At 70.1% G+C, this 57,671-nt stretch carries 35 protein-coding genes and 6 pseudogenes (1 of these 41 running past the window's edge); 26 read left to right on the forward strand and 15 right to left on the reverse strand.

What is annotated here, in order from left to right; all coding sequences use genetic code 11:
* Positions 1-175 precede the first annotated feature (175 nt).
* A pseudogene (locus ACYVLT_RS34730) lies at positions 176-1,191 on the forward strand (IS481 family transposase).
* 88 nt (positions 1,192-1,279) lie between these two features.
* Positions 1,280-2,017: a helix-turn-helix domain-containing protein gene (locus ACYVLT_RS34735; RefSeq protein ID WP_461124403.1), complete on the forward strand. Its 738-nt coding sequence runs from the start codon at positions 1,280-1,282 to the stop codon at positions 2,015-2,017.
* Here the strand turns inward: ACYVLT_RS34735 and ACYVLT_RS34740 are convergent.
* Together ACYVLT_RS34740 and ACYVLT_RS34745 are read right to left on the reverse strand one after the other, a co-directional pair.
* A complete protein-coding gene (locus tag ACYVLT_RS34740; RefSeq protein ID WP_461124404.1) occupies positions 1,969-3,603 on the reverse strand; it encodes a hypothetical protein in 1,635 nt (544 codons plus the stop codon). The genes ACYVLT_RS34735 and ACYVLT_RS34740 overlap by 49 nt on opposite strands.
* The gene (locus ACYVLT_RS34745) at positions 3,600-3,839 is read right to left on the reverse strand and encodes a hypothetical protein (protein ID WP_461124405.1); all 240 of its coding nucleotides are present in this window, start codon (positions 3,837-3,839) and stop codon (positions 3,600-3,602) included. The genes ACYVLT_RS34740 and ACYVLT_RS34745 overlap by 4 nt, the downstream gene beginning before the upstream one ends.
* Before the next feature lie 868 nt (positions 3,840-4,707).
* Between ACYVLT_RS34745 and ACYVLT_RS34750 the strand changes: the two genes are divergently transcribed.
* The 9 genes from ACYVLT_RS34750 to ACYVLT_RS34790 all read left to right on the forward strand — a co-directional run bounded on the left by ACYVLT_RS34750 (position 4,708) and on the right by ACYVLT_RS34790 (position 26,716).
* On the forward strand, positions 4,708-5,268 hold the full coding sequence (locus ACYVLT_RS34750) for a hypothetical protein (RefSeq protein ID WP_461124406.1): 561 nt from the start codon (positions 4,708-4,710) through the stop codon (positions 5,266-5,268).
* 5 nt (positions 5,269-5,273) lie between these two features.
* Positions 5,274-14,276, forward strand: a complete 9,003-nt coding sequence (locus ACYVLT_RS34755; RefSeq protein ID WP_461124407.1) for a DUF6603 domain-containing protein — start codon at positions 5,274-5,276, stop codon at positions 14,274-14,276.
* Complete coding sequence (locus tag ACYVLT_RS34760) at positions 14,273-16,120, forward strand: hypothetical protein (protein WP_461124408.1); 1,848 nt, start codon at positions 14,273-14,275, stop codon at positions 16,118-16,120. Before ACYVLT_RS34755 ends, ACYVLT_RS34760 begins: the two co-directional genes overlap by 4 nt.
* A gap of 11 nt (positions 16,121-16,131) precedes the next feature.
* Entirely contained in the window at positions 16,132-17,106 is a 975-nt protein-coding gene (locus ACYVLT_RS34765) for a hypothetical protein (RefSeq protein WP_461124409.1), read from the forward strand.
* Positions 17,103-20,726, forward strand: a complete 3,624-nt coding sequence (locus tag ACYVLT_RS34770) for a hypothetical protein (RefSeq protein WP_461124410.1) — start codon at positions 17,103-17,105, stop codon at positions 20,724-20,726. The genes ACYVLT_RS34765 and ACYVLT_RS34770 overlap by 4 nt, the downstream gene beginning before the upstream one ends.
* The gene (locus ACYVLT_RS34775; RefSeq protein ID WP_461124411.1) at positions 20,723-24,190 is read left to right on the forward strand and encodes a hypothetical protein; all 3,468 of its coding nucleotides are present in this window, start codon (positions 20,723-20,725) and stop codon (positions 24,188-24,190) included. The genes ACYVLT_RS34770 and ACYVLT_RS34775 overlap by 4 nt, the downstream gene beginning before the upstream one ends.
* A complete protein-coding gene (locus ACYVLT_RS34780) occupies positions 24,187-24,903 on the forward strand; it encodes a TSUP family transporter (protein WP_461124412.1) in 717 nt (238 codons plus the stop codon). Before ACYVLT_RS34775 ends, ACYVLT_RS34780 begins: the two co-directional genes overlap by 4 nt.
* A gap of 289 nt (positions 24,904-25,192) precedes the next feature.
* Positions 25,193-25,609 carry a hypothetical protein gene (locus ACYVLT_RS34785; RefSeq protein WP_461124413.1) on the forward strand — a complete coding sequence of 139 codons (417 nt, stop codon included), beginning with the start codon at positions 25,193-25,195 and terminating at the stop codon, positions 25,607-25,609.
* A 9-nt stretch (positions 25,610-25,618) separates the two neighbouring features.
* Positions 25,619-26,716 (forward strand): integrase core domain-containing protein, encoded by a 1,098-nt coding sequence (locus tag ACYVLT_RS34790; protein ID WP_461124414.1) that lies wholly within the window; start codon positions 25,619-25,621, stop codon positions 26,714-26,716.
* Here the strand turns inward: ACYVLT_RS34790 and ACYVLT_RS34795 are convergent.
* The gene (locus tag ACYVLT_RS34795; RefSeq protein ID WP_461124415.1) at positions 26,691-27,221 is read right to left on the reverse strand and encodes a hypothetical protein; all 531 of its coding nucleotides are present in this window, start codon (positions 27,219-27,221) and stop codon (positions 26,691-26,693) included. The genes ACYVLT_RS34790 and ACYVLT_RS34795 overlap by 26 nt on opposite strands.
* A gap of 319 nt (positions 27,222-27,540) precedes the next feature.
* Between ACYVLT_RS34795 and ACYVLT_RS34800 the strand changes: the two genes are divergently transcribed.
* The 9 genes and pseudogenes from ACYVLT_RS34800 to ACYVLT_RS34840 all read left to right on the forward strand — a co-directional run bounded on the left by ACYVLT_RS34800 (position 27,541) and on the right by ACYVLT_RS34840 (position 43,424).
* Positions 27,541-30,477 (forward strand): tetratricopeptide repeat protein, encoded by a 2,937-nt coding sequence (locus ACYVLT_RS34800; RefSeq protein ID WP_461124416.1) that lies wholly within the window; start codon positions 27,541-27,543, stop codon positions 30,475-30,477.
* A gap of 179 nt (positions 30,478-30,656) precedes the next feature.
* Complete coding sequence (fxsT, locus tag ACYVLT_RS34805; RefSeq protein ID WP_461124417.1) at positions 30,657-33,155, forward strand: FxSxx-COOH system tetratricopeptide repeat protein; 2,499 nt, start codon at positions 30,657-30,659, stop codon at positions 33,153-33,155.
* Positions 33,156-34,726: 1,571 nt separating this feature from the next.
* Positions 34,727-34,987 (forward strand): hypothetical protein, encoded by a 261-nt coding sequence (locus ACYVLT_RS34810; RefSeq protein ID WP_461124418.1) that lies wholly within the window; start codon positions 34,727-34,729, stop codon positions 34,985-34,987.
* Between the two features lie 579 nt (positions 34,988-35,566).
* Positions 35,567-35,653: pseudogene (locus ACYVLT_RS34815) on the forward strand (hypothetical protein); the annotation flags it as partial.
* A 214-nt stretch (positions 35,654-35,867) separates the two neighbouring features.
* Positions 35,868-36,002 (forward strand): annotated as a pseudogene (locus ACYVLT_RS34820) (hypothetical protein); the annotation flags it as partial.
* A 595-nt stretch (positions 36,003-36,597) separates the two neighbouring features.
* The gene (locus ACYVLT_RS34825) at positions 36,598-38,382 is read left to right on the forward strand and encodes a DUF6537 domain-containing protein (protein WP_461124419.1); all 1,785 of its coding nucleotides are present in this window, start codon (positions 36,598-36,600) and stop codon (positions 38,380-38,382) included.
* A 513-nt stretch (positions 38,383-38,895) separates the two neighbouring features.
* Entirely contained in the window at positions 38,896-39,267 is a 372-nt protein-coding gene (locus ACYVLT_RS34830; protein WP_461124420.1) for a hypothetical protein, read from the forward strand.
* A 10-nt stretch (positions 39,268-39,277) separates the two neighbouring features.
* Positions 39,278-40,072, forward strand: a complete 795-nt coding sequence (locus ACYVLT_RS34835; RefSeq protein WP_461124421.1) for a hypothetical protein — start codon at positions 39,278-39,280, stop codon at positions 40,070-40,072.
* A 19-nt stretch (positions 40,073-40,091) separates the two neighbouring features.
* Entirely contained in the window at positions 40,092-43,424 is a 3,333-nt protein-coding gene (locus ACYVLT_RS34840; protein WP_461124422.1) for a CHAT domain-containing protein, read from the forward strand.
* Positions 43,425-43,740: 316 nt separating this feature from the next.
* On the opposite strand, the pseudogene ACYVLT_RS34845 reads toward ACYVLT_RS34840, so the two are convergent.
* From ACYVLT_RS34845 to ACYVLT_RS34860, 4 genes and pseudogenes are all read right to left on the reverse strand, one after another.
* Positions 43,741-43,869: pseudogene (locus ACYVLT_RS34845) on the reverse strand (hypothetical protein); the annotation flags it as partial.
* Between the two features lie 471 nt (positions 43,870-44,340).
* Complete coding sequence (locus ACYVLT_RS34850; RefSeq protein ID WP_461124423.1) at positions 44,341-46,404, reverse strand: recombinase family protein; 2,064 nt, start codon at positions 46,402-46,404, stop codon at positions 44,341-44,343.
* A 167-nt stretch (positions 46,405-46,571) separates the two neighbouring features.
* A pseudogene (locus tag ACYVLT_RS34855) lies at positions 46,572-46,970 on the reverse strand (CHAT domain-containing protein); the annotation flags it as partial.
* Between the two features lie 724 nt (positions 46,971-47,694).
* A complete protein-coding gene (locus ACYVLT_RS34860; protein ID WP_461124424.1) occupies positions 47,695-48,531 on the reverse strand; it encodes a hypothetical protein in 837 nt (278 codons plus the stop codon).
* A gap of 480 nt (positions 48,532-49,011) precedes the next feature.
* On the opposite strand from ACYVLT_RS34860, the gene ACYVLT_RS34865 reads away from it, so the two are divergent.
* Together ACYVLT_RS34865 and ACYVLT_RS34870 are read left to right on the forward strand one after the other, a co-directional pair.
* The gene (locus ACYVLT_RS34865) at positions 49,012-49,716 is read left to right on the forward strand and encodes an integrase core domain-containing protein (protein WP_461124425.1); all 705 of its coding nucleotides are present in this window, start codon (positions 49,012-49,014) and stop codon (positions 49,714-49,716) included.
* 22 nt (positions 49,717-49,738) lie between these two features.
* Positions 49,739-50,161, forward strand: a complete 423-nt coding sequence (locus ACYVLT_RS34870; RefSeq protein ID WP_461124426.1) for a hypothetical protein — start codon at positions 49,739-49,741, stop codon at positions 50,159-50,161.
* A 364-nt stretch (positions 50,162-50,525) separates the two neighbouring features.
* Here the strand turns inward: ACYVLT_RS34870 and ACYVLT_RS34875 are convergent, their stop codons facing one another.
* From ACYVLT_RS34875 to ACYVLT_RS34890, 4 genes and pseudogenes are all read right to left on the reverse strand, one after another.
* A complete protein-coding gene (locus tag ACYVLT_RS34875; RefSeq protein WP_461124427.1) occupies positions 50,526-51,737 on the reverse strand; it encodes an ISAs1 family transposase in 1,212 nt (403 codons plus the stop codon).
* A gap of 114 nt (positions 51,738-51,851) precedes the next feature.
* Complete coding sequence (locus ACYVLT_RS34880) at positions 51,852-52,130, reverse strand: recombinase family protein (protein WP_461124428.1); 279 nt, start codon at positions 52,128-52,130, stop codon at positions 51,852-51,854.
* 203 nt (positions 52,131-52,333) lie between these two features.
* Positions 52,334-52,618, reverse strand: a pseudogene (locus tag ACYVLT_RS34885) (recombinase family protein); the annotation flags it as partial.
* Positions 52,615-52,833, reverse strand: a complete 219-nt coding sequence (locus ACYVLT_RS34890) for a hypothetical protein (protein ID WP_461124429.1) — start codon at positions 52,831-52,833, stop codon at positions 52,615-52,617. The pseudogene ACYVLT_RS34885 and the gene ACYVLT_RS34890, both read right to left, overlap by 4 nt.
* Positions 52,834-52,992: 159 nt before the next feature.
* On the opposite strand from ACYVLT_RS34890, the gene ACYVLT_RS34895 reads away from it, so the two are divergent.
* Positions 52,993-53,337 (forward strand): permease, encoded by a 345-nt coding sequence (locus ACYVLT_RS34895; protein WP_461124430.1) that lies wholly within the window; start codon positions 52,993-52,995, stop codon positions 53,335-53,337.
* A gap of 377 nt (positions 53,338-53,714) precedes the next feature.
* Here the strand turns inward: ACYVLT_RS34895 and ACYVLT_RS34900 are convergent, their stop codons facing one another.
* Together ACYVLT_RS34900 and ACYVLT_RS34905 are read right to left on the reverse strand one after the other, a co-directional pair.
* The gene (locus ACYVLT_RS34900) at positions 53,715-53,837 is read right to left on the reverse strand and encodes a hypothetical protein (protein ID WP_461124431.1); all 123 of its coding nucleotides are present in this window, start codon (positions 53,835-53,837) and stop codon (positions 53,715-53,717) included.
* The gene (locus tag ACYVLT_RS34905) at positions 53,816-54,178 is read right to left on the reverse strand and encodes an aldo/keto reductase (protein WP_461124432.1); all 363 of its coding nucleotides are present in this window, start codon (positions 54,176-54,178) and stop codon (positions 53,816-53,818) included. Before ACYVLT_RS34905 ends, ACYVLT_RS34900 begins: the two co-directional genes overlap by 22 nt.
* Positions 54,179-54,350: 172 nt before the next feature.
* Here ACYVLT_RS34905 and ACYVLT_RS34910 point away from each other — a divergent pair, with 172 nt between their 5' ends.
* Together ACYVLT_RS34910 and ACYVLT_RS34915 are read left to right on the forward strand one after the other, a co-directional pair.
* Positions 54,351-55,202, forward strand: coding sequence for an alpha/beta fold hydrolase (locus tag ACYVLT_RS34910; RefSeq protein WP_461124433.1), 852 nt, complete (start codon positions 54,351-54,353; stop codon positions 55,200-55,202).
* Between the two features lie 27 nt (positions 55,203-55,229).
* On the forward strand, positions 55,230-56,093 hold the full coding sequence (locus tag ACYVLT_RS34915; RefSeq protein ID WP_461124434.1) for an alpha/beta fold hydrolase: 864 nt from the start codon (positions 55,230-55,232) through the stop codon (positions 56,091-56,093).
* A gap of 8 nt (positions 56,094-56,101) precedes the next feature.
* Here the strand turns inward: ACYVLT_RS34915 and ACYVLT_RS34920 are convergent, their stop codons facing one another.
* Both ACYVLT_RS34920 and ACYVLT_RS34925 read right to left on the reverse strand, forming a co-directional pair.
* On the reverse strand, positions 56,102-56,353 hold the full coding sequence (locus tag ACYVLT_RS34920) for a hypothetical protein (protein WP_461124435.1): 252 nt from the start codon (positions 56,351-56,353) through the stop codon (positions 56,102-56,104).
* A 264-nt stretch (positions 56,354-56,617) separates the two neighbouring features.
* Entirely contained in the window at positions 56,618-56,878 is a 261-nt protein-coding gene (locus ACYVLT_RS34925) for a TetR/AcrR family transcriptional regulator (RefSeq protein ID WP_461124436.1), read from the reverse strand.
* A 277-nt stretch (positions 56,879-57,155) separates the two neighbouring features.
* On the opposite strand from ACYVLT_RS34925, the gene ACYVLT_RS34930 reads away from it, so the two are divergent.
* Positions 57,156-57,671 carry the 5' portion of an alpha/beta fold hydrolase gene (locus ACYVLT_RS34930; protein WP_461124437.1) on the forward strand. 333 nt of this gene lie beyond the right edge of the window, so only the first 516 of its 849 coding nucleotides appear in the window; its start codon is at positions 57,156-57,158; its stop codon lies beyond the right edge, outside the window.

A 57,671-nucleotide genomic window follows, 5' to 3' on the forward strand; every position in this document is an offset into this window, starting at 1 on the left:
CCAGACCCGAACACCGCCAACAAAGCCGCAGCTCAACAGCACCTAACGAAGTCCTACTAGTTGTTGCGGGTCATGACGTTGGTGACGGCTGGTAGGGCCTGAGACGAGGGACGGGTCTTTCGGCGGCAGGATGAGAAGTGCGACCAACTCGTCCGCCGAGCAGAAAGACCCGTCCGTGCTCCACCGTAACGCCCCGCTGTCCGTCGAAGGCCGCCACCGCCTGGTCCAACGCTGCCGCACCCGCCCCATCGCCCAGGTCGCCGCCGAGATGGGCATCTCGCGCCAGTGCGCCTCCAAGTGGGTCAACCGCCATCGCCGCTTCGGCGAGGCCGGCCTGGCCGACCGCCCCAGCGCTCCACATCGGCAGCCCACCGCGACCCCGGCCGAGGTCGTGGTCCGGATCGAGCGGCTGCGCCGCGACCGGAAGTGGTCGGCCCGCCGCATCGCCCTGGAACTGGCGGCCGAGGGCACGGCCGTGTCGGTGCGCACGGTCGGCCGGCACCTGGCCCACCTCGGCCTGAACCGGCGCCGGTTCCTCGACCCGACCGGGGAGAACAACCGCGCGCCCCGCCGGATCGTCGCCCGCTGGCCCGGCCACATGGTCCACCTCGACGTCAAGAAGGTCGGCATCATCCCGACGGCGGCGGCTGGCGGGTCCACGGCAGGGGCAGCGAGCAGGCCAAACAGGTCGAACGCGCCAAAAACACCGGCACCGGCAAGTCCGGCGCCAGCCGCAGCTACACCTACCTGCACTCCGCGGTCGACGGGTTCTCCCGCCTGGCCTACACCGAGGCCCTGCCCGACGAGAAGGCGGTCACCGCGATCAGCTTCACCCACCGGGCGCGGGCGTTCTTCGCCGCCCACGGCATCACCGACATCCACCGCATCGTCACCGACAACGGCTCCTGCTACCGCGCCCACGACTTCGCCACCGTGCTACGCGGAGCCCGCCACCAGCGGATCACGCCCTACACCCCGCGCCACAACGGCAAGGTCGAGCGCTACCAGCGCATCCTCGGCGAGGAATTCCTCTACGCCCACGTCTGGACCAGCGAACAACAACGCACCGACGCCCTGACGATCTGGAACGTGCACTACAACTACCATCGCCCCCACACCGCCGCCGGAAACCGACCACCAGCCACACGGCTCCACACCGGCGTCACCAACGTCATGGCCTCATACAACTAGTGGTGCGTCTCGGAGGGTTGACCCGGTAATCGGCGTGGTGGGCTGATCGGCCAGGCTGGTTCTCGCATGTCGAGTGCGGGAGGTGGCTGTGGCTCGTCGTCCGAGCGGGTTCGTGCGGCCGTTGTCGATGGAGGAAGGCCGGAAACTCCAGCGGATCACCAAAACCGCGAAGGACCCCGTGCGGTCGCGGCGGGCGATCGTGGTGCTGATGTCGGGCCAGGGCCAGGCGGTGCGGGACATCACCTCGTTGATGCAGGTCGGCGAGGACTGCGTGCGGGACGTGATCCACGCGTTCAACGAGCGTGGGTTCGCGGCGCTGGACCCTAAATGGAGCGGCGGGCGGAGTCGGGCGTTCCGCGAGCGGATCTGCCTGATCGCCCGGACCTCGCCCGCCGACTGCGGCATCACCGCGTTCGCTACCTGGTCACTCGCGAAGCTGCGCGACGACCTGCTCGACCGCAGCACCGTCACTGCGGCCGGCAGGGAGATCGTGCGCAGCATCCTGCGCGACGCCGGGATCTCCCTGCAGACCACCACCACCTGGAATGCCTCCACCGACCCCGAGTTCCTCGTGAAGACGCACCGGATCCTGAACCTCTACGACCACCCGCCCGCCGACGGATGCGCGATCCGCCTGGACGAGTTCGGTCCGCTCAGCCTCCAGCCGCGCAAGGGACACCCAACCTGCGCCTCACTCCGCCGGAGTGAGATTCTGCGTCGGGAAGCCGCGCCCGTCCCCCTCACCAGGCGGCGTCCGCGCTCGTCGGCGAGCTGTGGTCAGAATTCCTCCACCTCCTGGAAGACCTTCCCCACGGCGACGTCGTAGCTCCCGTCGGCGTTGGCGAACTGCTGGGCGACCCAGATCGCGGTGTCATCCTTCGGGTCGACGCTCGCCCCGGCGAGGTCACCCCACCGGTAGAGCGTCGACGCCGATCCTCCCTGGCCCCCGTAGGCGTTCCCGCCCGCTTGGAGCAGCCGGCTGGGGCGGATGTCGGTCTCGGTGTTGAGGTAGGCGCTGAACCGCACTTCCGGATAGAGCGTCTGCCCCGAACGCGCGTAGACGACCACCATGTTCTGGTACTTGTTCACCTCCACTGCGGGCCAGCCGTAGTGCACGTGGTCGGCGGGCGCGTCATCGAGGCTGTTCTTGCCGAAGGTGCGGTCGATGAAGCCGCTATTCGGCGCGGTGGACAGGTTGGGGAAGCCGAGCACGGACACCCGCACCAGTCGGATCGAGGAGAGCACCTGCCCGTCGCCGAACCAGTCCTTGCCGTCGTTGCAGACCAGCACGAGGTTGGGGTGCCGGTAGACCACCTTGACCACGTCGGTGCCGAGGTTGGTCATCTGGATGCGGCTCAGCGAGTTCTTCTGCGGGGCGTTCTGCGGCGCGCCGAACGGTTTCACCACCACCGAGGTGCGCACCATCTGCTGCTGCGGCGTGAGCGGGTTCTGCAACCGCCACACGACCAGTTGGTCGGTCGAGAAGCGGTTGACGAAGTACGCGGCGTTGTTCGTGGGGCCATGGTGCACGCAGGGCTGGATCACCACCTTCACCGGGCTGCCGTCCGGGTTCTCCAAGTCCCAGAACTGCCATCCGGCCACCTGCGACGCGGGCACCCCCGCGGCCATCTGGTCGGCGGGCCACACCGTCACCCGCCAGTACCTGCCGGCGACACTGTTGGTCTGGTAAAAGCACTTCGCGTCGATCCCGATGCACGGGTAGTCGGCCCCGTCGCCGGGCTGGTAGGCGGGCGGCCCAGCCACCGCGTCCCACCAGTACAAGTGCCACCCGTCGAGCGGGTTGCTCGTCTTCGACACCGCGACGACGATGATGCCCCGCACCTTCTCCGGTGGAACGTTGGGGCATTTCGCCCCGGTGTTCCCGGTGCCGCCCACGATCCAGAACCGCTTCCGGTACGAGTCGTAGATCGTGCGCAGGTCCGTCACCTCCCGCCCCTCGCAGGCCAGTCCGCTCTCGACCAGCTTGAGCGGGGCGAAGAACTCCTGGGCCGGGCTCATCTCCTTGAGCAACGTCCCGTCCCGGTGGCGGAACGCGATCCGGTTGACGATCGTGGTCACCACATGCGTTTCGCTCACCGAGATCTGCGCGTCCGAGGGCGAGCCTTTCGCGACGAAAGCCGCGGTCCACGACAGCGAGGCCGCCGGTGTCTGCGGCAACCCCGCGGGCCCGACCTGGCCGACCTCCGCAGGCGACCCGTCGCCCGCGGGCGAGGTCACCGGAGGATGGGGGTGCTCCGGGTCGTCGGTGGCCACGCCCGCCACGTCCGCGGGCCGCGTGCCGAACGCGTCCAGGACCTCTGCGGACGCCGCCGTGCCAAACCCCCGGATCGCCTCCTGCGTCAACTCCTCGCCGCCCCCGACCTGCGCGGTGTCGCCCCTCCGGGCGCTCATGCCGCCACCGCCCTGCGCCACTCCGCGGCCGTCAGCCCCGAGCGCACGACGAACGCCAGCCCGGCCACCCTTACCACGACCCACTCGAAGCTGCCGCCACCCCCGTCGGGCTCCACCCCGAAGACCACCTCGACCCACTCGCGCGAGAACAGCGTCGCCGCGGTCACCACTCCGGTCACGGCGGCCAGAGCCGCCTCAACCCAGAACCGCCCGCGCACCTTCGCCCTGGAAGCCATGGAATTCTCCCGTCAGAATGAGTGGAACCCGGTGCCGGAGGACCGTCCGTCCCGCATTCTGGGCGCACCGCCGATCCACGATATGAATGCGCCGACGCCGCCGCAACGACCGCACGGGTGACTCCTATTGCCGATCCGGGAAGAAAACCTGCGGGGTCCTCGTGAAATTGTCATTTCGCTCACCCGCTCGGCGGATTACGCCGCGAAAATGCGGGTTCCAGCGGAGTGGGAATCGGTATGCCTTCGCCGACCCGCTTCAAACACCGTCCATCAACTCGTCACCTCGGCCAACGGGCACCTGCGCACCGGCTCGGCGGACAGGAACAGGTCGTGTACCCCGCCCTCCACCAACACAATCGTCAGTACGCTGCCAGTTTGTTCCGCATGTCGGTGACCCACTGGAACGGCGTGGTCGACAGCATCCGCTCGCCGCGGCACACCTCGCCCGGTCGGGGCACGGCAGGAAGATCAGCGCCAGCGCCACCAGCCCGTAGAGCACGAACGCCCGGCGCGGCTCCACCCGCCCGAAGCGGTGGTAGTGCAGCGCGACCAGGGGCAGCACCAGCGCCCCGACACCCACGAACGCCAGGAAGCCGGCCCGAACCGATTTGACGTACGAACCGGCATGTCCACCCGATCACCGACGACTGTTAGCGGCTTTTCATCACCGGACGGGAATGCTCAAACCCGAGCGAAGCAACGCGGACCGGCGGATCGGCACGGCGCGTGCACGGTGTTCATCCGACCAGGTGGAGGCCGTTGCGCGAACAGGTGTTCCGGTAGTCCCCGGCTAACGAGGGACCGCCGACTGCCCGACCTAACAGCTGTGCCGCAGATCACGAAAAAGGTGCCCGCGTCCCGTGACCCCGTGAGCGAGGAGTGCGCGAGGCTGCTTGACCTCGTCCGCGAGCGGTGCCCCGGGCTGCTGCCCGCCGACCCACTGCGGCCCGGTCAGGTCGGGCCGGAGGTCACGCTCAGCGAGCGCGAGCTCCAGGGGGTCGTGCGGTCGTCGGCGACCTCGGAGGCGGTGGTCTGGCGGCGCAACGGCAGCGAGTTGCTCGTGCACCTGGCCGCGGTCGAGGTGCACTTGGAGGTCGGAATCGTCGTCGTGCTGGTGCCGGTGCGCTGCGATCAGACGGGGAACGCCATGGTGACCGTCGCGTTCGCCGTCGGCGACGACCAGCGGCCGGCGGGCATGCTCGCCGCCACCGAGGAGCAGCCGCGCGGACCGGCCCTGGTGGTCGACCTCTGGGGTGAGGCGCTCACGGCGTTCGCGTGGCAGGCCCTGCTCGGGGCGGCGGCCGGCGTCGCGGGTTCGTCGGGGGAGGACACCGACGGCGCGCCGCTGATCCCGGTCGCCCTCACGGCCGCCGCGGGCTCCGTGTCCGTGCTCACGATGGCCCGCCACACGTTCGACACGGCCGGGTGAGCGGCGTGGACACCGCCGACCTCGGCCCGATCGCCGACCTCGCCCGCGCGCTGGGTCTCGTCACCGCGGAGGGCGCCTTCGCGCCAGGCTGGCTGAGCGACCCCGGCAAGCACCTGGCGCGCGTGTTGTCCGACGACGGCCAGCGGGAAGCGCTGGTCCGCTTCATGGACGACGCCCTGGGCGGCGGCGCGGCGGGCACGGACGCGGACGGGCTCATGTGGTTGCCCGTGGTGGACAGCGGTGCGTTGACGGTGTGCGCCGTCCTCGACGTCCAGTCCGACCACGTCGCCATCGGTGTGGGCGTCACGGTGTCCGGCGCGGCCGAACTGCGCGCGCACGTCCCGGTCTTCCGGACCGGACGCGGTCAGAAGACCGTGCCGGACCCGGTCCTGCTGGGCAAAGAGGGGTGCGTCGTCCGCGTGGACCTCGACATCCCCGTCCACGCGTCCGCCCCCGGAGAGCTCCACCTCGGCGGTGTCGCGGTGACCGCCCTCGTGCCCACCGTCGGTGGCAAGCCGACCCTGTCGGTGCGGCTGCGCGGCCTGCGGCTGCCCGGCGCCGCCGGTCCGGGCGACTTCGCCCTGGACGACGTGGCCGACGCGCTCCCGCTGCTGCTCGGCCTGGTCGGAGCCCAGGCCGACCGGCACCCCGGCCAGCCGGTCGAGGCGTTGGCCAGGCTGATCGGCCTGCGGCCCGGTGTGCCGCCACTACCGGTGCAGGCGCTCCTGGACGAGGGCGCGGCGGCGCTGGCCGAGTGGTTCCTGGCCGTCACCGGGAACCCCGCCTCCCGCGCCGGGTGGCTGGGCGCGCTCGGTGAGCTGGTAGGCGGGCAGGTCCTCGACGGCGCCCTCCGCACGACGGTCGGCGCGGCGCAGCTGAGCCTGGGCCTGGCCGTCACGGCGGATCCCGGCGGTCATCCCCGCGTCACCCCGACGTTCCGGGTCACCGCGGGCGCGCTGGTCGCCGAGGTGGACCTGTGCGTCATCGCCGCCGGTTCCGTCACCGCCCTTCCCCGGCTGTCGGCGTACATGTCGATGCCCGGCCAGCCGGTGTGCGGCCAGGTCCGGGTCGGGTTCACCCTCGACGCGGACCGCCGGCCGGTGTTCCTCCTCGCCACCGATGACGTGGACCTCGGCCCCCACCACTTCGACACGCTCGACCTGACCAACCCCGGCGCACTGGCCGGTGCGCTCGACCAGGTGTTGGACACGCTGTTCGCGACACTGGGCACTGCGGCGGACCGGATCCGGGCACTGATCGGGTTGTCGCCGCCGGACGGCGTCCCGCCGGTGTCCGTGACGCAGCTCGTGCAGCACCCCGTCCAGGCCGTGCGCGAGCACTGGCGGCGGCTGGTCACCGAGCACCCGCAGGCGGTGCCGGAAGTGCTGGAGGCGTTGCGCGGCCTCGTCGGCGAGGTGGACGCCCCCGTCACGGGCGCGGGCACGGCCGAGCAGCCGTGGGTGGTGCCGCTCAAGGACGGGATCGCCCTGCACGTGTCGGCCGGGCCGGGCGGGCTGGAGGTCGCGCTTGTCGCCCACCGCGTCGTGGACACCCTCGGGCACGGCTGCACGCGGGTCGACACCACGCTCCGGTTCGGCCTCGCGACCCTCGACCTCGCCGGCGGGCACGTGGTGTTCCGCCCCTCGGTCGAGGGACGGCTGATCACCAGCGGGACCGACACAGGCGACGCCCGCTTCCCGTTGGGCGACCACCGGGTCCGTGCCGACCACATCGGCCTGGGTGTCGCGTGGCGACCGGAGTCCGGCCTGGCTGTCGAGGTCCTCAGCCCGAACCTCGACGTGGACGGCGTGCCGATGCCCAGCCTGACCGCACCGGGCGGCCCGGAAGCGGCCGAACGCCTGATCGCGCTGCTCTCCGAATCCTCCGGGGCGCCGTGGCTCACGCACCTCGTGGAGGCGCTCGGGTGGCAGTTCGCCGGGACGACCGCCGAGGGCGGGCTGCCGCTCGCCGACCTCCTCGCCGACCCGGCCGGGGCAATCGGGGCCTGGCTGGGCTCGTTGCGCGGCGACCGGCTCGTCTACGCGCTGCACACCGTCGCACGCCTGGTCGGCGGGACGGCCGAGCGCTGGGGACCGTTGCACGGCTCGGGCCGGCCGGACGACCCCTACCTGGTGCCGCTGGGACCCGACCAGTCCGCCACGCCGCAGCTGGCGCTCTGGCTCGCGCCGGACGGGCCCAGCCGCGAGGCCACGGCCGCGCCGCCGCTCCTGCGCGGCTGGCGGCCGGGCATGGACGGCCTGAGCGGCCACATCCTGGCCGACGCGCTCGCCGCGGAGGCCCGCGTCGCGTCGGACCTCGCGGACCTGCTCGCCGGCCGAGCCGATGTCGCCGCCGGCCTCGACGCGCTGTGGAACCGCTGGATCGGCACCGACGGCCGCGTCGTGCCGCCGTCCGTCGACCCGGCCGGCGTGTCCGTGCACCGGCTGGACGCGCCGCTCGACCTCACCGGCGTGCTCGGGCACGCACCGGCGGCGGCCGTGGTGCACGTCGTCGTCACGCCCGACGACCGGGCGGACGTACCGCCGGAACGCCGCATCGACCTGGGTGCACCCGGCCTGGCGCCCGAAGCGTTTCCGGTGCCGACCGGCGGGCCGGGCGAGTGGCTGGTGCTGCTGGGCGGGCGCGCGGACTGCGTCCAGGCCACCGACGACCCGGACGGCGTCGGGGGTCAGGCGGGCCGGCTGCGGCGCGCCCTGGAGGCGTTCGGGCCGGTGACGGTGGTCGCGAGCGCCGAGGCAGGTCACGCGGCGCTGCGCGCTCTCGACGGCCGGTCGGCGGCCGAACTGGTCACCCTCGGCACGCCGTGGGGTCCGGTCGCGTTCACGGTCGTGGACGACCAGCCTGCCGCCGACACCCTCCGACTGCTGCACCACCTGCTGCCACCGCCGGACCCCGAGGAGCCGGACGACGACGACCTCGCACTGGGCCGCCGCCTCGTCGAGGGACTGCACGTGATGACCACCGCGGGCGACCCCGGCCGCGAGCTGCGCCCGCCCGCCACCGGAATCACCCTGCCCGCGGGCGTGCCGGTGCACGCGGTGTACGAGGTTCTCGGTCCGGCCGAGCTGTCCCGTGCGCTGACGGCCGTGGTCGCGGCGGGCCTGGCGTTGCGCGCTCGTGAGCGCCCCGTCCCGGAGGGGCCCGCGACCGGCATCCGGCTCGGCGTGCGGGTGCCGTTGCCGCGGACCGGCCTGGCGAGTGGCCACGCCACCGTGGAGTTCGACGGTACCGTGCACGCCCGGCTTGACCTGCGCCGCTCGGGAGGCTGGCTGGTCGGCGGACCCGAGCCGGGACGCGCGCCTGGACCGCGTCCCGGCCTCGAGGTGCGGTGGCTGTCCGCCGACGTGACCGCTCCGCGCGCCGGTGCCGGCGAGGCGCGCTTGGTCCTGCACGAGGCGGACGTGTTCGGCGTCGAACGCGTGCGATGGCAGGTGGACGGCACCCCGGACGCGCCCCTACTGCCCGAGATCAGGGCGCTGATGTCCGGCGTGGCGGCGGAGTTGGCCGCCGATGCCGCGTCGGCCCCGGTCGTGGCGGTGCTCACCGCGCTGGGCGTGCTGTCGCCGACTGGCGGCGTGCTCGCGGACGGCCTGGACCACCTGCTGCACGACCCTGCCGCGCACCTGTCCGCCGCGCGCACGTCCCAGCTCGACACCGCGCTCACCACCCTGCTGGCGACGGCCGGCGTGGACGCGGACGTGGACGTCATCACCCGTACGCTCACACTCGCGCTCGGCGGCGACGGCGGCATGTTGCCGTGGACGTTCCAGGCCGTCCTGGGTCCCGACCACCCCGTGGTCACCGCGACCGTCGGCGCTGAGGGCGCGCTGGTGCGGCTCAAGACGCCCGCGCTCACCGTCGAGGCCGAGTGGGGCGAGCGGGTCGTGCCGTTGTGGCCGAAACCCGATGCCACGCACCTGCTGGAGCTCGTGCTGTCGGCCGAGGTGGGCCGGCGTGGACTGGCGCACCTGCGGGACCTCGACCCGGTGGCCGCACCGCTCATCGACGGGGTCCTCGGCCCGCTCGGCCTCTCCGGGCTCGGCTCCCTGCCGGGCGTGCTGGCCGATCCGGGACGGTTGTCCGATGTGGACAGCGCCGCCTTCTTCGACGGCCTCAAGCCGGTCCTGGGCGTCGGCGGCGCGCCGGGAGAGTGGCAGCTCGCCGCCGGTGTCGCCCTCCGGGCCGGCGCGCAGGGCCTGGTGCTGGAGCTGGACACGGGCCCGCTCGCGCTCACGGTGAGCCCCGGACCGACCGTGGCCCTGAGTCTCACGACCGATCCCGGGGCGTTGCTCGTGACGCTGGCGGACCAGGGCCTGACGGCGGTCCTGCGGCCCGACGCGGGCGCGGACATCCCGCTGCACCCGGACCCGCCTGGCCTCGGCGTGCTGGTGGCAGGGGCGTCCCCGGCGCTGCCCGCGGTGCTCGACGCGCTCAGCGCGCCACTGGACGCGGTCGGCGCTGTGGTGCGGGCCGTCGGCGACCTGTTCGCCCTGCGCGTCCAGGGCGCGTTCTCCGGACCCGAGCTGACCGCGTTCGCGTCCGACCCGGCGACCGCGCTGGCGAAGGTCCTGCTGAACCCGCCCGCCGGAGCGCTGACGCAGTTCCGCGACGCCCTCGACGCCGTGCTGCCGGGAACGGTCGTCATCGCCGGCGGCGGCCTGACCGTCACCGCGCACGACGTGACGCTGTCGTGGCAGCCCAACCCGTTCCGGATCACGCTGTCCGGCGACGCGGTGCTGTCCCCGGTGGGTGGTGTCTCGGCTTCGGTCGAACTCCGCAAGGATGAGCCGAAGGCGACAATCCACATCGGACCGTCGACCGTCGGCGGCTTCCGCCCCTACGTCCGGGTGGTCACCGGGGACGTGGCCGAAGTGGGCCTGGTGGGGGACACGAGGACCGTCGCGGCGCGCTGGAGCCCAGGTGGCGGGCCGACCCTCATGGCCATCAAGGGCAAGACCACGAGCATCGCGCCCGACCAGGTCGCGCTCGCGCTGCTGGACGTCCTCACCGACCCGCTCGGCGACTACCTGCTGGGCACCGACTCCGTGCAGCAACTGCTGGCCCGCGGTGTCGGCGCCGGCACGGTCAGAGGCGTCCTCGACGGTCCGGTCCTCGCGGGCAACGGGCTCGCGCCGGGGCTGGCGGACCCGACGACGCTGCGCGACCGGCTGGTGCAGGTCGCGGTGAACCTGGCCGCCGCTGGTCCGGAGGTCACCGTCCACGAGCACCTGACCGCACGGCTCGTCGCGGACGACGGCCGGCCCGGCATCGCGCTGGCCCTCACCGACCGGGTCCTCCTCGGCGGCGAGGACATCGCGGTGTGGCTGGAAGGCGACAGCCACTGGATCCGGCGGCCGGACGGCTCCACACCCCAACCGGGTCTGGTCCTGCGGCTGCTGAAGACCGGGCAGCAGACCACGTTCGGCCCCGTCCTGGAGCTCGACGGCCTCGGCGTCCGGATCGGCAGGCACAACGCGCCGCTGCTCGGGGCAGGCGTGCGGCTCGGCTCGGTCGCGCTGCACGGCTACGGGCGGATCGGCGCGGGAGCGGGTGCGGGCGTGCAGGTCACGCTCACCGACCTGGCGGTCGGGCTGAGCGGCGCGGGCAGCGGGGCCAACAAGGTCGCCGAAGGCGTGCTGCGCGACACCGGGAAGGGGTCGACCCGGCTCGCGCCCGCGTTCAGCCCGACTCTGGCCGTGCAGCGCCATGGCACTGGTCCGATCCTGGTGTCGCTGAGCGCGGGCGAAGGCGCGGGCCCGTGGTGGTTGTCGATCCAGAAGGGCTTCGGCCCGGTCTACGTCGAGCAGGTCGGCTTCGGCGTGACGATCGAGCAGGACAAGCTGGAGCGGATCAGCCTGCTGCTCGACGGCCGCGTGTCGCTGTTCGGCCTGACGGCGGCAGTGGACGACCTCCAGCTGTACTACGCCGTGTCGCCCGGCGGCGCGGTCACCGACGCAGGAGAGTGGGGCGTCGACCTCGCGGGGTTCGCCTTCGCAGCAGACCTGGCGGGCATCTCGCTGGAAGGCGGGTTGCGGCGCTTCGGTGAGGGCGCGAACGTCGAGTACGTCGGCATGCTGCTCGGCCGGTTCGCGGCGTACGGGCTCTCGGTGTACGGCGGGTACGGCACGGGCGTGGCGGACGGGCAGTCCTATGCGTCGTTCTTCGCCTACGGCGCGGTCACCGGGCCGATCGGCGGGCCGCCCGCGTTCTTCCTCACCGGCATCGGCGGAGGGCTCGGCATCAATCGGGCCCTCGCCGTGCCGCGCGACCTGGGGCAGTTCGGCGACTTCGTGCTCATCAAGGCGCTCGACCCGGCTTCGCAGCCGTCCGGCGACCCCATGGCGCAGCTGCAGGCCGTGCGCTCGGCGTTCCCCATGGAGCAGGGGCAGGTCTGGTTCGCCGCAGGCGTCGGCTTCACGAGCTTCGCGGTCGTGGACGGCATCGCCGTGGTGTCGGTGTCGGTCGGCGACGGCCTGGAGATCGCGCTGCTCGGCCTGGCCAGGATGGCGTTGCCACGCCCCGAGTTCGCGCTGGTCAGCATCGAACTCGGCCTGCTGGCGCGGTTCTCCACCGCCGAGGGCGTGCTGTGGGTGCAGGCGCAGCTGACCGAGAACTCGTGGCTGCTGCACGAGTCGGTCCGGCTCACCGGCGGGTTCGCGTTCGTCGCCTGGTACAAGGGCCAGTACGCCGGTCAGTTCGTGCTCACCATCGGCGGCTACCACCCGAACTTCCACCGGGACGGCTACCCGGTCGTGCCGCGGCTGGGTTTCCGGTGGGCCGTCGGCGACTTCATCTGTGTCAAGGGCGAGGCGTACTTCGCCCTGACGTCCGAGGCGCTCATGGCGGGCGGCCGGCTGGAGGCGTCCGCCGAGTTCGGCCCGGCCTGGGCGCACGTCGTGTTCGGCGCGGACGGCATCGTCTACTACGACCCGTTCCGGTACGAGCTGTCGGTCTACGCCCGCATCTCGGCCGGGATCACGATCGACTTCTGGATCGGCGAGCTGACCATCTCGATCTCGCGCGGCGCGTCGCTGTGGCTGGCCGGGCCGAAGTTCCACGGCCGTGCCACGTTCGACATCGGTCCGGTGGAGATCACCGTGCCGTTCGGCGACACCGACCAGAACCAGAAGGTGCACCTCGACTGGGACCGGTTCGTCGCCAAGTACCTGGAGGCCGCGGGCGGCGGCCGGGCGCGAGCGATCACCGCGGTCACCGGGCGCGGCACGCTGGCCGCCGACCGGCCGTTCGTCGTGCACTCGGAGTTCGAGCTGCTGGTCGCCACGACCGTGCCCGTGGCGACGTTCGTGGCGGGCGCGGCGGAGATCGAGCACGGCGGCGCCCTGATCGGCATCGCGCCGATGAACGTGGCGGACGCCGGGACGCGGCTGGAGATCGCGCTGCTCGACGGTGGCCTGCAGAACCGGATCGGCGAGCTGGGCCTGAAAACCAGCCAGAGCCCCGGGTTCCCGATCGGCGTCTGGGGACCGCCGCAGCCCGACGACGACCGCAAGGTGCCGCGCGGCGACACGATCAGCGCGATCGACGGCGCCGTGTTCACCGCGACGGCGGCGGTCTCCGGCACGCTGCCGACGCAGGTGGCCCACCACCAGGTGGAGATCGGCGACCGGCTGCCGCTCCCGTTCCTTCCGGAGCACGCTCAGCGCGGTGTGTTCCTGGCCGGAGCGGCGCAGCTCGGGCAGTCGGTCACCGCCGTGCCGGTCGGCCAGGAGGTGGCCACGGCGGTGCGGTGGCTCGCGGACGGCGGTGCGAGCAGGCAGGCCGTGGCGGCGTTCGGGCTCGACCGGACCTCGCCGCCGCTGCTCGGCTCACTCGGCGAGGGCTTCCTGATGGGTACCGGTGACCCGGCGGAGATCGAGGTCGCGACACCGCCGGCGCAGCCCGCCGTGGACCGTGCCGTGCACCCGCCGCGCGCCGTCGGCGTGCTGACCGGTGAGCACGTCGTGGCCCCGATGACCACGGTCGGCGACGCGCCCGACGTGCCGCGCTCCACACCGCCCGACCTCGTCTCGGTGCGCAGGCGGACCGGGCCGGCGATCCCGGCCCGGCTCGTGCGCCGGACCCCGCCGGCCGCACCCCACGGCAAGACCGCGGTGGCCGTGAACAGCGTGCCGGTCACGCGCGTGGCACGGGGCGCGGTCGCCGCGGTGTCGGGGCGGTTCGGGGCGGGCAAGCAGCGCCTGACCGACCTCACCACGGCCCTCACCGCGCCGACGACCCGCCCGGGACGGCTGCTGCGCCCCGGCGAGGTGGCGGTCCTGCAACTGCCCAACGCCGCCTTCGACACCGACCGGAAGACGCCGCGGCCGACCTTGGCCGTGGCCGGGCAGGCGCGGGTCATCGCCTTCGCGCACGGCGGCGCGGTGCTGGAGTCGGCCCCAGGGGTCGTACCCGCCGGGACCGAGCGGTTGGTCGTCGTCGCCGGCGCGTCGACGACGGGTGTCGCCGGGTGGCACAGCGGTCAGGAGCTGGCGTACATCGGCTGGTCCACGGCGGTCGTCGCGGGCGCGGTCGTGCACGCGGAGGGCGCGGTGGTGCGCCGGTCGCGTGACCGGTACCGGACCGGCTGGGTGCCGGGCGCGGAGTTCGTCGACCCGGCGGTGGTGGTGACCACGAGGTTCGACGAGCCGGTGACCGCGGTGGCCGTCGTGGTGGACGACCCGTTGGGCACGGCCGCGGCGCGAGGCCTGGCGTTGGCGCTGTCCGGCGCACGGGCGCCGCAGCCCCCGACCGTCGTAGCGCTGGGCAACCGCAGCGCGCTGGTCTACGGACTGGAGCCCGACGCGACGGCGGTGTCGGTCGGGGTCGCGTCGCAGCCCGGATGGCACCTCGTCGGGGTGCTGGGACTGGTCGGCACGCCCGCCGAGCTGGCGGACCGGTTGGCGCGCCACGGCGTGGACGCCGTCGTCCGGCCGCTGGCGGACGGCGCTGGCAGTGGTGTGGTCGAGGTCGAGTGGAGGCACGAGTGAGCACTCCGGAGCAGGGCAAGTTCACGCTGCACGCCCGCGCGGTGCCGAAGCTCAAGGCGGGCGACTACCGGATCACCGGCACGCAGCAGATCGCCGGCGGCGAGATCGAGCCGTACGACCAGGAGCTGCGGATCAGCTCGCCCCGCTACACCATGCCGCCCGACCAGGTCCTGTCGACGTTCCCGCCCGCCAACGCCCAAGGCGCGTTCGAGCACCGGTTGCCGCAGATCGTGCTCAAGCGGCGCACGCTGCCCTGGGACAGGCGGGCGGGCGATGGCGAGCCGGACGCGATGCCGTGGCTGGCGCTCGTCGTGATCGCGGAGGGCGAGGGGCAGCTCTCCGGAGAGACACCCGTCGCCCAGTGCGTCACGCCGGGCGTGGAGCTGTCCGGCGAGGTCGACGTGCCGACGAGCGTCTACCTCGGCGTGTCGCGGACGGTGGTGAAGGCCGTGTTCCCGACCAAGGCCGAAGTCCCGCTGCTCGCCCACGTGCGACAGGTCGACCCCAGCGACACCGAGCTGGGACTGGGCGACGACGACGGCTTCCTGGCCGTCGTCATGGCCAACCGGCTGCCGCAGCACCGGCGATCCACACCGGACGATCCGGGTGGTCCCGTGCGCTACCTCGCCTGCCTGGTGAACCTGGAGAAGCAGCTGGACGTGCTGCCCGAGCGCGAGGAACCCGTGCTGAAGTTCGACGCCCACCTGGAAGTGCTCGACCTCGGCGCGCTGGCCGTGGCCACGGACACCGACCACTACGTGATGGGCGGCTACGGGCCCGAGCCCGGTCCCAAGGCGCAGGGCGGGAAGGGGCCCAAGACCGTGCCCCAGGCGGCGAAGACCGGCCCCACGCCGAAGACCGCGAGCGCCGCCGCGTGGGTCACCGCGCCGGACAAGGTCGCCGAGGTCGCGGTCAGCGCGTCGGCGGAGGAAGCCGGGCGGCTCGTCCGCGACACGATGGGGCTCGGCTTCCGGTACAACGTCGAGCACCTGGTGCCGTACGAGAAGACCTACCGGTTCCCCGTCCTCGCGCACTGGAGCTTCACGGCCACCGGCGGCGGTTCGTTCGAGACGCTCATGCAGAACCTCGACGTGGGACTGCTCGGCACCACCGCGCCCGCCCCGCGCACCGACCGACCGGCCGCCGAGCTGACCGACACCGGGCATGTCGGCCTGCCGCACCTGACGCGGCGCGGCGAGTCGACCCGCGCCTGGTACCGGGGCCCCTTCACGCCCAGGCCAGCGGGCGTGGACCCTGCCAAGCCGCACGTGCGGCTGCCGTTGGCGCACACCAGCGACCAACTGCGCCGCGTCACACCCGACGGCCGCGAGGACCTGAGCCTGGCGGCGGCGTTCGAGATCGGCAGGCTGCTGGCACTGTCCCAGCCGTCCGCAGTGGCCGCGCAGCTGCGGTGGCGACGGGAACGCTTCGGCTCGGCACGGGCGCGGGAGTTCGCGGCCGCGGCCGTGGAGGGCCTGGACTCCTACGGGTTGCAGGTCGCGTCCGACGACCTCGGGCGGCTGCTCGGCAAAGCGATCACGAAGGCGCTGGCGGCGGACCCGGAGACGGTACTGGGTCCCGGTCGCCCGCTCGCCGACGCCGGTCGGCCGCTCGACCTCCAGGGCGACGTCGACGAGCTGCTGACGGACGGCTTCGGCATCCCGCTGGCCGCGGTCAAGGCCGCGACGGGCCCACTCGATCTGCTGGTCGCGTTGCGGACGACGCAAGTTCCCCTGGTGGCCAAGGACTTCGACGCCGCGGACGCGCTGGCGCTGCGGGCCGGTCTGACCGACCAGGTCGCGCGGCTGTTCCAGGGAGTGCTCTCCGAAGGGGGTCAGGTGTGAAGGGACAGGCCATGACCGCGGCCGAGGCCGTCGCGTTGCTACACGAGACGATCGCCTCGGTGCACTTCACGCCCGCCGACCCCGGTGACGCGTTCGGCGACCGGGTCGTGCCCCTGGACCTGAGCCAGTGGCTCGCCAGGCTGCGGCTGCTGGAGGGGGTGCCGTTCGCCTACCTCGCGGCGGACTCGGAGGTGCTGCCGGCGGAGTCGATCCGGTTCTTCTACCTCGACCGGGCGTGGACCGACGCGCTCGTGCAGGGCGCGCTGAGCGTCGGCACGGTCAACTCGGGCGACCGGGCGCAGCTCGCGACCGTCTACGACCACGTCCGCGCCGAGGTGGACGAGGAGGAGCGGCGGGTCCGTCTGCCCGGCGGCGAGGGCGTCCAGCAGGGGCCCGCGGGTACGGTCACCGGGTTCCTGCTCCGGTCGCGTGCCGTGTCCGGGTGGCCCGGTCTGCACGTGCGGGCCTACACCGCGGAGCCCGCGTCGGCGGACGACGAGATGATCCCCGAGTCCGACCCGCGCCGACTGAAGGTGCTGCGCATGGAACGCCTCGCGCCGGCCGTGCTGCTGGTGCTGATGGACGGCGTGCCCGCCGTCGTGCACATCGAAGAGCCGCGCCAGGGCGTGCAGTTCGGCGTCCGGCTGAAGGCCGCCGGCCAGGCGGGCCAGTTCACCGCGTGGGTGCCCGGCCGGAACGCGCAGACCTCGCGGGACGTCCCCGGGGTCTCGGTGGACGTCCCGTTCCGGCCGAACGCCCCGGGTGTCGTCGATGTCGAAGGGCTGGCCGAGAGCTTCGTGAAGCACAAGGCCGACCTGAAGACCGGTGACGACCTCGACGCCGCCGAACTCGCGCTGCAGATGGTCCGGTTCCCGTACCGGCAGGTGTTCGGCGACACCAGCGCGGACTTCGACGCCGTGTTCCGACCCCAACTCGGGTACGCGCTGCTCGACCTCGTCGCCCGGTTCCGGGCAGGCACGCCATGACCGACCTGCCGCCCGACCTCGTCGCCAAGGCGATGGTCGACCCCGAGTGGTCGCGCCTGGTGCGCCTCGACCTGGACGTGCCGGGGCTGCGCACCTGGGATCCCACGCTGCTGCGCGAGAGCCGGGTCCTCGTCCCGGTCGACGTGCAGGCGCTGTACGTGCCGCAGGGCTCGGCGGAGCGGTTCGTGCGGCTGCCGTTCGCGGCGACCGCGCCGGACGGACAGCCGCCCGAGCCGATGCCCGAGCCGTTCGACCCCGGCGCGCCGCGCCCACCCGGCGTGCACCTGCACTGGGCCCTGCCTGACGCCCTGCTGCGCGGCAACGTGGACGAGGACCGGCTCGGCCTGCCGCTGCTGCCCGACCGCTGGGTCGTGCTGCGACTGGTCGCGCCGATCGGGTCGCTCACCCCGGCCGTGTCCGGCTGGGTGCTGGAGTCCGACACCGCACGAGTGACGCCACTGTCCGACTGGGACGGTCAGCCGTCCGGCGCGCCGCGGCTCGGGCGCACGCTGACCAGGCTGGACGGCGCGGCGGGAGGGTCGATCGCCTGGACCGCCGGGTACGACGCGACCCTCGGCCGGTTCGCCCTGCACGACCCGCTCGACGGCCTCCCCGAGCGCGGGGCGTGGCACGACCTGGCCACGTACCTCGTCGCGGGCTGGTGGTCCGAGCCGACCGCCGACCCGCTCGACGGCGCGCGCACGGACACCAGCCTGCACGTCCGGCTCGCCGAGCTGGGCTGGTCGCTGACCACCGAGGCCGAGGGCGGCGACGAGGACCGGTCGCTGCTGGCGCTGCGCCGCGCGGCGTTCATCGACACCGCGAACCGGTACTCGCCGCGCGTGCGCGGTGTTACCGCGAAGGCCGCCGGACCAGTGGAGCAGACCCACCCGTTCGAGCCCACCTTCTCGACGTTGGCGGACTACGCGGCGTCCGTGCTCGGCGCGGAGCCGGGGTGGCCGCGCTCCACTCTGCTGCACGGCGCGGTGCACGGCGTGCCCGTGTCCGGTGGGGTGGTCGCGGACGGACGGCCGTCGTCGGGCGTGCTGGACGTGGCGTTGGGGCGGCACGGTGACGACGTGGCCGTGACGCTCGCCGCCGCCGGGCTCGGCGCCTCGGCGGACCGGCGGTCGCTGGAGCGCGTGCTGTCGGCGTTCACCGGCCAGTTGCTGCCCCGGCTCGGCACACCCGACGGGCTGGTCGACGTGGACGAGCACGAGCACGCGGCCGGGTTCCTCGCGCTGCCCGGCGGCGACGGCGGAGTGGAACGGGTGTCGGCCGTCCCGGTGGACGTGAGCCGTCCGGTGCCGCCTCCTCCTCGCGTGAAGTGGGCGGGCCGGTCGCGCACGGAACTGCTGCCGCCGCAGGTGTTGCGCGAGGTGGTCCAGCAGTGGGAGCCGGTCGGGGCGCCCGTCGGCGGGGAGGTGAGGGAGGTGCGGCAGCCCGCGCCCCGCTTCCACCGGCCACTCGAACCGGTGGTGGCCGTGCGCGGTCCCCGCCGCAGCCTCCGGCACGGCGGCGACGGCCGGTTCTCCCCGGACGGCAACCTGCTGTGCCGGTGGCCCTCCCAGGTGGTGGAGGGGTACGCGCAGCTCGTGGACGGTGCGCGCCTGCTTCCGTCCGTCGGGTCCGGCGCCGTGCCGCCCGAGGTGGACGCGCTGGCGCGGGAGGCGTTGACGCAGAGCCCCTACCTGCGGGCCTGGCTCGCGGACGTGGCCCATGCGCAGCACGACCTGGACCCGGAGCGGGTCGCGGCCCGGCTGGACGCCGAGGTGCTGCTGCGGTTCGGGCGGCAGGCCGTCTACGACGGCGCGACGCGGGCGTTCGGCGTCTCGTCGACCGGCTCGGGGCGCATGGTCGCCGACGAGCTGCGGCGGTTCTCGCTGGTGCGCGGGGTGGACTCGTCGCCGGTCGCGGTCACCGCGTGGACGCAGCCGTGGGTGCCGCTGTGGCTGGAGTGGACGGCGGAGGTGGAGGTCTCCGACCGGTTCGACGGGTGGTCGCTGGAGGCGGTGGACCTGTCGCCGCCCGGTCCCCTGTCGGCGCCGGTACGCGTGCTGACCGGCCGCAGCCCGCTGCACGACGGCACCGCCTCGACGTTGGCGCGGAGCATCGAGGCGTGGGCGGTAGCCGAGGACGCGCTGGACCTCTCCAACTCCGGTGAGGCCGACGAGGCGACCGAGGCTTCGCTGTCCGGGCTGGCCGACGCGATCGGCAACCTGGACGTGCTGACGGCGGGCCTCGACGTGCACGACCGACTCCTGGGCCTGCCCGCCGACCGGCTCCGGACCCGCGCCCCGGACGGGACCCTGGGCCACGTCACGCCGGTCGCCGACCCGCTGCTGGTGGCCTGCGGCACGCTCCGGCTGACCGCGGCCAGGATCGTGGACGCGTTCGGCCGCACCCTGGACCTGCCGACCGCCCGCGTGCCCGCCCGTGACGACGCCTCGGGAGCCCTCCTGCTGCGGCCGCGGCTGACCCGCCCGGCCCGCTGGCTGTTCCGCTTCACGTCCCCCGCCGACGACGCCGAGGCTTCGGCCGGTGGTGCGAGCCCCGTGGCGGGTTTCCTCCTGCCGGACCACCTGGACGAGGCGCTGGAGGTGTTCGACGCGGCCGGACAGCCCGTCGGGCAGCTCATGGACGTGGGCGGTGTCGCGTGGGAGATCGCGCCGGGCCGTGCCGGACCCGCCGACGCGGGCCCGCTGCACGACCTGTCCGGCGGGGCGCGCCTGCTCGGCCACCTGGCGGCGGGGATGGTGGCGGCGGACGCGGCGGCGCGTGCCGGATCGCCGGTGGGCGTGGCGCAGCCCGAGTCGGGGCTGTCGGCGTTCCTGCGCGCCGTCGACTCGACGCTGTGGACCGTCGACACGTACGCGGCGTTCGGCTCGGTGGCGGGTCTGGTGGGCCGTCCCCTGGCCGTCGTGCGGGCGACGCTTCGCCTGGAGGTGTCCGACGACCTGGCGGAGCTGGACCTGTCGGACCCGGTGCTGCACGCCTCCCGCTCGGCCGCCTACCGCGCGTTGGCCGACCGCGCGTTCACCGTGCGGATCGGCGAGCTGACCAGGGACGACGACGGCTTGGTCGCGTTCTTCGTGGACGACGACTACCACCACGCGCACGTGGTGGACAAGGTGGTGCGCGACGGCGCGCTGTCCGGCGGGCGCTGGAAGGGCCACTTCGGCCCGTTCGGCTCGACCCCCGTCGTGCCCTCACCCGAGCCGATCACCCACCCGTACGTGGTGGCGGACGACGAGCTGACCGTCCACATCGGACAAGTCGTGCGCCTGACGCTGCTGATGCACCCGACCGGCAAAGTACACCTGACCTCGGGTGTCCTGCCCCGCAAGGCGCTGCGCCTCGCCGACGACTGGGTCCGCGGCGGCCTGTCCGCCATCGCACCGTCCGCCCGCGTGGGTCCCGTGTTGGTCGACCCGGACCAAGTCCGCCTGCCGAAGGTGTCGTCGTTCGGCGCGGACCAGTTGTGGACCAGGCGCACCGGTCCCGCGACCTGGCGTGACGACCCGATCCTGGCCGCCACCCAGTCCGCCCTGCTGCCCGACCTGCCGCACCGCGTCGAGGAGGGCTACCTCCGCATCGCGCCCGAGGAGGCGACCCCGTGAGCCGCTACGACTGGCCACCCTCCTCGGCGGGGCGGATCGTGGACGACGCCGGGGGCCGTGCGGCGTACAACGTCCGGCGCGCCGTCGTGCTGGAGTCCTCCGCGGACCGGTTGTCGGTTGCCTCGCCGCCGACGGGCGACCAGCACGTGTGGGTGCCGGTCGGCCCGGACACCGTGATCCACGGCCAGGCCGACAGCGGTCCGCGCGTGTCGGGCCGCATCCGCGACCTCCAGGTCGACGACGGAGGCCAACGGGCGTACGCCGCGGCGGCCGGTGGCGGCGTCTGGTACACCGAGGACGGCGCCACGACGTGGCGGCCACTGGGCAACTGGGCGGCGACCACGCCGCAGCACCCCGAGCGGTCGGCGGCCATCTTGTCGTGCGGCAGCATCGAGGTCGACTTCGGCGACACCGCGGCGGACGACAAGGTCGTCGTCGGCACCGGGGAGTTGACGTCGTACCCCAAGGGCGTTCCCGGTGGGCACCTGGGCGGTGTCGGTGTGCTGTGGTCGACCGGTCCGGCGGTGAGACCGGAGTTCGACGACCCGTGGACGCGGGAACTGCCGGAGTTGGAGGGCTGCGGCGTCTACCGCATCGCCCGTACCGGGCCGACGTACTTCCTGGCGACGACCCACGGCTTGTACCGCGGGCCGCTGGGTGCGCTCGGGCCGGTCACCACCGGTCCGTTCGCCGACCGACCGGTGCTGACCGACGTGCTGCACGTCGTGGGGCCCCAACGGCTCTTCGTCGCCTCGAACACCCAGCAACTGTGGGTGTCGGACGACCAGGGGGACTCCTTCACCGAGGTGGAGCTGCCGGGCCACACCGCAGGGCGACTCGGCCTCGCCGTCTCGCCGGACGACCCCGCCCTCGTCTACGTGCTGGGTGGCGGCTCGGCGCTGGGCGGCGGCCCGCTGCTGTGGCGCGTCGAGGCCAAACCCGGTGGTTTCCAGGGCCGGCCGATCGGCAACGTCCCGGCGAACCTCTTCGGCGAGAAGGACGCGGGTCGACGGGCTTCCTACCACCTCGCGATCGCGGCCAAGCCGGACGACGCTTCCGTCATCGTGCTGGGCGGCGGTTCCGCGGGCGCCGTGATGGACGCCGCGCTGGTGCGGTGCACGGTGCAGGACAAGGGAGGCGCCCTCTCGCTCGACTGGGACCCGAAGCACGACGTGGAGGACTACGCCGGCATCGAACAGGGAAGAGCGCCCGCGACGGGGTTCGCGCTCGACCCCACGTGGATCGGCCTGGGGGTGCACGCCGACGTGCACGCCGTCCGGTTCGTCGCGGGCGATGACGGGCACGAGCTGTGGGTCGCCTGCGACGGCGGCGTGTTCCGCTCGCGCTCGACGCCGACGCACCAGGCGGGCGCGAACGGCACATTCGCCGCCCTGAACACCGGTCTCGGTGTGCTGGAGACGGGCTACGTCGCCGGACACCCCTTCAACGACATGAGCATGGTCGCCGGAACTCAGGACAACGGGACGATCGTGCGCATCGGCGACGGCGTCTGGGAGCTGGTAGCCGAAGGCGACGGCGGCGGTGTGGCGTTCCACCCGGACCACCCCGAGGTGGTGGTGTGCCAGTACACGGGTGCCGACTGGCGCGCGGAGTGGTTCGACGCGCAGCGGGCACAGTCTCGCCAGTGGGCCGTTCCGGTCCTGCGGGAGAAGCAGAAGGGCAAGAGTTCGGACTCGGAGGACAAGGAGAACAACGCGACCTTGTTCTACTCCGGCGTCGCGGTCGTCCGGAGCGGGACCGGCGCCACCCGGGTGGCCATCGGCACGAACCGCGTGTGGGCCTGCCTGGACTTCGACCCGGCGATCAGCCTGCCCAACACGTGGGTGACGCTGCCGAACGGGCTGGTCGACCCGCGGCAGGGGACGGAACCGGACGACGTCGCCGACGTCCGGTACGAGGGCGGCAGCGGGCACGTCGTCGCACTGCGCTGGGAGACCGACACGCGACTCCTCGTCCTGATGCGGGGCGCCGTCCTCCGGTACCGGCTCGACGTCTCACCACCGTGGGAGGTCGACGTCCTCACCGACGACCAGGCCAAGAAGTACCGACCGGCGGTCCAAGAGGACATCAAGCCGTCGATGCCGTACCTGCCCAGGCCCGTCGGCACGGAGTGGAGCGACATCGCGGTGCACGACCCCGACCGGGGCAGCGGGTCGTGCTACGTCGCCACCACCGGCTCCTCCGACGTCGCGGGCATGGACACGCTGTGGTGGCACAACGGGTTCGAGCACTGGCACCGGACCGGGCTCCGCGAGGAAGGGGCGCCGGCTCCGGCCTACGCGGTCGTCGTCGACCCGGACGACAGGGGTGTCGTGTACGTCGGCACGGGCACCGGTGTGCTGCGCGGAGAGCTGGTCCAGCTCCCGGAAGGCCCGGACTGGTCGTGGCAGCGGATGGACGTGGGCCTGCCCTCGGCCGCGGTGCAGGACCTGGCGCTGCACAAGCACGACGGCCGCAAGCTGCTGCGTGCCGCGCTCCAGTCGCGCGGGGTGTGGGAAGTCGACCTCTCGGGTGATCCCGGCCCGAAGACGTACCTCAAGGCGGTGCGGTACGACAGCAGGCGCCGCCCCGGGCCACCCGGCAAGACGCGGTTCCCGCGGCGAGAGCGGTTCGACGAGACGACGCCGTGGTTCACAAGTCCCGACATCGCCGTGCGCCCGGCGCCCGGCGAAGCCTCCGCGGGACCCGGCGGCAACCCGTTGGCCACTTCGCGCCGAGCCGACCGCCGGCTGTGGGAGTTCCAGGCGGCACTGCACGACGTCGACCCGCTGTGCCGGCCGACCGGCCTGTGGACCCCTCTGTTCGAACGCAGGCTCATCGCGTTCCGGAAGGCGAACCCGGTGAACGGCAAGCCGGTGCCGGCGGCCGATCAGTCCCTCGTCGACCAGGCTGTGTGGGACCAGGTCGTCAAGGGCCACGAGGCCAAGCCGATGTGGGACGGTGTCGAGCCCACCGAAGCGGACCTGCTGGAGCTGGTCCGCCACCACATGCAGGACAACCACGTGACGAGGGTGTTCTGGGAGAAACTGGCCGTCGACGTGCTCGTCCACCACCGCGACGTCCGCCCCTTGGACCCGTCGGCGGTGCGCGTGATGCTGCTGCGCCGCGAGTTGGCGGTCGGTGAGGCCTTCGGGACCCTGGCGCTCGACGACGCGGCCTGCGCGGCCGTGACGACGGTCTTGGACGGTGGGCCGGCCGCCCCGGTCGGACCGTGGACGTTCGCCGACCTGGCGGGCGAACCGGTGCGGCAACCGTCGTTCCCGCTCAGCGCCCGGGCACCGCGACCGGTGACCTTCCCCGTGGATGCACCCGGTTCCGGCAAGCAGGTGTTGTTGCTGGCCGTGATGACGACGGACGCCGACCCCGTGGCGTTGGAGCCGGGTCTGGTGTCGGAGAAGGTCGACACGGACCACCACCTAGCGGCGAGGATGCTCACCCAATGATGACCCTGCAGATCGTGGTCGTGCTGGTCGCCATCGCGGTGGCGTTCGCCCTGTCGGCGTCGGCGGGGTTCGGCGGGAGCCTGATCCTCGTGCCCGCGCTGGGGTTGTTGATGGGCACCAAGCCGGGGACGGCGCTGGCCGCGTTGCTGTTGGCGGCCAACAACGTCATGAAGGTGTGGGCCTATCGGCGGACCATCCCGTGGCGGCGCGCGTGGGTCGTGGTGGTGTTGGTCGCGGTCGGGTCGGCCCTAGGTGCGCTGGTGTTCGTGGCGGCGCCGGAGGAGGCGGTGGCGGTGGCGGTGATCGTGTCGTTCGTCCTGGCGTTCGCGGTCGAGCGGTTGGACCTGCGGAAGGTCAAGGTGGTCGGCACGCACCTGTTCGCGTTCGGCTCCGGCGCGTTGTCGGGGTTCAGCGGCACTTCGGGACCGTTAAAAGGGCTTGCGGTGCGGAGCCTGCCGTTGGACCGGCTCCATGTGGTCGGCGCGTTGTCATTGGTGTCGTTGGTGGGCGACGTGACGAAGACCGCCATCTGGACGGAGGCGAACCTCATCCCGTCCGGAGGCTACCTCCTGACCGCCGCCGCAGTGCCGTTGATGGTGGGAGCGACGCTGTTAGGCAGGCGTTTCAACACCCACATCGGCGAACGCGGCTACACCGGCCTGTTCTGGACCGTGATGGTGGGCTACACGGCCCGACTGATCACCGGCCTGTAATGCCACCTCTCGCACCACAACGGTCGCGCTCTCCCGACATTCCGGCGGCACCTCGACCGTGGCCTTGGCACATCGGACCCGCGACGACGGGGCCGACCTGCCGGTTGTGGGCGTCGATGTTCTGGGACGCTGAGATGCCTCGACACGGTGTTCGCGCGCAACGGCCTGGCCGCCACGCTGGTGCTCCGCCTGTTCCCGGTGATCCCGTTCGCACGTCGCGGAACTCGCTGCGGACGGCCGGCTCGACCGGCTCGCGGTTGTCGGGGACGACGAGACGGCCGTCCGGGTCGTGTTCGACCACTCCTACGCGGCCCTGGCAGCGGAGCCGGAGTCGGTGAAGGGCGTCTGCATGAGCACGGACGAGGGTGCCGCAAGGCAAGGTGAACTCACCGCCGGGCAGGAGGAGAACCTGGTGGAGGCGATGCTGCGTCACCAGGTCGGCATCGACCCCGACCACGTCGGCGCCGTGCTGGACCTGGCCGCCGTCGGCCTGGTCAACAGCGCGTGGCGCAACAGCCCCGTGGAAGACTGGCACGCCGGAGACGGCCCCCTGAGTGACGGCGACATGCTGCGGATCAACGCCCACACCACCCTGTGCCTGCCGATAACTCCATCCATGCAGGTTGAAGCCGTGCGTAGCGTGAGGGGCGGAGGTGCTCGTGAGTACGACTGCAGGTCCGCAGCGTCCTCGGCTGACACGGCATGATGACCGACCGTGCTACTCCGACTGGCCTACCTCGGTGTGACCAACGCGTTCGCGTTGCTGCGCCTGCTGCCCATGAGCGACGGGGACAAGGACGTGGAGATCCTGGCGCTGCGCCACCAGATCATGGTCCTGCAACGCCAACTCGGAGACGCCCGACCACGGTTCTCTCCCGCCGACCGGGCCTTCCTCGCGGCCCTGCTGCACCGACTCCCGATGCAAGCGCTTCGTCGACTCCGACTACTGGTGCGCCCGGAGACGGTGCTCCGGTGGCACCGAGACCTCCTCGCCCACCGCCACGCAGCCAGATCCCGACCCAAGCGTCCCGGCCGACCACGGACCATCCGCTCGATCCGCCTCCTGGTGCTGCGCCTGGCACGAGAGAATCCGACCTGGGGCTACCGCCGCATCCACGGCGAACTCCTCGTACTCGGCATCAAGGTCGCCGCCTCCACCGTCTGGCAGATCCTCCAGGACACCGGCATCAACCCCGCTCCCGAGCGCACCTCGACGACCTGGTCGACCTTCCTCCGCTCCCAAGCCGACGCGCTCCTGGCCTGCGACTTCTTCGAGACCACCACCCTGAGCGGTACCCGCCTGTTCGTGCTCGCGGTGATCGAGCACGCCAGCCGCCGGATCCACGTGCTCGGTGCCACCGCGTACCCGACCGCCTCCTGGGTCGCCCAAGCCGCCAGGAACCTCGTCATGGACCTCGAGGACGCGGGTAGTTCCGCGCGGTTCCTGATCCGCGACCGCGACGGCAAGTACCCCGCCCTGTTCGACGCCGTCCTCACCGACGCCGGCATCCAGACCGTCTTCAGCGGCGTCCGGATCCCGCGGATGAACTCGATCATGGAACGCTGGATCCGCAGCTGCCGACGCGAACTCCTCGACCGCACCCTCATCTGGAACCAGCAGCACCTACTCCACGCCCTGCGCGAGTACGAGACGTTCTACAACACCCACCGTCCTCACCAAGGCATCTGCAATGCCCGACCACTGCGCACGCTGCCACCAGCCGTCACCGATCAAGCGACGAACACCCGACTCGACATCCGCCGACGGCAACGACTGGGCGGCATCCTCAACGAGTACCACCAAGCCGCCTGAACTGCACGGACGACATTTTCGGCAAGCACACCGTCGGGACCGGGGCCGCGCCGTCGGCCCTGTCTCCCGGCCGCTGCCGTACCGCCTGGCGTACCGCCCACCCCGCGGACGCACTCTCGGCCGCGAAGCGCTGAGCGAGCCGGGTCTTGCCCTGTCCACCGCGCCCGTGCAGCACGCGGACTGTGCGCCCATCGGTCTCGTCCCGCCACTCCCGGAGATTGGCCAACTCGGCAGCGCGTCCGGTGAAATCCACCACGGCGTAACGGGCGAGCAGTAACTCGCTGAGTTGCCGCAGCTCGTCGGGATGGTGATGCTTGTCCGACTCGTTCGCGAGCCGCGCCAGCCGGAACGGCGCCGAGGCATTGGTCCGTTGGGTGGCCACGGCATCGGTCTGATGGACGACCACCACCTGGCCGATTTCACCGGCCTGGATTACGGTTCCGCTGACTTCGTTCAGGTTGTCCGCAGATCTGCGGAATCGTTTCGCCCAGCTCGCCCAGTCCATGATGCAATGATGCCTCGGCGATCATCCACGCTCGCGCCGGACCTGTCCGACCCGCCGCCGCTTACCGCGCAGTTCGGCCCACTGGGTGTCGGTGACGTCGTTGGGATACCGCCGGGCTCGACGTACGGGCTGGTGGGAGGCATTCATCTGGACGGTTGACCATGCTTGGCCGTCCCCTCGCCCAGCGCGTTCTGATAAAGAAGCCTCTTGTGGGCCCGAAAGTGCGTCATAGTGAGCCGTGGGCTTGACGGGTTGGGCAAAGCGGTTCCGCAGATCTGCGGGAAACCGGAACGAATTCGACGGAACCGTCTATGGACCCGTGATCCAGGCGGGCAATGTCGGCCAGATAGTGGTGAGTGACACCTCGGCTCCGTTCCGGCTGACGCGGCTCGCGAACGAGTCGGACGAGCAGCAACCGTTCGGCGAGGTGCGGCAGCTCAGCGAGTTGCTGTTGGCCCGTCGTGCCGTGGTGGGGTTCACCGGGCGCGCTGCCGAGTTGGCCAAGCTGCGGGAGTGGCGGGACAGGGTGATCGGGCGAGCGGTCTGCGTCTTGCACGGGCGCGGTGGACAGGGCAAGACCCGGCTCGCCCAGCACTTCGCAGCCGAAAGCGCAGCCGCAGGCTGGGCGGCGCGTCAAGCGGTCCGGCGGCACTCGGGCAGAACGGCTTATGACCAGGACTCGCTGCAGACGGGACAACCGACTCTGGTGGTGGTGGATTACGCCGAACGATGGCCGACCGACGATCTTCTCCGGCTGCTCGGCGATCTGAACGAAGCCCACGGGGATCGACTGCGCGTGTTGCTGATCGCACGCACGGCAGGTGCCTGGTGGGCCGACATGCGTCACGAACTGTACGGCCTGGGCTATGTCTGCGGTTCCCAACCGTTGTCCGACCTGCCTCCCGCGGTCGACCGGCAGGAGGTGTTCGCTGCGGCGCGACAGCACTTCGCCGCCAGGCTCGGGGTCGACCCCGACTCGGTGCCTGTCCCCGCGGACCTCGACGGTGAAGGATTCGGGCTGATGCTGAGTGTACAGATGGCGGCGCTCGTAGCGGTCGACGCGCAACGCCGTGGCGTGCGGCCACCGACAGACGCTGCGGAACTGTCCACCTACCTGCTCGACCGTGAGCGGAGCCAATGGGCCGCGCTTCATCGCAACCGGGTCATCACGGCCGATTCGACTGCGATGGCGCGAATGGTGCTCGTGGCCACGCTCGTGCGGGCTTGCCGTGAGGATGTCGGAGTCACCGCCCTGCTTACCGCTCGGGTCACCACGAACCCGGACACCGCACGCTCACTGCTGGTCGATCACGCCGTCCCGTATCCGCCGCGAGATCGAAGCACGGTGTTGGAATCGCTATACCCCGACCGACTCGCCGAGGACTTCCTAGCGCTGTCGGTCCCCGGACACGATCACACCGAGCAGTACGACAGTCCCTGGTCTCTGACCGCCATCTCCGGTCTTCTTGCTCCGGCCGACGAGTCCGGAAGTCCACCGACCTGGGCTCGGGAGACCCTGGTCGGGTTGGTGGAGGCGGCCCACCGCTGGCCCCACCTGGTCGGCACAGCCCTCACACCCACGATTACTGCCCACCCTCGCCTCGCCCTCATCGCGGGCAACGCCACCCTGGAACGCCTGGCCACCCTGCCCGACCTCCCCATCGCGATGCTGGACGCGATTCACGGGGTTCTCCCGCCGGGCAGGCACACCGACCTGGACGCGGGCATCGCCCGGCTGGAGACCGTTCGCGTTGACCACCACCTGTCGAAGACCATCGACCCCGCCGAACGCGCCCACCTTCAGGTCACCCTCGCCAAACGCCTCTCCAACGCCGGCCGTCACGCCGCCGCCCTGGTCCGTGCCAAGACGGCCCTCAAGTTGTACGAAGGTCTCGATGTGTCCCACCCGGCCAGGCTGCTCGGCATAGGTCAGGCGTCGAACAACTGTGCGGTCTGGTCCGAGCAACTGGGTCGACCACGGAAAGCACTCGAACACGCGGCGAGGGCCGTTGACGCCTACCGGACCCTGGCCGCTGTCGACGCCAACCATCTGCCGCACCTCGCGACAGCCTTGGACGTCCACGCGGGGCAGCTGGCACAACACGGACGCGGAGCTGAAGCCGTCCTGTTGGCCGGGGAAGCTGTCGACATCCAGCGCGATCTGGTCGACACCGATCCCGAGACGCACCGGCCGAACCTCGCCAACAGGTTGATCAATCAAGGCCTGTTGTTGTCGCAACAGGGTCGGTACGCCGAGGCACTGCCCCCGACCCGGGAAGCCGTGGAGATCTATCGGGACCTGATCGCCGCCGACAGACCGGCGCACCTGCCCGAGTTGGCCACCGCGTTGGCCAACTTCGGCACTCGGCTCGCGGAAGTAGGTCGCCCGTCGGAGGCACTGGCGCCGACCGAAGAAGCGGTGGACATCCGCCGAGAGTTGAGCGAGGTCAACCCGGCGGCCCATCGCGCCGACCTCGCGATGGTGTTGAACAACTACGCGCTCCGCCTGGCTGGGATTGGGCGATCGGAGGACGCGCTGCGCATCATCGAGATGTGCCTTGCCCACTACCGCACCTTGGCCAAGCGCAACCCGGCCGCGCACCGACCGGATCTCGCCAGGGCGCTACACAACTACGCGATCCGACTTTCCGCCTTGAGCCGGGCTGAGGAAGCTCTCGTCGCCTCCGCGGAGGCATTGACCATATACCGGGCCTTGGCCGACAACCACCCGGCTGTGTTCGCCCCTGATGTAGCGCTCGCCCTGGTCAACCACGGACTACAGCTGATGGTCCTGAAGCGGGGAACGGAAATGCTCGCCTTCATCGAGGAAGCTCTCGACAGGTACCGGCAGCTCGCGGAGCGCGACCCGGCTGTCCACTTGCCTACCCTCGCCATGGTCCTGGCCAGCCACGGGTTCGCCCTGGAATTGTGTGACCGCTCCGGTGATGCGATCACGTCGTTCGACGAATCCGCAGCTGTCTATCGGCGCCTTGCGAACGGCAGCTTTGCCACCTACGTCGTCCCCCTGGTCAGAAGCCTCACCGAAGCCGCGTCGGTGAGGGCGTCCAGTGGCAGCGATCTCGACCGCGGAGTCGCACTGGCCGAAGAGGCGATCGCGCTGCTGGAAACGGCGGACTACCCCGCCGACCTGCACACCCAGACCCGGCAGTACCTCGACGTCATCATCGCCCACCTCTTGGACGCCCTGGGCCGCGAGAACGAGGTGGAAGACTTTCGCCGACGACTTGTCCGCTGAACAACACCTCGCCAGTGCCGCCCACCGACCGATGGTGTGATCGTCATCGCACGGCCGCACCGTCACACGTGATCGCCTGCGGACGATGGGTTCGGTATGGAGTTGTCCCCCGCGTCTCCGCGCCGGTGCGGCGGTCGAGTGTGCCTGTATCGCCTTGGTGGCGCTCTGAGGAGCCGGGGATGAGGGCTCGCCGGACGCGGATCGTGCTGGTCGAGACCGCCTTGGTATTCGTCACGGGGTTGGTAGTCAACGCGGCAAGTGAGCATCTGCCGTCGTGGTTGGGCCGTCCATGGGTGGTCTGGCCCGTGTTGCTCGCGGTGTTGGTGGTCATGGTCGGCGTGACCTACCGGGCACGGGCGACGGAGGGGCAAGGCGGTGGACGGGCGTCGGCGTGGAACGTGCCCGGTGCCAATCCCCACTTCACGGGTCGAGCCGTGGACTTGGCTCGGGTCAACCGGCTGCTGCGGAAGCGCTCGCGCGTGGCGGTGCACACGATCAGGGGCATGGGCGGTGTCGGCAAAACGCAGCTGGCGATGGAGTACTGCCACCGCAACAGCAGACGGTACGACGTCGTGTGGTGGGTCTCCGCAGACGTCCCGGCTCTGATCCCGGATCAGTTGCGTTCGCTCGGCAGGGCGATGGGAATGAGTCTTCCCGAGGATACCGACGAGGCGGTTCAGTCGCTGTTGTCGCACCTGCGCACCCTGCGGCGATGGCTCCTGGTGTTCGACAACGCCGAGGCAGCCACGGACCTGCACCCGTACCTACCGTCTGACTCGGGGCACGTGCTGGTGACGACCCAGCGCGGTGGGTTCGACGCGATCGGCGGGGTCATCGAGCTGGACACCCTGTCCCGACGGGAATCGACCGGGCTGCTGGCGCGCCGCGCGCCGTCGCTGTCGCGGGCGCAGGCGGACGAACTCGCCGAACTGCTGGGCGACCTGCCGCTGGGACTGGAGCAGGCCGCTGCCTACATCACGCGTTCCCACATACCGCCTGACGAGTACCTGAACCTGTTACGCACAAGTCCGGACAGGGTGGTCGACAAGGGGGAGGACGGCCAACGCCGAACGGCCGACCGGTCGTTGGACAAGCTGTGGACCGTGAGCTTGGACCACCTCGACAGGCACCACCCCGCAGCCGCACAACTGCTCGCGCTCTGCGCCTACCTCGCGCCCGACGCGATCCCGCTGAATCTCGTCGCCTTTGACGCGACGCTTCTGCCCGCGCCACTGAACGCGGCCGTGTCCGACTCCGCAGCCCTGAGCCACGTCGTCGGTGCGCTCACGGACTACTCCCTGCTGAAACGCGACGACGGCGACCTCGTGGTGCACCGCTTGCTCCAACTCGCCGTGCAGAACCGCACGGCGAGGACCGACGCGGGACACGACCACCTCCTGCGCCACGTGGCCGCACTGCTGCGGGGTGCCCTTCCGGCAGACCTGATGAGAGAGCCCCGCGCGTGGCCGATCTGGCGGGAACTCCTGCCACACGTACTGACGGTGCTGCACCACGAGCACCGGCTTCACGTCCTCGCACCCGAGCGGACCTCGTGGCTCCTTTACCAGACGGCGGTCTACTTCAGGGCCACGGGCCGCCCCTTGGAGGCACAGCCGCTGCTCGACCGCGCGGTCGCGATCGACGAAGCCGCGCACAGCCCTGATCACCCCGACCTCGTCCCGGGCCTCAATCACCTGTCCCGGAACCTGCGGACTCTCGGGCGCTCCACCGAGGCGCACTCCGTCCTCAAACGGGCACTCACGATCATCGAGAAAGCACACGGGCACGACCACCCCGACGTCGCCGTCGTCGCGAGCGAGCTCGGCATGGTCCTGTCCGACCTCGGACACCACGCCGACGCCCGAGCCCACCTCGAACGGGCACTCGCCATCACCGAGACCCTCCATGAGGACGACCACCCGGACGTCGCGGCCTGCGCGACCAACCTCGCGACCGTCCTGCAGGACTTGGGGCACCTCCCCGAAGCGCGCCACCTGCACGAACGCGCGTTGCGGATCAGTGAAGCCGCGAGGGGAGAGGATCACCCCGATGTCGCGGCATGCGCCGGCAACCTCGCACTCGTCCTCCAAGGCCTTGGGCACTCCGAAGAGGCATTACCACTGCTCGAACGCGCACTCCGGATCGACGAGGCCACGTACGGCCCCGACCACCCCGCCGTCGCCGTCGCGCTGGGCAACCTCGCTGCAGTGATGCGTGACCTCGAACGCGCACCCGAGGCACGTCCCCTCATCGAACGTGCGCTCCGGATCAACGAAGCCGCGTACGGTTCGGAACACCCCGCCGTTTCCCGCGATTTGAACACCCTCGGATTGGTGATGCGCGACATCGGGCGCCTCGATGAGGCGCTGTCGCTGATCACCCGCGCGCTGGGGATGAGCGAGAAGCTCCGTGGCCCCGAGCACTCCGAAGTCGCCACCCGCCTGAACAACCTCGGACGGGTTCTGCGAGATCTCGGACGTCCCGGTGAAGCGGTGCGACCGCTGCGCCGCGCCATCGCCATCGACCAGGCCAACTACGGGCCTGAGCACCCCAGCCTCCGCCCCACCTGGAAAAACCTCGTCCTGGTCCTGCGGGACCTCGGTCGCGTTCAGGAGGCGGAGGCCGCCCAACAGCACGTTCGGCGTATCGACGAGATTCATTCGCCACCCTCGGAGTAACACTGCGCTTGTCCTCTGCGGCGATGATCGTCGGTTCCCGGCGGCTGGTCATGGACGTGATCGAGCTGCTCGGCACGGAGGTGATGCCATTGGTGCACAAGGAATTCAGCCCTTCGGACGGTGGTGCGTGACGGCCCTCCGATCGACCTCGCGTGCCGCTATGACGCTGAGTGCACCACCCACTTGCCGTCGCGCGGACAAGACGATCAGGTGAATAGCGGTGAAGTCGCACGTCGGCGGGCTGCTCTCCGCCGTGGTAGATGCCAGCGAGAAACCCAGGCACCCCGGTGGTCCCGCAGAAGGTGGCGACCTGCTTGCTGATCTGCGCGGTCTCGTTCATACCGTTGATCCTCGAACCTTGCCCCGGGGGCAAGGTCAAGCACCCTTTGTAGTCTCGCCGTCGTCACCACCGAGTTCAAGGCGCCACCAGGCGTGCGAGTGCAGGGCGGTTCCGATGGCGAAGAGTGACTCCCGCGCGGCGTCCGTCGACCCGGACCCGCGATCAGCCTGCCGTGACCAACGCAGACCGCATCGAACCGGCTCGATCCCACTATTGTGCCCCCGTGCACCGGAAGCCGCTGAGCCATCGCATGCGACCACGACCGGATGGTCCCGCACACGCACCCGCTCGACCGTCCGACACCCCGGAAACGCAGCCCCGTGCCCCTCGCGAGGGTTTCCGGGCGAAAGCCGTGGACTGGGCGGCACTGCTGATCTCCTTGGCTGCACTGGCCGTGAGCCTCGCGGCGTGGACGCGGCCGTACCCCGCTGACCCCCGGGGTCTGCCCTGTCGAAACCCCGCTCGTACTCCCCCACCACGATCGCGTCGAACCCGCGATCCGGATCGGCGAGCGCGGCCAACAACCGGGATGCCTTCGGCCGATCCGCCCACTCCTTGAGCCGGGTGCACCCGGCCTCGAAGTACTCGGCGACGATCACACCGTGCCCCGCCACCAGACGCTCCGCAACCTCCCGCTGCCACAACCGAGACGTCCGCCGATCCTGATACTCCGAGGTGGACATCCTTCCGTAGAACGCCAACGCAGTCCATGATGGACGAAGGGATCCTCCAACCGTTTGCGGCGCACCATAGGTCCCGTAGTCCGCAGCCATGCACCGAGCAAATCCGGATCTTCCGATCGTGACGCCACCACCGTGACACCTTTCGCATCCGACCGACGGGACACCTACGGGACGACCCGCGCCGGAGGCTGTGACGGCGGTCGACGTGTTCCCACCCGGACGGACCAACGTTCCGACAACGGGCGACCCGACGGGCACAGGTGCGGTCGAACGAACGCAAGGGCAGACATACGGGAGAATCGGCGGTGCGGGCGGTGCGCATGTTCTTCCAACTCGCCGTCGCCGACGGCCTGCTCAGACCCGGCGCCCACCCGCCATGCTCGTGGCGGTGTCCGTCGGCTGCCCGCCGTGCACCGGACGTCGACCCTGTGCCTGCCGAAAACCCTATCCACGCAGGTTGAAGGCGTGCCCGGCACAAGTGCTCGAGAGGATGATCGATGTGGCCGTGGTCTGCGGCGACATCGATCGACGCGGCATGATGGTCGGTCGTGCTGCTCCGACTGGCTTATCTGGGCGTGACCAACGCGTTCGCGCTACTGCGCCTGCTGCCCATGACCGACCGGGACAAGGAAGTGGAGATCCTGGCGCTGCGGCACCAGATCACCGTCCTGGAACGGCAACTGGCCAACATCCGTCCACGGTTCTCCCCCGGTGACCGGGCCTTCCTTGCGGCACTGCTGCACAGACTCCCGATCGACGCCCTCCGTCGACTCCGACTGCTGATGCGCCCGGAGACGGTCCTGCGCTAGCACCGGAACCTCCTCGCCCACCGCCACGCAGTCGAGTCCCGCCCCAAGCGGCGGGGCCGTCCGCGGACCGTCCGCTCGATCCGGCTTCTGGTGCTGCGCCTGGCGCGGGAGAATTCCATCTGGGGCTACCGCCGCATCCACGGTGAACTCCTCGTGCTCGGCATCAAGGTCGCCGCATCCACGGTGTGGCAGATCCTCCAGGACGCCGGAATCGACCCAGCACCTGAGCGGGCCTCTACGACCTGGTCGATCTTCCTTCGCTCGCAGGCCGGCCTCCTGCTGGCCTGCGACCTCTTCGAGACCCTCACCTTGAGCGGCGCCCGGCTATACGTGCTCGCGGTGATCGAGCACACCAGCCGCCGGATCAGGGTCCTCGGCGCCACTGCGCACCCGACCGCAGCCTGGGTCGCCCAAGCCGCCAGGAACCTCGTCATGGACCTCGACGATGCGGGCAGCCCCGCACGGTTCCTGATCCGCGACCGGGACGGCAAGTATCCCGCCCGATTCGACGACATCCTCACCGACGCGGGCATCCAGGTCGTCCTCAGCGGCGTCCGCGTCCCGCGGATGAACGCGATCATGGAACGCTGCATCCGGACCTGCCGACGCGAACTCCTCGACCACACCCTCATCTGGAACCAACAGCACCTACTCCACGCCCTGCACGAGTACGAGCACTTCTACAACACCCACCGACCACACCAAGGCATTACCAACGCCCGACCACTACACCCACTGCCACAGCCAACCACCGATCAAATATTCTCGGCAAGCACAGCGTCGGGCGCACCGGGCGCGTTGATCTTCCGGCCGAGCCGAACCACGACGTCGATCAGCAACGTTTCCAGCACCGGTCGGGTCCGTGGTCGGCGTGACCCAGATGGGCGGCGAGGGCACGCAGTGGATCGGCATCGCGCCGTTCCTCGAGTCGCGGCACTTCGTCCAGAACATCGGCGACGGGACGTTCACGCACTCGGGCAGCCTCGCGGTGCGCGCGGCGGTCGCGGCGGGCATCAACGTGACCTACAAGCTGCTGCACAACTCGGCGGTCGCGATGACCGGCGGGCAGGACGCGGTCGGCGGGCTGCCGGCGGAGAAGATCGCCGCGTTGCTGCTGCTCGAAGGCGTGCAGAAGGTCGTGGTCACCAGCGACGCGCCGCGCGCGCTGCGGCGGCGGCGGTACTTCCCGGCCTGGGTTCAGGTGCTGGACCGGTCGGAACTGCTGCGGGCGCAGGAGGAGCTGGCAGCGATCCCCGGCGTCACGGTCCTCATCCACGACCAGGAGTGCGCGGCGGAGAAGCGGCGCAAGCGGCGGCGTGGCAAGCAGGAGGCGCCGGCAGCCCGGGGCGTGATCAACGAGCGGGTGTGCGAGGGCTGCGGGGACTGCGGTGTGAAGTCCAACTGCCTGTCGGTGCAGCCGGTGCCCACCGAGTTCGGGCGCAAGACCGCGATCCACCAGTCGTCGTGCAACGTCAACTACTCGTGCCTGGACGGCGACTGCCCGTCGTTCCTGACCGTCGTGCCCGGTGGCGCGAAGCCGCGCCGGGAAGCGGTCGAACTGGCGTTCGACGACTCGCCGGAGCCCTCGTTCGCCGGGACCGAACTTCACCGTGCGCATCAGCGGCATCGGCGGCACGGGGGTGGTCACGGTCGGGCAGGTCCTGGCCACGGCGGCGGTGTTGGACGGGCGACACGTGCGCACGCTCGACCAGACCGGACTGGCGCAGAAGGGCGGCGCGGTCGTGTCGGACCTGAAGGTCAGCGCGGCGCCCGGTGCTCGGGCACCCAAGCTGGCCGCCGGTGAGTGCGACCTGTACCTGGCGTGCGACCCGCTGGTGGGCGCGGACCCGACCAACCTCGCGGTCGCCGACCCGACGCGCACGACGGCCGTGGTGTCCTCCACAGAGGTCCCGACCGGGCGGATGGTGGTGGACACGTCGGTGGCGTTCCCGTCGCCGGGGCAGGTCCGGTCGGCGTTGGAGGCCGCGACGGCGCGCACGGTCGTGCTGGACGCGCGGGCGGTGGCCGAGCAGCTGTTCGGGGACGGGCAGTTCGCCAACATCCTCCAGTTCGGTGTCGCCTACCAGATCGGTGCGCTGCCGTTGCCCGCGGCGGCGGTGGAACGGGCGATCGAGCTCAACGGGGTGGCGGTGGAACGCAACGTGCAGGCGTTCCGCCACGGTCGCCGGCTGGTCGCCCGCCCCGACGCCGACCCGACGGTGGCCACGCCCGCGGCCGTCACCCCGCACCACCTCCAGGCGCTGGTGCACGCCGAGCCGGGGTCGGAACTGGCCCGGCTGCTCGACATCCGCGTCCCGGACCTGGTGGCCTACCAGGACGAGCGGTACGCGCGCGACTACGTCGAGTTCGTCGAGCGGGTCCGGGTGCTGGAGGGCGGGCCGACCGCCGTGACCGAGGAGGTCGCGCGCAACCTGTACAAGCTGATGGCCTACAAGGACGAGTACGAGGTGGCACGGCTGTCGCTGGACGCCGAGGTCGCCGCGGGGGTGAAGGCGGAGTTCGGCGACGCGGCGAAGGTCGCGTTCCGGCTGCACCCGCCGGTGCTCAAGGCGTTGGGGCTGAAGCGGAAGTTCGCGCTCGGGCCGTGGTTTCGGCCGGTGCTGCGGGCGCTTCCCTGGTCAAGCGGACCTGACCAGTCGACCGAGTACCTCGATGACACACGGGTCGGTTTCCTGGTACGGGCGGGGCATTTCGGGCATCGAGTCGAGCGCGCCTGCGGCCAATTCGGCCACCGAGAGCACGTAGCCTCCATCAGCGAGACACCGAGGCGTGCGTTCGGCCAGAGCCGAGTAGTCGACCTCATCAGGCAGCACCCAGGCCAGTACCCCCTTCAGGCCGGTCAGCCCCGCAAGGGCACCTGCCCGGGAGTAGGCACGTCGATCATCCATCCACGGCTGGGGCCGCCGTTGACCATCCGGGGTGAGCAGAACTCCCCTGCCGCGCTCGACGAGCAGGCGTCCCCGGCCCACACCCTTGGCGTCGGCCAGGACCCATCCCGCGCCGGTCACCATCACGTGGTCGATGTTGCCCGTTCCCAGGTCGATGGTGTCGCCGGTTCGCGGGCTTGCGACCCGGATGCCTTCCAGGTCGTGGAACACGTGCACTGTCTCCGGCACGGCTGTCAACCAGCGGTCGAACGCAGCCGCGACCCGCCGTTCGAACCGCGCTCCCGCTCGTGCGGCGGGTCCGTACTTGTCCGTGCCGGTCGCGTCAAGGGAACCGCCGGGGGTCCCGTGGTGCACCACTGCCATGATCGCTCATTCTGCCAGCGGATACAGGTACCGTACTGCCTGCAGGTCCGGCTCGGACCTGCCTTTACCGGGTTGTCGCACTACTGCTGCGACAACTGGGGATCCGGCCGTCCGCGGGTATAGGATCTATCGACCAGGTACTCGCAGTCCAGGTAGCCGCCGATGGTCAGCAGCAAGGCCGGATCCAGTGTGTCGCCGGAGGCCACAGGCGGTGCGGGCACGATCGACGAGTACCGGTTCACGGCCGTCACCCAGTGAAACTCCTGCCTGGGGACATGGCGCCGGGCCTATCCGCTCCCGTTACAGCGGCCGGGTTGCAACGGCGGGAAGCAGGCAACATCCTTGACGATGTCGTTCTTCAGGCGACGCCGGAAAGTAACGGACTTCGGTCGAGTACCAGGTCAAACGCCCTATGTCTCCGGTGCAGTCGGATACCGCGTTCACTGTCGCCCGTTGTCGTCGCCCATGAGCCGACGTATCGTCGTGAGTTAGCCTCGGAGTCCGCAACTCGTCAGCCAACTCCTCGGCTCCAGCTCGATACGCCACTCGCGTGGTGTTCGGCAATCCTCCCGCGTACTTCGTCCTCACGGTGGCACCATGTGGCTTCGCGACCAGCGCTGACCGGAAGGACGTTACGTGGCCGATGTCGACGAGGCCGCGGCCTTGGCATGGCTGTGTGAGCACCTCCCGCGCTTCCGACACGCGGTGGGTAACAGAACGCAGTTGGAGAAGGTCGTCGGCAACGTCCGAGACGGCCGCAAAACTGCGGTGTGGGCATACCGGCAGCTCGGAGGTCCGGCCGAGGGACGCTCGTCACGCGGCGGTGATCCGTTCAGCGTGCCACTCTCGCTGCTCAACTTGAACATCGATTCGACTGCCGTGACCGGCGAGTACGTGTGCCCGCACAACCGCTGCGCTCGTGTGGGTCAGCCCGACGACGACGGGCACGAACCCCAGTGCCACCTCGACTCCAGCCCTATGCCAATGCGCTTCCGCAGCACGTCCTGAGGCCGATGTGATGGACGTCCTGTCCGAGTTCGGCAAGAAGCTGGCCGACCGGTGGCTGACCGTGCTACTGCTCCCCGGTCTGCTTTTCACGGCGACATCGGGTGCCGCCGTAGCGCTCGGCCACGCGCAGGCGTTGAACCTCCTGAGGCTGGCCGGCCGGCTACAACGCTTTGGTGCGGCCCTGATCCCCCAGCCCGCCAACGTGGTCGTCGCCACCGCAACGGCGTTGCTCGTCGCCACAGCCGCCGGTCTGTGTGCGAGGGCGCTCGGTACGGGAGTCCATCGCGCGCTGGTGAGCAGGCGTCCGCGGTGGTGGGTGAAGCATCGGCACCGCCGTGCCGTCACTGGCGGCTCCCGCACGGTGCCGGCTTCGTACCTCCCGGCGCGTGTGAGCCCTGCCGGGGACCGCTTTCGGTTGATCGGGGAACGGGTCGAGGCCCAGTACGGGCTGGCAGTGTCCCTGGCATGGCCACGGTTGTGGCTGCTGCTTTCCGAGGACGCCCGCAAGCCGATCACGGCGGGCTACGGCGGCTATCGGGATGCGACGACACTGATCGGCTGGGGGATGCTCTACCTGGCCGTGGGCGTGCAGTGGTGGCCGGCGGTCGTCGCCGGTGGCCTCACCATCGTCGTGGGATATCGGCGTGCGCTGGCCACCGCGGCCACGGTCTCCGACCTCATCGAGGCCACGGTCGACGTCCACCAGGCGCAACTCGCCACCGCGGTGGGGATCGTGCTTCCGCACGGGCGTCTCACCCCGAACGAGGGCGTGCAGATCAACAACATCCTGAACAAACGCGCGTGACCCGAGTGGAGGTGGAGTCGTGGAAGGATTGGACCCGGACGTCGCAAAGCAACTGGAGAATCCGGTGTTGCGCGACATGGTGATCACCATGATGCTGGAGGAGGCCGACCGCGAGGACGCCACGTCTCCCCGGCGGACGACGCTGTTGGGCAGCGTGGGGTCGTTGCTGTACTACCGTTTCACCGAGACAGGTGCGGCGGAAGACCTGGACGAGGCGATCTCGACGACCGGCGAGTCGGTGCGCGGCGTCGATGCCGGCAATCCTGAGCACCTCCCGTTATTGCTCAACTTCGTCACCATGAGCCTCGCTCGGTACGACCGCACGACCGACCGCGTCGACCTTGACAGGGCGATCGACACTGGTCGGCAGGCGGCCGCCATCGCCCCGATCGGCGACCCGAAGCGCGGACAGTGTCTGTTGGAACTGGCCAGGGCGCTGCGCAGGCGGTCGGCAAGCGCCGACAACCACGCAGACCTGGACGATGCGATCGAGACACACCGGCTGAACCTGGCGACCCTGTCCGGAACGGACCCGATCAGGGCGTCGGTATACGGGATGCTGATCAACGATCTGCTGGTGCGTTCCGAACTCGGAAGCAACGACAACGATCTCCACCGGGCAGTACAAGTCGGACAGGAGGCGGTCGGCTCCCTGACCGACTCGGTGCAGCGGGCCATGACGGGCAACAACCTGGCCTTGGCGCTGAACAAGCGGTTCGATCGGTTCGGCGCCCTCGACGACCTCACCAGCGCGATCGACCTGTTCCGGAGCGCGGCCGTCGCGCTCGCTGGAAACGGCCGAGTCCTGTACAACCTCAGCTACGCGTTGATCCGTCGGTTCGAGCGCTTCGCCGACGAGGCAGACATACACGAGGCGGTGACCGTGGGCAGGGCCGCGGTGCACAGCAGTGACGGAGACTCCACGCGGACGGAATTCCTGCGCAACCTCGGGAACGCGCTGATGCACCGGTTCTCGTTGTCGGGTGGCATCGAGGACGTGAACGAAGCCATCTTGGCTCTGCGTCAAGCCATCGACGGCCTCAGATCGACCGCTCCCGCTCTCGCTCGGGCCAAGTACCTGGGCGACTTGGCCAGTGCCCTGCGCGACCGGTTCGACCGGACCGGAGATCGGCTCGCGCGAACCGGTGAGACGACCGATCTGGACGAGGCGATCGACGCGCTGCGCGACGCGGTGCGGATGGTGCCGGACGACGGCGCGGGCAAAGCCGAGTTCCTGTTCAACCTGTCGATTGCATTGACCGCTCGGTTCCACCAGACCCAGCGTGACGAGGACATCGACCAGGCGGTGGCGATCGCACTGGACTCGCTGCGTGTCCTGCCCCGTGACAACCGACTGTGGATGAAATATCAGCAACACCTGGCCTCGACGCTGATGGGCCGGTTCAACCGGAAGAACAACACACCGGATCTCGACCGCGCGATCGAGGTGAGCCGCACCGCCCTCGATGCCTGTCCCCCGGATCACCCCGACCGGGCGGTGATCCTGGTGAACCTCGCGACATCGCTGCTCGCGCGCTGCTACCTCGACGACGACCCCGCCGCCTGCGACGAAGCGATCAGCGTATACCTCCAGGCAACACAGCTCACACGGGAAGGAATGCCGCTGTGGGCGACCTCCCGCACAGCGCTCGGTCACGCGCTACGGAAACGATTCGAGATGACCGCGCAGGTCGAGGACATTGATTTGGCCATCGAGTGGTGGCGCACGGTCGCGACGGCCGGTGCGGCACCGGTGTCCGAACGGATCGCCGCCGCGTATCTTTGGGGAGGGTCCGCGGCGGAACAATCCAAGTGGACGCAGGCTCTTGGCGGCTACACCACGGCGGTAGATCTGTTGCCGATGGTCGCTTGGAGGGGCGCCAGTCGGGCCGACCGGGAGAAGTTCGTCGCCGACTGGGCCGGGCTCGCCACGGAGGCCGCCGCCGCCGCGATCGCAGCGGGCGAACCCAAACAGGCGCTTCAACTGCTGGAACAGGGCCGGGGCGTGCTGTGGTCGCAGTTGCTCGACGCACGCAACGATCTGGCGGTGCTGTCGGCGACCGCACCTGACCTGGCACGCCGACTGGCGGAAGTCCGCGCCGCGCTGGACGCCCCGCCCCCGGACACCAGTGCCGGTACCGCTCAACCTTGGGCCGAGCGATGGGTGGACCGGCAATTGGCACTGGTCCAAGAGTGGGAAGACCTCGTGCGGCAAGCACGATCGACGACCGGATCGGTCGACGCCCTGCGTCAGCCCGCCGTGGAGGAACTCCTTTCCGTCATGCACGGCGAGGTCGTCGTCGTGGTCAATATCGCCCGGCTGCGCTGTGACGCCATAGTCATCACCACAAACGACATCCAGGTCATCCCGCTGCCCGCGCTCGTCGCCGAGGAGTCGGTCGAGCAGGTGAACCGCTACCTGACCGCGTTGCATCGCCACGAGCGGGCCAGCGGAGACCCGGCCGTACATGTCGAGTTCGAACTGACGATCACCGCCATGCTGGAATGGTTGTGGGACACCACGGCAGAGCCGGTGTTGACCACGTTGGGCCACACCAGTGCGCCGGCGTCCGACGCACACTGGCCGCGCTTGTGGTGGAGCCCGACCGGGCCGCTGACCTTGCTGCCGCTGCACGCGGCGGGCTACCACGACGAGGGCGAGGACCGTGCCGTGCTGGACCGGGCGATCTCATCATACGCACCGACGTTACGTGCCCTCGACCAGGCGCGTGCGTCCGCGGCGAGGTCATCGCAGGCCGGGGACCTGCTGATGGTGGCGATGCCCACTACCCCTGGGCAGGCGCCTCTGCCCAGTGTCCGGCGGGAGCAGGACATGCTCGCCCGATTGTTCGGACTTGAGTCATTCACTGTGCTGGGGGAAGAACGGGCCGATCGGCTGACCGTGTCCCGGGAGCTCAACCACCACCGATGGGTCCATTTCGCCTGCCACGGAACGCAGAACCCCGGCAGCCCTTCGCTGGGCGGATTTCTGCTGCACGATGGATTCCTGACCATCTCGGACCTCAGCGCCAGCCACAACGAGCGCGGCGAGTTCGCCTACCTGTCCGCCTGCCGGACGGCTGTCGGCGGCGTCGCCGCCCTCGACGAGGCCATCACGACCGTCGCCGCCTTCCAACATGCAGGCTGGCAGCACGTCATCGGCACGCTATGGGCCGTGTCGGACGACACCGCCGCCGACGTCGCCACCGACTTCTACACCGAGCAGTTCGCAAACGGCACGTTCCACCCGGCCACTGCCGCGTCATCACTGCACGGGGCAGTGCGCAACATACGTGACCATGCGCGCACCCGGCCGAGTCTGTGGGCTCCCTTCGTACACGTCGGACCCTGAGGTCTGTAACAAGCCGCCTCTGTAGTGGTGGTCGAACGGATCGAGCCCCGCCGGCCGTGCAGGTTCCCGTAAGGTGCACCGTGGCCCGCTCACTGAAGGATGCCCGGGTCAGCTCGAGTTGGGGCGTGTAGATCGGTTCGAGGTGTACGTGACCGGAGAACACCGTGCAGGCGAAGGCAATGGTCGACTTGGCGCACACCTCGTGGAAGGCGGCCAGGCGGGCGAAGGTCGCGTCGGTGAACGCCGCCGTGTCGAACCGGGTGTCGACGAACCAGGCGTCGTCGTCGAACATGACGTCGCCGAAGTGGGCGGTGCGGGTGAAGTGCGTGTTCTCGAAGAACACGGGCCCATGGAAGCCCGTGCGGGTGAACCCGGCGTAGTCCTCGAAACGGGCGCCAGCGAAGTCGACGTAGGAGACCGGCTGGCCGGCTTCCCCGAATACCATCTCGTCGAATTCGGCGCGCGTAACGAAGGTGCACTCCCGGAAGTCCCACGCGAAGACCCGGTCGATGCCCTCCAGGGAGCCGAGCGTCGCCACGGTCTCCTCCAGTAGGAACCCGTCGAAAATGGTGCCGCGCAGCTCCACTCGGACGTACCACGCACGCTTACAGCATCCACAACTTCACTACAGTGCACGGGACATAACGACACGAGCCGCAGACTGGGTAGGCCGCTGAGGACAGTGTCCAAATCGGAGATCCTGTCGGCAGAGGCCTTTGACCGAAACTCAGCGGAGGATCCGCCATTGTGGACGGTGTGACATCGAAGATCGTCTGTGCTACGTTCTACGTGTGACACGTCCCCACGGCGGGACGGGGACCAACAACATCATCGTGGTGACGAGGCGCGGGGATTCGACCCCCCGGTGGGGATGTATCCCACGGGTGGGGGTTCAAGTCCCCCCTCGGACACATTGTTACCACACGGGGTCGTTTTCCAATGCGGAAAACGACCCCGTGTGGTTTTCGTCGTCCCAGGTAGACGCGGCCAACTGTCCCTTGATATCGACCTTGCCGGCGTGACAGACGATCACCGCCTGGTTCGCGCGGATCCGCCCGGCCACCGTGCGCGGGCTCGCGGCGGCGGGCAGGTGCAGCGCGCGGCCGATCCTGGCGATCAGGTGATCCTCGCGCAGGTAGAGGATCGGCGGCCGGTCGTCGGCACGGGGTCCGGTGTGACCGTGGCGGCAGCGGTAGCCGGGGCGGCTGTGGATCCAGTGGGACTCCATGCGTCGATCGCAGATCCCGCAGCGCAGCACACCGGCGAACAGGTACTCGCGGACCTCGGCTGACCCGGTGGCGCGTCGGGTGCGCAGCCGCTGCACCGCCACGAAATCGCGTTCGCTTACCAGCGGAGTGTGGGCGCGCTGCCGGGAGACGACCCATTGGTCGGTCGGGTTGCGTTTGACCACGCGGCGGCGTCGGCGATCGGACGGGGTGGTGTGGTCGTGGTCGACGCCCTGCCGGTTCCAGACCTGCCAGCCGGTAAAGCGCGGGTTCTGCAGGATCACCGTGACCGTCTCGACCGTCCACCGGCGGCGGGCGCGGTGGGTGTTGCGCTCGGCGTCGTGCGCGGCCGGGCACGGCACGCCGCGCTCGTTGAGATCCCGGACCAGGCTCTCCACACTGCGGCCGGATAGACGCTCGGCGAACAGCCACCGCACCACCGGCGCGGTCTCCGGGTCGACCTCCAGGCGGTACGTCATGCGGCCGCGGCGGGCATCGGCGAGGCGCGGGTGCGCGCCGGACTCCACCAGCCGGTAGCCGTAGGGTGCCCGGCCGCCGAGGAAGCGTCCCTCCAGGGTCTGCACACGCATGGAGGCCATCGCGCGGTGTCGGGCTCGTGCGACCTCGCGCAGGGACTGGGCTCCCAGCATCTCGATCAGCGCCTGGTGCTTGGCGCTGTCCGGCTCCAGCCGGCCACCGGCCTCGGACAGCCACACCTGCACCCCGTAGCGGCGGAACAGGGCCAGCAGCCGCGGCAGCTGGTCCCCGGCGAAGGCCCGCTCGTACTCCCCCACGATGATCGCGTCGAACCCCCGGTCCGGATCACGCAGCTCCGCCAGCAGCTCCGCGGCCGCAGGCCGGTGACGCCACGCGCCGCGGCGGGACTGTTCGGCGTCGAAGAACACCTTCACGATGTGCCCGTGCCCGGCGATCACCTCCCAGGCCACCTCCAGCCGCCACGCCTTCGAGGTCTCCGATCCTGGTGCCGCTGACCTGCGGCGAGATCTCCAGCTACCTCCTCTGACCCCACGCCGGACCGCGCCGCACCCGGCATGTAGGGCAGGACGCCGTCCCGTCACCTGCTCCAGCTCCAGCCGGACTTGTTCGGGTCTGGGTGGGTCGACGAACTGCACGCCGTAGCTCCGCTTCCACGAGCGGCGCTCTCCGCCTTCCTCCTCACACGCCAATTCAACGACCCCGTCAATCGGCGTAGGGCAGTTGTCGTGCAGGGCGTAGACGGTGAACCTGCTTCCCGGACTGATCTTGTCGAACACCACCGGGAGCGTGCCCGGTACCGAACGTGAGGCTCGGCCGAGGTAGTCCCCGAAGGTGGCGGCAGCGACCCGGGCCAGTGGTGGGCCGCTGGTCATCGTAATGGTGACCTTCACCGCGAAGGTGCCGGCTTCCTCGTGGCAGAGGACGGCGTTCGTGGCCTCGAAAATCGGTCCTTCACGCTGGTCTCGCTCCGCCCGCGCTTCATCGAGTTGGGTCTGCATGATTTCGACCTGACGTTGTGCCGTGTTGGCCTGCTTCTCGGCGGCTGTCGCGCTGCGCCGTGCCTGCTCGACGCCCGCCTCTGCGGCCTCGCGTGCCTTCCTCGCCTCCTCAGCCTGCCGAAGTGCCGCCTCTGCCTGTGTTCTCGCCGCCGTGACCTGCCTGCGTGCGAACACAGCGGCGACGATCGCGACCGCCATCGAACCGAGCGCCACGACGGCCGCCACCCACGCGGGGACGTCTCCGAAGTCGAACTGCACCCCTGCCCCCTTCACCTCGCCGGGTCAACTCGGCGCGTCTTCGGTTGCAGGAGCCTACGGTCCGACACGACGAAGGCCGCCCGGCCGAACGACGGCAGGGTGAACTTGTCGCGCCCGCGGGAACTGCGCTGCCGGGTGCCGGAGACGATCGGTTGCGCACATCCCCGTCACGGGCCGCTGTGGATGAAGGAGGCCCAGAGGTCCGGACGGTCGGGGTGCTTGTCCCTGAGTCCTCGGACAACGCGGTGCAGGGCCGTTGCGAAGTCGTGGAGTTCGGGCAAGGGTGGCAGTTCGCGGTAGAAGGTTGCGGCGGCGTCAGACGCGACGTTGTCGGCCAGCGGCCAGAGGCTGCCGATGACGTGGCGGTACCCGGCCAGGTGGAACGCCGAGACCAGGTGGATCGCCTCGTCGGCGTGCCACAGGCTGGTGCGGGCGGTCGAGCAGGCCGACAGGTAGGCCAGTTCCGCCCGGTCGAGCCGCAACCCGGTGATCCGGCCGATCGGTAGCCGGCCGTCGTGCAGGTGCAGGCCGCCGTGCGAGGGTGCGGTCGGGTCGGTGTCGGCGTGGCAGGCGAAGTGCGTCCAGGTGCTCGTGCGGACTCATCCACAAGATCGGCCTCGGCCTCTACGCCGCCACAACGTGGTCGCCGACTTCCTTGTAGGAGCACGGAAATCCTGAACTACCCGGCCTTGGGACAACCTCAGAGGATTGGCCCGGCGCAGCATGGCAACCTCGTACCGCAGCACCAGCAACTCCACATCCTTGGCCGCCGATGACCGGCCGGGCAGAACCAACCAGCCAACGAGCCGGACGAAGATCAGATACAGCAGTCGTAACGCCACACCTTGCGATCTTGCCCCCACAGCTCATGGTGCGCGATCACCGCAGCTCAGCGCCAGGTGCAGAGTTCTGGCACCCCACAGGTAGCCGGAATCCCCGTAGGCGCAGGGAAGGCGGGCTTCAATCGTTGTAGTCGTCAATGCGGCCGGGATCATCGCCGCTCGCGCGGGGGAAGACAAGGCCACGTCCCCGCACACGTCGGTTCGTGCATGCCCTCACCATTTCCCCAACCCGGTGCCGGCGCCACTGCCGGCCAGCGCTGGTGCGCAAGGCTCCTGGTCGGCACACCTGCACGCGTCGCGTCCGAGCGCCGATTCCACGCGACGAAGTTCATCCGGTCAGGCGGTCGACCCGAAGTCGGCCGGTGCGTCTTCGGCCACGAGGGGGTTGCAGTTCGTACGGTGAATGCGGCCTTCGGCACGTCGAGGAAACTACCGGGCCTCCTCACCGTCACTGATCCGGTTCAGCTCGTCGATCCCGATCAGCGCCCTTCCCCCTGGTGTCGGTGTCGACGACCTCGTCCAGCCGCTGGCCGTGCGCAGGCGACCAGGCGCCGGAGCCGGAGACATTGCTGATCTCGGCCAAGGTCGCGAGCACCCCATAGCCGTACAAGGACTCCGCCCAAAGGTCGAAGTACCGCTGCGTATCACGTCTCCACTCGAGCCAATTGCTGTTGTCGAACAGCCACCAGCCGCCGGTGGTCAGGTTGACCCCCACGAGAGCGGCCGCCACTCCCGCGAAGGCGCCGGCGCCCGACCACCCGAACCAGTTGATCCCCGTCCAGAGATACCCGGTGACGCCCAAGCCGAGCACCAGCACCACGCCGACCGTGACGACCCACAGGTTGTCGATGTGCAAGCCGAAGGCGAACAACAAGGCGACCACGACCGGCACGACGACCGCCGCGACCACACGCTGAGCGGTCGACGCGTCCGCCAAGCCCGCCAACTGCCACCCCGCCGCCGCGACTCCCGAGCCCGCGCCGACGGCGATGGCGATGATGGCGGCGCACCACAGGAGCACGACGAACGCCGTGGGCACTGACCGGTGCTCCACGTAGCGCTTCTGCGCCGCGCCCGCCCGCCGTAGCACAGCCTCGGCATCGCGTCCTGTCTCGGCGCGGAGAGCGGCAGCGAGGCTGCGTGACAGCCGCAGCCGGTCCGCGGCCTCGTCCACGAGCAGATCGAGGAGCTTCTCAGGCTTGTCCTGACCGGTCTTCCACGGCTTGCGGATGCGTGTGGGCACCGCGTGGTCCAGCGGCATTCGCCAGGGCGTCACCGACTCCATGCCAGTGAAGGTACTGCTCAGCCTCAGCCGCCCACAGCCACCGGATGCGGCACCTGCTTCACCTTGATGATGTGCTCGCCGTCGCGCTCGGTGACATCCTTGGGCTGCTGTAACGGGAATTTGGCGTCGCACCGCGTCGGAGCCCATCGACACTTCGGCTCTCGAGCAGGTCTCGGGCTCGGGCGGTGGCAGGTTGCCATTGGGCAGGGCGTGTCCGCGGTCCCGACTGACGTCGATGGGTAGCAACGGAGCCGGAAGCCCTTGCCGCCCTGAGCTGGCGGCGTTGGGCTCGACCGCCTCCACCACTACACGGGTGCCCGCCGCCGCCTCCACCGTCTGGCGGATCCTCAAAGACGCCGGGTCGACCCGGCACCCGAACGCGCCTCTACGACCTGGTCGACCTTCCTCCGCTCCCAGGCCGACACGCTCCTGGCCGGCGACTTCTTCGACACCTCCACCCTGAGCGGTACCCGCCTGTACGTGCTCGCGGTGATCGAGTACGCCAACCGCAGGATCCGCGTGCTCGGCGCCACCCCAAACCCGACCGCCTCCCGGGTCACCCAAGCCGCCAGGAACCTCGTCATGGACCTCGAGGACGCAAGCAGCTCCGCGCGGTTCCTGATCCGCGACCGTGACGGGAAATACCCCGCCCTGTTCGACGCCGTCCTCGCCGACGCCGGCATCCAAGTCGTCCTCAGCGGCATCCGGATACCGCGAATGAACCCGATCATCGAACGCTGGATCCACAGCTGCCGCCGCGAACTCCTCGACCGCACCCTCATCTGGAACCAGCAGCACCTGCTGCACGTACTGCGCGAGTACGAGCACTTCTACAACACCCATCGACCCCACCAGGGCATCGCCAACGCCCGACCGCTACAACCGCTGCCACAGCCAGCCACCGACCAAGCGACCCTCACCCACCTCGACATCGCCGACGGCAACGACTGGGCGGCATCCTCAACGAGTATCACCACGCCGCCTGATCCGCACGGACGGCATTCTCGGCAAGAACACGGTCGCCATCGCCAGGCCCTCGCGCACCGGTCCGTACCCGCTGTGCGGGTATTGGGTGTGGCCTCGCGGGCCGCGCAGCCCTGGCGGCCACTACACGCCGTCGCCCTCACCGGACTGGCGCGAGCCCGAACCCGTACTGGTCGCCGAACACACCCGCTGCCCCACTGACGACGAGATCGCCGACGGACTGGTGCGCGACCCGGTGTGCCTGCGCGTCGAGGGCGCCTACCGGCCCGGTGAGCCGGCCCTGGTGTGGTGGGGCGACAACGCGGTGGACGCGATGCGACGTGGCGCGCTCGACCTGCCCGACCGATGGAGCAGCCACCCGCTGGTCGGCTACCGCGAGGAACCCTCCGCCTGGGGCGAGGGCCGCGTACGGCGCGGCGCGATCCTCATGCCGCTGGAACGCGGCGCGACCCGCCGTCACCCGATTCGGGTGTCCACCATCCTGCGTCCCGCCACCGCCGAGGAAGCCGCGCCCCTGCAACAGCACCTCGACCACCTGCGCGGCCCGCGCGAGCTGTGCCGCGCGGCCGAAGGCGCGGAAGAACGTGCACATCCTCCGGGTTCGTCGCTGTTCCACCTGCGCACAGTGACCGTCTCGTCCGGGTGAACACCCCGGTAAGGACGATGACCGCATGACCATCGTCTCCCCCGCTCCGACCGGTACCCGGGATGCCAGCCGCCGAGTTCCTGCGGCGCCGCGCGTCACCGGCTTGTGTGCCGCGTTCCGTCCCGTGCGTGCTGCCGTCGTGGAGGGCGTCCGGTGACGCGCGTACCTACGGGCAGCTCGCCATGCGGTTCGGTGGTCACGGTCGCGACGCTGAGGTCATGGTGACCGAGTCCGGCGACTTCCGTTCCGAACGCACCCGGTGGTGGCTGGACTCCGAGTCGATCAAGTGGTTGCTGGACCGGGTGGCCGCGGGGGACGTCGCGGCCCGCGAGGCGACGGCGATGCTGCGGAAGGAACTGCAGGGTCATTGCGTTGTGGGATTGCTGGTGGTCACGGCGGTGATCAGGTCGTGTGATCGGCGGTTGGCGCGTCGGAGGGCGCGGGCGATGTTGGTGTCGCCGTTGGTGCGGTGCCAGCCGATCGCGGTGTTACGCAGGGTGGCGATGACGGCGGGGCCGGTGCCGGTCCGGGCTTGGTGTGAGTCTTCACGGAACGTCACGTCGCGGACGTGGTGGACCTGGTTCTCGATGAGCCATTCGCGGCGGATCCAGTCCTGCAGATCGACCGGCGGGGCGTCGCCGGCGGGAAGGGTCACGGTGAAGTAGACCGTTTCGCGGCGGGTCTTTGCGCTTGTGGTGCGGCTGCGGGTGATCCGGACGGCCTGCTCGGCGTGCGGGAACAGGATGCCGCCGGGAGTGTGCGCGGTGACGGCTTTGACGGTGCGGGTCTCACGGCGTCCGTGACCACGGTCGCGGGTGCGGTCACCGGCCGGGATCCGAGGCCAGGGCAGGGATTTGAGTTGGGCGAACAACTTCGGCTGGTTGCCCTTGACCGCGGCAATCAGATGGGCCCCGCGGGCGGCGATCTGCTGGGCGTGGCCGGCCTGGGTGTGCAGGGCGTCGGCGACGAACACCATGCCCTCCAGGGTGCCCACGACCTTGTGGACCGCGTCGAGAAGCGGTGTGAACGCGGGGATCTCGTTCGATTTCGCGTCCACGGTGATCTGGGCCAGGACGATGCCGGTGTCGGTGTCCAGCGCGGAGAGCAGATGGACCTGGCGGCCGTCGTCCAAGCGGGTGCCGCGCAGGGTCTTGCCGTCCACGGCGATGACGTGGCGGTATCGGCGTGGACGCACCGGTGATGATCGCCGGGTACGGGTGGTGGGCCAACCGGCGAGGACGGTGGCCAACAGGTCGGCGTCGAGGCGGGTCAACAGCCGCCACATCGTTGTGCCGGAAGGGATACGATCGAAACCGAGCCGGTCGCGGGCATGGCCGTCGAGATCCTGCAGCCAGTCGCTGATCGCCGCGAATGACGACGCCCCGGCCAGGACCGCGCAGACCGCAACCGTGAGCAGCGCGGACAACGGGTAACGGATTCCGCGCGGGTCACGCGGATCCGGGACCTTCGCCAAGGCGTCCAGCAGACCACCATGCTCACCATCGGTGACAGGCGCTGCTGGGCCGTCGAAGGAGGGTGTCGTGACGGTCAGTGCGGTGATGAGAGATGATGCCATCGGCGGGTGGGGTCTTCCTCGGAGTCGTGAAGCGTCGCAACTCCATGATCACCGATGCGGTCTCACCCGCCGCCATCGCCTCCACGAAGGCCCTTCACGCCGCAAACTCCCAGCTCAGCGCATTGCTGTCTGACTACGCAATCGCCCTGGCCCCGGACGACCGGATCCCAGGGTGACCTTGTCGCGGTCGTTGGCGACCCGGTTCCACACCTGCCTGCCGGTGTAGCGCGGATTCCCCAGGATCGCCGCCACCGTCTGCACAGTCCACGAACTGGCCATCCGGTGCCGGTTACGGCCCGCGTCCACACAGGACGGACTGGGCACGGCGCGTTCGTTGAGTTCGCGGGCGATCCCGGCGATGCTGCACCCGGCCGACCGACGCTCGAAATCCACTCCACGCGCGGTGCGGTCGCCGGGTCCGGCTCCAGCTTCTGCAACCGCCGCCCCCACTTCGCGTGCACCCGATTCGGATGCGGCCCGCCGTCCACCAGCCGATACCCGTACGGCGGCCGACCCCCCAGATACCTGCCCTGGTCACACGTCTGGGCCCGCATCGCCTGGATCACCCGGTTCCGGGTCCGCATCACCTCACGCTCCGACTGCGCTCCCAGCACGTTCATCAGCGTGCGATGCGCGTCGTCGGTGAAGTCGACCCGGCCACCCGCCTCCGGTAACCAGAGCTGCACCCCGGACTCCTCCAACACCGGCACCAGGTCCTCGAACTGCCGCCCGCAGAACGCCCGCTCGTACTCCCCCACCACAATCGCGTCGAACCCGCGATCCGGATCGGCCAGCAAGGCCAACAACCTCGCCGCAGCAGGCCGCCTGTGCCACGCACGCGTCCGCGAACACCCCTCGTCGAAGAACGAGTCCACGATCACCCGTGCCCGTCGACCAACCGCTCGGCGATCTCCACCTGCCAGAACCGCGACGCCCGCCGATCCTGGTACCCGCTGGTCGACATCCGCCCGTAGAACACAAACTGCAACCCGCGATGAACATGCGGATCCTGCGAACGCCGCCGCTCCACCTTCTGCTGCTTACTCCGTAGCCAACCGTCGAACAGCGCTTGGTCCTCATCGGGCACCGAGATCATCACAGCCACCTTCATCAGCAAGGAATTGAGACGACACCGGGACCGACCGCCACAACGACCATGACGTCCGACAACCCCGCCGACACCCGAAGAGCGCAACGAACACACCCGGATGACGCAGTGACAGTGGGCAGGACCGCGAGGCTTCACCTGTGCGGCATGGCCGAGCCCGAGAACCTGGAGGCCCGCGTCGTCGAACTGGAGGCCCGCGTCGAGGAGTTGGCCGGCCTGGTCCGCGCGACCACCCAGGACGCCGCCGCACGGGTCCTGGCCGGCGGCGCCGACCGGGACGTCTCCGAGTTCCGCGGCGAGATCCGCGACTTCCGCCAAGCCACGACCTCCAGCTTCAACGCCATGCGCGAAGACCTCACCGACCTCGGCACCACGGTCGGCGACGGGTTCACCGAGATGCGCGGCAAATTCGACGCCCTCGCCACCGGACAACAGACCGTCGTCGACCTGCTGACCAAACTCGCCGACCCCGACAACGACCAGACCAACTGATCGACACCGACCCGGGCACGTCCTCTGGTCGCGCACCCAAGTCGCCGACCGGAGAGCGATGATCGGGGATGGTTACGGGCCAGCGGTCGATCGGGTCCACGCCGCTGTGGCCAACAGAGGCCGTCGATCGCAGGGCGTTCCGTTCGGCAGGCACCCGACCGGCAGCCGTGTGACGTCCAGTGACCGTTGACAGTTGGCCAGTTGAGCGTTTGGTTGGCCACAGAACGCAGCTCTGTACGGGTGGTCTGTGCGGGAGTAGGCGTGTCCGCCAGAAGGCTTGCGGGCGGTGCGGTGTGCTGGCCGCGGAACGCGGGGATACCGGCTACGACCGCCGTCGCCGCGACCAGCTGCCGGATGCGCTTGTTGTTCGACGGCTTTCAGCCGAGGCTTTTGAGGTCTACATCGGACAGCTTGAGACTGGCAGCGCGGAGGTTCTCCTCGAGGTGGATGCGGGAGGACGTGCCGGGGATCGGCAGGATCACCGGCGAGCGGTGCAGCAACCAGGCCAGCGCGAGCTGAACCTGGGTGGCTTCGAGCCGATCGGCGAGTTCGCCTCGTGAACCGAGGGTTTGATCGGCAGCCATGGGATGAACGCGATCCCGTGCTGCTCGCAGTACTCGAGCACGTCCTCGGAGCGCCGATCGGAGAGGTTGTAGCGATTCCGCACGCTGACGATCGGGGCGATCTCCTGCGCCTCGCGCAGTTGCTCGACGGTGACCTCGGAGAGGCCAATGTGGTGAACCTGGCCCTCATCCTGCAGTTGGCGTAGCGCCCCGATCTCGTCGGCGAGCGGCACGGTCGGGTCGAGGCGGTGCAGCCGGTAGAGGTCGATCCGCTCCACACGCAGCCGGCGTAGGGACAGCTGCGCCTGCTGGCGCAGGTACTCGGGACGGCCGGGCGGATCTGGTCGATGTAGGCCGGCTCACGTCATCTCGTTCGAGGCGCGGGCTTGCGGGCAGGATTGAATTATGGTCATACTTCAATTGGCTCGCAGCCCAGACGAAGAGAGACTGATGACGACCTACACAGCTGACGCCCTCGAGAACCACACCGCCGCCGGCCCGTCCGCGGTGTTCACCTACCGCCGCACGGGGCCCCGGGGTGGCGTACCTCTGGTGCTGTTGATGCGGTTCCGCGGCACCATCGACTGGTGGGACCCGGAGTTCGTCGACCGCCTCGCGGTGGACCGCGATGTCATCCTGTTCGACAACGTCGGCATCGGCTACACGAGCGGTGAGCCGCGCGACACCGCCGAGGGGTTCGCCGATGGTGCGATCGAGTTCATCGAAGCGCTCGGTCTGACGCAGGTCGACCTGCTGGGGTGGTCGCTGGGTGGCATCGTCGCCCAGCATGTCGCTCTCCGCAGGTGCGATCTCGTACGCAGGGTTATCGTCGCAGGTAGCAGCGGTCCTGGCGTGGCGCCGGGCACCCCGGAGATGAGCGAGCGGGTGCTCTCGATCATGGCCAAGTCGGACGCGGACGCCGAGGACCTGCTCTACCTGTTCTATCCCGAGACCGAGCAGGCCCGCGCGTCCGGGCGCGAGCACCTCGCGAAGGTCGCCAAACGCCTGGCGGACGGCGGCCCCGCGGTGACCGAGGAGGCCGCGCACGGTCAGCTCGCCGCTGTCGCCCGTCTGCTGACCGTGGACTGGGACCAGCTCCAGTCCGAGTTGCGGGCGATCAGACAGCCGGTGCTGTACGCCAACGGCCTCCACGACGTGATGATCCCCGCCTTCGCCTCCTACAAGGCCGTCGAGCAGGTCCCGAACTCCACCCTCGTTCTCTACAGCGACGCGGGCCACGGGTTCCTGTTCCAGCACATCGACGAGTTCGTCGCGCAGGTCGACCTCTTCCTCACGCACTGAGGATCCCAACCAACAGAAGAAGTGGTCATGAACAACAAACAAGAGTCACAGGGCGTGGTGACGTCCTATCGGGACGCACCGACCCGCACCATCTCCGCCGGTGGCGTGGACTTCGCCTACCGCGAGCTCGGCCCGACGACCGGCGTCCCGGTGGTCTTCCTCACCCACCTGGCCGCGGTCCTGGACAACTGGGACCCACGGGTCGTCGACGGCGTCGCCGCGAAACACCGGGTCATCACGTTCGACAACCGAGGTGTCGGCGCGTCCACCGGCTCCACCCCGAACACCATCCAGGCGATGGCGCGGGACGCCGTCATCTTCATCCGGGCGTTGGGGCTGACCAAGGTCGACCTCCTCGGCTTCTCCATGGGCGGCATGATCGCTCAGGTGATCGCCGCCGACGAACCGCAACTCGTCCGCAAGATGGTCATCGCGGGCACGGGGCCCGCCGGCGGTGAGGGCATCAAGAACGTCACGAGGATCGCGCACCTGGACACCGTCCGAGGCCTGCTCACGTTCCAGGACCCCAAGCAGTTCCTCTTCTTCACCAGGACCCCGAACGGCCGTCGGGCCGGCAAGGAGTTCCTGACACGCCTCAAGGAACGCACCCAGAACCGGGACAAGGCGATCTCGCTGCGGTCCTACGGCGCGCAGCTCAAGGCCATCCACCGCTGGGGACTGGCACAACCGACCGACCTGTCCGTCATCCGCCAGCCAGTACTCGTCGCGAACGGCGAGAGCGACCGGATGATCCCGACGAAGAACACGAACGACCTGGCCCGCCGCCTGCCCAACAGCGAGCTGGTGATCTACCCCGACGCCAGCCACGGCGGCGTCTTCCAGTTCCACGGTCAGTTCGTGAACAAGGCCCTCGAATTCCTTGCACGGTAGAGCGTTGCTCAGCCCATCAACGCGAGAGCGTTCTGGATGCCCTGTTCGAGAACCTCGTCGGCGAACGTCGGGTCGGACAGGGCACGCGACAGCTGCAGCGTTCCCACCACCATCGTGAAGATCCCGAGCGCCTTTCCGCGTGCCGACCGTGGATCGCCGGGAGCCAGCCGGGTGGCGATCTCCTCCACGATGGCCCGTGCACCGTCGGTGTAGGCGTGTTTGGTCTCGTTCGCGCAGCGCCCGATCTCGTCGAGCAGCACGGCGGAGGGGCAACCCGTACCGCGGTTGTCCCGGTGCCGGGGCGGTGATGATGAGGCGGCACAGCGCCCCCGTGCCGGGCCGCGAGACCAGGCAGGCGTAGTCGGGGCCGATGTGGTCCAGCCTGGCTTGGGCGGTTCCATTCGGCCCCACCAGGGGCAGCCTGCGGTGGCCCACCTTCTTGCCGCAAGTCGGGCGATGACAGCAGTTGAGCAGGACTTTCCGCCGTCCTTGCCGCTCTTGTTCGTCCGATCGGTGGAGCCGAGTCAAGCCGCCCGAGTTGGGCCACACCGAACCGCCAGAGCCATCCAGTCCGTACCGGGGATCGCCGGGCGGGGCTGTGCGGCGTACTGCACGTCCAGCTGCCGTTGCTCGGAGGTGACGGCTGCGAACAGCGCAGCCTTGGAGGGGTACCGCTTGAACAGGGTGCCGGTGGAGACGCCGGCCTCCCTGGCGATCTGGGCCAGGGAGGTTTTGTCGTATCCCCAGGCGAGGAGGAGGTCGGGGCGTCGGTAAGACGGGCGCAACCAGGGCAGGTGCCGGAGCCTTTGTAATATCGGCGTCGACTACCTGAAGGTTCGCCGCAGGCTCGCGCCATGAGCCTTCTGACCTGGACAAACATCAAACCCATGTACTCCATTGCACGGCTCTTACAGACACCCCAGCACCGGGGGTCCCACGGGGAGCAGCGGGTGGGCAGCACTTGCCACCACCGTTCGGGCATGTATATTACAACCGTAAGACGAACGGTCGTAATATAACTGCGCGGAGCCACGGTCCTCGCGCCGAAGCCGATGGGGTCAGATGACGACGACGAAGAGCATGACGTGGGTCGACGTGCCCACCCGCACGATCGACGTCGGCGGGGTGCCGTTCGCCTACCGGGAGCTCGGTCCGGCCGAGGGCGTTCCGGTGGTGTTCCTGCACCACCTGATGGCTGTCCTTGATGACTGGGACCCCAGGGTCATGGACGGCATCGCCGCCCATCGCCGGGTGATCGCGTTCGACAACCGCGGGGTCGGCGCGTCCGGAGGATCCGTGCCGGACACCGTCGAGGAGATGGGCCGCGATGCCATCGCCTTCATCCGGGCGATGGGACTCCAGCAGGTCGACCTCCTCGGGTTCTCCCTCGGCGGCGGAGTCGCCCAGATGGTGGTCCTGCAGGCACCCGAACTCATACGCCGGATGATCCTGGCCGGCACCGGCCCCCGCGGAGGCGGCGGCATCAAAGAGATCAACAAGGTCGTGGTCAAGGCCTATGCCAAGTCCGCACTCGCCCTGAAAGACCCCAGGACATTCCTGTTCTTCCCGCGCGACGCC

The organism is Saccharothrix stipae, assembly GCF_054781895.1.

What these genes read in the sequence shown, in the direction of transcription:
- ACYVLT_RS34795 (WP_461124415.1), bottom strand. Translation starts at nt 27,221, where the DNA reads ATGGACTGGGCGAGCTGGGCGAAACGATTCCGCAGATCTGCGGACAAC.
- ACYVLT_RS34860 (WP_461124424.1), bottom strand. Translation starts at nt 48,531, where the DNA reads ATGGAGTCGGTGACGCCCTGGCGAATGCCGCTGGACCACGCGGTGCCC.
- ACYVLT_RS34910 (WP_461124433.1), top strand. Translation starts at nt 54,351, where the DNA reads ATGACGACCTACACAGCTGACGCCCTCGAGAACCACACCGCCGCCGGC.
- ACYVLT_RS34765 (WP_461124409.1), top strand. Translation starts at nt 16,132, where the DNA reads ATGACCGCGGCCGAGGCCGTCGCGTTGCTACACGAGACGATCGCCTCG.
- ACYVLT_RS34875 (WP_461124427.1), bottom strand. Translation starts at nt 51,737, where the DNA reads ATGGCATCATCTCTCATCACCGCACTGACCGTCACGACACCCTCCTTC.
- ACYVLT_RS34890 (WP_461124429.1), bottom strand. Translation starts at nt 52,833, where the DNA reads ATGATCTCGGTGCCCGATGAGGACCAAGCGCTGTTCGACGGTTGGCTA.
- ACYVLT_RS34780 (WP_461124412.1), top strand. Translation starts at nt 24,187, where the DNA reads ATGATGACCCTGCAGATCGTGGTCGTGCTGGTCGCCATCGCGGTGGCG.
- ACYVLT_RS34895 (WP_461124430.1), top strand. Translation starts at nt 52,993, where the DNA reads ATGGCCGAGCCCGAGAACCTGGAGGCCCGCGTCGTCGAACTGGAGGCC.
- fxsT (WP_461124417.1), top strand. Translation starts at nt 30,657, where the DNA reads ATGAGGGCTCGCCGGACGCGGATCGTGCTGGTCGAGACCGCCTTGGTA.
- ACYVLT_RS34770 (WP_461124410.1), top strand. Translation starts at nt 17,103, where the DNA reads ATGACCGACCTGCCGCCCGACCTCGTCGCCAAGGCGATGGTCGACCCC.
- ACYVLT_RS34745 (WP_461124405.1), bottom strand. Translation starts at nt 3,839, where the DNA reads ATGGCTTCCAGGGCGAAGGTGCGCGGGCGGTTCTGGGTTGAGGCGGCT.
- ACYVLT_RS34740 (WP_461124404.1), bottom strand. Translation starts at nt 3,603, where the DNA reads ATGAGCGCCCGGAGGGGCGACACCGCGCAGGTCGGGGGCGGCGAGGAG.
- ACYVLT_RS34835 (WP_461124421.1), top strand. Translation starts at nt 39,278, where the DNA reads ATGGACGTCCTGTCCGAGTTCGGCAAGAAGCTGGCCGACCGGTGGCTG.
- ACYVLT_RS34915 (WP_461124434.1), top strand. Translation starts at nt 55,230, where the DNA reads ATGAACAACAAACAAGAGTCACAGGGCGTGGTGACGTCCTATCGGGAC.